We start from the raw sequence: 57123 nt of genomic DNA, 5'->3' as shown, positions 1-57123 counted from the left end.
TGGGAAAACCAGGGACAGACCACGTTTTCTATCTGAGAAACGCACAGATAACGTGGTCTGTCCCCGGTTCTGCAATCGCGAAAAAAACTCATCTCTTCGCTGATCGAAAGACAACTCAGGACTCCACGACTCGATAGAACTAAAAATAGCAGTCAACCCCCAAACCAAAGGAACAATTGGAGGAAGGCATTTTAAAACCAAAGCAAACTTATCAAAGCTCATACTTAGCAAGTAAATCAGCTACTTCACCCACCTTCATGGGATCTTTATACGCAAGAGCCAACAAAGAACTCTTTACAGCTTCGCGAACCACGGAGACATCATAGCTTCTGCACTCCGGTTCAATCCCGCTAAAATTGTGATCGGCCGAGAACTCATAGAACTCACGACCACTTTCATCCTTCAAACACTCAAACTCCCACCCTGGATCTCCCATTAGCCCGCCATGTAGAGTAAAAAACCTCTCAAAAAACTTATTCAAGTCATAATCGGAATAATACTCAATAGCAAACCAAAGCACCCAAAACAACAAATCTCTATCATCCCCTGGGAGCTCCCCCCATTTCATCTCACAACTCCAATTGGGAAAGCAGTCGGAACATACATTTGCTCACCTTTAATATTCACCGGAACTTGGAATCTAACGTTACGCACGACAACCTCCTGAATTGCATTACCCGTCGACTGATATTGAATCAACGCTTTGTGGGCTGCTTCATTAGCCATGCTCGGCATATCCGGATATACTTTCGGGTCATATACTGTTTTCAACGCATCCTTTTTAGCTGTAGGTAGCTGATATTCGACCTTATAGATCCCTGGAGCGACTTCAACTTTCGACGAAAGCGTACCAGAGGAATCAGTCAGAACCTTCATAAAGTTACTCAAGTCATGTCCTCCTGATATTTGCTTTCCTGAAACAGTTGCATTTACGAGATAATCCCTCAGATCAGGCCGAACAACACCACGGCCGATAAAATCGGGGCACACAGGGACAGACCACATTTCTATCTAAGATACTGCACAGATAACGTGGGCTGTCCCCATTACCCAAAATTCGTCCCCTTTTTAACCCGTACTGAATAAGGTTTACACCTTCCAATCCACTTTTCAGGAGGATGAGGCCATCCACTCAACATCAAAATCAACTAATTGGGCTTGAAGTCCCGTTTCATGCTCAAACCAATAGTCGAATCCTTCACCTTCATTTTTTTCCAAGAATAAATAATACCGAAAAAGGGGACGAAAAAGCGAAAAAGGGGACAGATTTATTTTTCCAAATCAATCCTTGGCCTACCCTGCCCTCGTTGCTCTATTCGTACACCAACAATCCGCTCCACCTCGTCCACAAAACGGCTCGTCCCCGTCAACTGACCTCGTTGCAGAGCATCCCGAATCAATCTGATCTCATCCGTTGGAACGGCTTGGCGCACGAACGTCTCATACCGACGACAACGCTCCGCAGTTGTATTACCCAGAGCAACAAAGCATGGATCAGCATCCAGCCAATGGCCGTCTGGCACATTACCTACCCGGGCTCGATAGCTCGACCATGGGTAATCCGCAGCATCAGCCACCATACGAGCCCGTACAGGATTCAGCTCGATGTAACGGCAACAGGCAAGCAAGTAAGAATCCGACTGCACCACACTGGATTTGTAACGGCTTTCTCATAAAGTGCCTGAACGCCCCTCCAACCGATTGCGGTAGCGCGTCGCACGTGCCGCCAGAGCCTTCATCAACTGCCCCAACCCAGCGACCGACTCCCCCGGAGCCAGCAACAGATGAACATGATTGGTCATCAGACAATAGGCGTAGACCTTTACGCCAAATGCATCCTTAAGTTCACGCAGGTCCGTGAGGTAGCGTTGATAATCCTCAGCGACAGCAAACACCACCTGACGGTTATGACCGCGTTGTACGATATGGTGTGGGTAATTCGATAAAACAATACGTCCCATCCTGGGCATATTTGATTCCTCCTCCGTGGAAGCTTTCAGCGTAGCAAAGAATCAAAAAATAAATCTGTCCCCTTTTTTCGCTTTTTTCGTCCCCTTTTTTCCGCAGAATATCTCAGCACATCAGAGGCCATTGCAGAGTTCATGAGAGAGGCCCGGGAAACCGGCGATACAAGCTATATCGACAAAGCCATGGAAGTAGTCGCACGCGCCAAGGGGATGACCGAATTGTCCAGGGAATGAATCATGCGAAAGCGAGCTTTCCTACCTGCAACAAATCAACATGCTGGCGAGCAACCCACAGATCGTAAAGCGGCAACAATCCAGGTTTCTATCTATTCTCGTTTCGCCCTTTGCAGCTGCGGCCGGGTCCGTCACCCATAAAAAAACCGGACCCAAGGTCCGGTTTTTTTATTGAAAGAGCGTTGCTCCTGTTTCAGACAGCAGGGCGGTCCGCGTTTGCGACCCTCCTGCTCGAGGTGTTTGGCTGCTACTTGCCCGTATTCTCAACCACGTCCTGATTCTGAAAGCCCAAAGCATATTTCCGGGCCCGCTCAACCATGGTGTGAGGATCCGGCAAGCCTACGGTTTCTGGGTTCCTGAAGCCGGTAGGCTCAACGAAGTTCGGCGTATGAGGTTTGACCTTGGGTGGTTTGATCGCATCAAACAGGAAACTGAAGCCTTGTTTCAATTGGCTCTGGGCAATGCCGTGACACCCCATGCAACCGCCCATGGTCAGGCTTTGCGTGCCGTGGTCATAATCTGGCACCCTGATGTTCTTAAAGTCACGGGTATTGGTCAGGACGCTGTCCTCTGGAATGGGGAAAGAATTGCCTCCGCGAAACAGCTGGATCCCCGGCTGGCTGCTTTCGACCATGATATTGGCCAGGTAGTAATCCGGGTCTGTTTGTTCGCTCGAAGGGATGGCCTGCACCCCTTTAAGCCGGTAATGCTTCCAGACTGAATCGGTGAACTCGCTGCTCCCCTCCATCAGCGCCTGAACCTGTTTGTTGACCGCAGCGACTTCGTTAAAGACGGTTAGCGGTTGCACTACAGTGATCGGACCGGCCTGCCCCTTGGGTATCCCCTTGGTACCGGAGTAGATTCGTGGGTTAACGCTCGACGCCACGAAATCGGTCTTGGGCAGGACAACCTTATGGATTGCGTTGCCGTCGGAGAACTTAGCGACCGGTGGACCATCAGGCTTCAATGCGGAAATGGTGGGGTAATCAATCCTATTGTAGTTGGCGATGTAGTAGAGCCCCGTCGAGTTGCCGTCAGGTAATGTGAGGGCATCTTCGTGCTCGAACGTGGCAAAGATGAAGGTCGGGTAATTCGCCGTCTTATGGATGATGTGCAACGCAACCAATGCGTAGTCTTCGTTGTGAGCCGTCGGATTAGCATCGGTGCCTTGGTAGGTCACCACCGTTGCCGTATGGTAGCGCCCGCGATTCTCTACTGGGATGTCTGCCAGCTTGCGCCATGCCGCCTTGACCTCCACCGCGCCGTCGGGCAAGACGATATTGGTTTCGGGATAGCTCGTCAGCTTCTGAGCGTACTCATAGATGACCGGATTCGCCTTCGCCTCAAACAATATCTGGCTGTCCTTTGAAGGCGCGTAGTCCCCGGTTGGGTCTTCTGTTGTCTTCGCTGCATGTGGAGGATTAACCGGGAAAAATATGGCGTTCTGACCGATTTGGGTCGCCTCGTCCAAATTGTTGTAATGAGCATAGGTAGCGCCCGACGCCAAAGGTGCCCCCTGGGGAAACTCGATATAACTGTATTGCGGGTCAGAACCAAACGGACGCGTAGGGCCGCCTGCTCCGTTTCTGTTCATTCCTGGAAACAACTCGGTACGGTGAGCGAAGGTTTGCCATAACAAGGGACTGGGAGACTTCGGCACCTTGCCCGAATCGGCAAAGCTGCTGGCGGGGTTGCCGACGCCGCGGTTAGCGGGCAATGGTGCCGCAGCCGTATTGTTGAGTGCGAAAAAGCTGCGCCAGGCGAAGGTTGCATAGTCGGTATGGCTAAGGCCCGTCGGCAGATCCACAGGCAGTTGCGGGTCACGCGCGGTTAGATCGCTTGTAGTAATAGCATAGGAAACCCCCAACCCCGAGGGGTAGGCAGAGCGCCCGGAATAAGCGTAATAAGGCGCCCATTTAAGTCCAGCGGTTGAACCGGTTGAACCGGTTGGGCCGATTGAATCGGCTGAATAATAAGTATTGGGGCCACTGCTGATGAACAAGCGCTCATTGACCATCGTTGCACTGTTCAGGGGGCTCTTGTCAGGTATCCCCGTCAGCCCCTGCTTCACGCCCCAGTTACCACCCCGGTCATAAGTACGCTCGAACAGGCCGCCGTTAAAAAAAGTGTAATAGACCCTCAAATCACCGTTATAGACGACAGGTACCAGATTCACGATCGTCTCGGGGCCTTCTTGGAATGCGGTTTTTTCCGGGCTCCATTTATCGCCATCATAGGTCACGTAATAAACAGCCTTACCCCTGTTTTCGTTATACAAGATGAACAACTGACCGTTATAGACGACAGGCTTGTTACTTGCGGCCGTATGGACGGTCGGAACAGAGCTGACATTAGGCGGCCAGCCGTTTCCATCCCGAGAGCTGATAGTATTTAAGCGACCTTGCACATCAGCAAAGGTCAGTACCAGTTCTTGCTTGAATACGGTTGCCGAGACATCAGTCAAGATGCTGCCCACCGGGATGAATTTTGGTGCGGACCAGCTTTTCCCCTCTACTGAGGAGGAATAATAGATTTTTTTCTGATCATCTCTACTGGTCCAGAACATATAGACCTGGCCCTTGAACGACTGCACCACCGGAACAGTGTATGTGGACTTGAATGGCACAGTGCTCGTCGAAGAAGGCTTGCCGCCTGAGGCGGCTGGATTGTCAAAGACATCGACGACAATCCCCCCACCTTGTAATAGCGGCGTGGCGGTAATCAGCCGCTCCGCATAGGCCGATGAGAGCGCAAATAAACCACACAGACACAACACCAACCGACCGAGTATCGTTCTAAGGCTCATAGGTTTCATTCCTTGAGTGAGTGACTACCTCAGGTCATACGTATGCCTGGATAGTTGTTCCATTTGCTAAAGCATGATCTGCACCAACAGCGAAGTGTCCAAGCGCATCCTCCATGGTAGTCGACTGTTTAATATCGGCTAGGAGAACACCGAAAAAGACCTCAAGCGGTAGCGACTCAAGATGAACTTTCCAGCCAAACCGGGCCTCAACCCATTACCTGCCCAACAAGGAATATGAGGCCCTGCCATGAAAACCCTCCTGACACTCACCCTTGCCGCCACCCTCACCTGCGCCCTACCCGCCTGGGCCACTTGTACGCCTGAGGAAGCGACTGCCAAGCGCGAACAATTGGCAAATGAAGTGACCAAGCTCACCGAACAGAACCCGACCAAGGCCAAGGAAATCAACGACGAGTTGCAAGCCATGGACCTGGAGACTGCCAGTAAGGATGTGCCGGATAAGTGCCAGCTGATTGATAAGCGCCTGGAAGAATTGAAGAGCGCAGAAAAGAAAGCTGGGTGATTAGCCACAGCCGAGCACAACCCGCTTTTGTGGCGAGGGGATTTGTGGGAGCAAGGCTTGCCCGCGATGAAGGCGATGCGGTCTTTCAGAAATCGAGGCGTCTGTATCGCGAGCAAGCTTTGCTCCCACAAATCCCCCTCGCCACAGGGGCCCTGCCCTGGACTTGAGTTTGAGTACTCCCCCATAAAAAAACCGGACCCAAGGTCCGGTTCTTTTTATCAAGCGCTAACGCGGTTTCACTCAGCCGCCGGCGCCTCTGGCTTACGGCGCTTGAGTGGGGCCATGCCGTCCTTGCTGACCAGCGACGGGGCGTCGCTCTTCGGGCGGTTGGCGGTCTTGCGCTTGGTCGGGGCCTTGGCGCCGGTTTTCTTCTTGTCGCCCTTGGCGTCGACCTTTTTCTTCTTCACGCCAACGGCCTTGCCCGAGGCCTTGACCTTCTTCGGTCCGCCGTAGGTGCCTTTGACTTCCTTGATGGTGCGGCGCTCGAAACTCTGCTTGAGGTAGCGCTCGACGCTCGACATCAGGTTCCAGTCGCCGTGGCAGATCAGCGAGATCGCCAGGCCGTCGTTGCCGGCACGGCCGGTACGGCCGATGCGGTGCACGTATTCGTCGCCGCTGCGGGGCATGTCGAAGTTGATGACCATGTCCAGGCCTTCCACGTCCAGGCCGCGAGCGGCGACGTCGGTGGCGACGAGGATCTTCACGCCGCCCTGCTTGAGGCGGTCGATGGCCAGCTTGCGGTCCTTCTGGTCTTTCTCGCCGTGCAGTACGAACGCCTTGTATTCCTGGGCCACCAGGCGGCCGTAGATGCGGTCGGCCATGGCCCGGGTGTTGGTGAAGACGATGGCTTTTTCGTAGGTCTCGTTGGCCAGCAACCAGTTGACGATCTGCTCTTTGTGCTGGTTGTGGTCAGCGGTGATGATCTGCTGGCGGGTGGTGGAGTTCAGTTGGCTGACCGCGTTGAGCTGCAAGTGCTCAGGGTTGTTCAGCACCTTGGCGATCATCTCGCGCAGGCCCGAGCCGCCGGTGGTGGCGGAGAACAGCATGGTCTGCTGGCGATTGACGCATTCATCCACCAGGCGCTGCACGTCTTCGGCAAAGCCCATGTCCAGCATGCGGTCGGCTTCGTCCAGCACCAGCACTTCGACCTCCTTGAGGTCGAGGTTGCCGGCGTTCAACTGCTCGATCATCCGCCCTGGGGTGCCGATCAGGATGTCCGGCACCTTGCGCAGCATGGCGGCCTGGACCTTGAAGTCTTCGCCGCCGGTGATCAGGCCGGACTTGATGAAGGTGAACTGCGAGAAGCGCTCCACTTCCTTCAAGGTCTGCTGGGCCAGTTCACGGGTCGGCAACAGGATCAGGGTCTTGATGCTGACGCGGACCTTGGCCGGGCCGATCAGGCGGTTGAGGATCGGCAGCACGAACGCGGCGGTCTTGCCGCTGCCGGTTTGCGCCGTCACCCGCAGGTCACGCCCCTGGAGCGCGAGCGGAATAGCCGCTGCCTGCACCGGCGTTGGCTCGACAAATTTAAGCTCGGCCACGGCTTTGAGCAGGCGTTCGTGCAGGGCGAATTGGGAAAACACGGGTGCTACCTCGAAGAAATGCAAAAAAACAGCTGCATAGGGTAACGGTTTCGAGCGCGAAGGCCGAGTTTCTTTATACAAACGGCGGTAAATCAGTGCATTTTTATCAGCTGCTATTGCATCAACGGTCACTTGACCGGGCTTAAATGCTCTAATCGCACCGTCGCGTCTTTATAGAAGAACCGTTTCGTCCATGGACATCAAACAACTCTGGGTCAATTTCCAAGACCTCTGGGGTGCCCTTGACCAGCACCCGATCCTGCATTCCGGCATCGCCCTGATGTTGCTGCTGGTCATCGCCCTGGTGCTTGGGCGCGTGGCGCGCTACCTGATTTTGCACGCCGCCAAGTTGCTGGGGCGCCAACCGGCGTTGAACTGGGTCAACGACCTGCGCCAGAACAAGGTCTTTCATCGCCTGGCGCAGATGACGCCGTCGCTGATCATCCAGTTCGGCCTGCACCTGGTGCCGGAACTGAGCAAGACCAGCATGATTTTCCTGGGCAACGTCGCCCTGGCGTTCACCATCCTGTTCATGGTGCTGAGCCTCAGTGCCCTGCTCAGCACCATGCTGGACGTGTACGCCCGCACCGAACATGCGCGGACCCGCTCGATCAAAGGCTATGTGCAACTGACGAAGATGGTGCTGTATGTGTTTGGCGCGATCATCATCGTTGCCACCCTGATCGACCGCTCGCCCCTGTTACTGCTGTCGGGCCTGGGTGCGATGTCGGCGGTGATCCTGTTGGTCTACAAGGACACCCTGCTGTCGTTCGTCGCCAGCGTGCAACTGACCAGCAACGACATGCTGCGGGTCGGCGACTGGATCGAGATGCCCCAGGTCGGCGCCGACGGTGACGTGGTGGACATCACGCTGCACACGGTCAAGGTGCAGAACTTCGACAAGACCATCGTCTCGATCCCCACCTGGCGCCTGATGTCCGAGTCGTTCAAGAACTGGCGCGGCATGCAGCAGTCCGGCGGGCGAAGGATCAAGCGCAGCCTGTTCATCGACGCCAGCGGCGTGCGTTTCCTGCATGACGAGGAAGAACAGCGCCTGACCCAGGTACGCCTGCTGACCGACTACATCGGCCGCAAGCAGGCCGAACTCAAGGCCTGGAACGAGGCCCAGGGCAACGTCGCGGCGATGTCGGCCAACCGTCGGCGGATGACCAACCTGGGGACCTTCCGCGCCTATGCACTGGCGTATTTGAAAAGCCACCCGGAGATCCAGCCGAACATGACCTGCATGGTCCGGCAGATGCAAACCACCGCCCAGGGCATCCCGCTGGAAATCTACTGCTTCACCCGCACCACCGCGTGGGCGGACTACGAGCGCATCCAGGGGGATATTTTCGATTACCTGCTGGCGGTGATGCCGGAGTTCGGGCTGAACCTGTACCAGCAGCCAAGCGGCACGGACCTGCGCTCGGGGCTGCTGCCGGCGGTGCTGGGGGCGAGCCACCTGCCGGAGCCGCAGAAGCAGGTGGTCTGACCCTCACAACAAATCCCCCTGTGGGAGCGGGCTTGCTCGCGAAGGCAGAGTATCAGTCGATATTTAATTGACTGACCCACCGCTTTCGCGAGCAAGCCCGCTCCCACAAGGGTTTTCAGTGTGCAGGCAGCGGATGGCGTATCCCCAACCGACTGATCCAAACCGCCGCCAATATCACCGACCCACCCAGCAGCAACCGCCCCAGTGCCTCGTGCTGGTTCCAGATCAGCAGGTTCACCAGCAGCCCCACCGGCACATGCAGGTTGTTCATCACCGCCAGCGTCCCGCCGTTGACCAGGCACGCGCCTTTGTTCCACCAGTACAATCCCAGGGCGGTGGAGACCAGGCCGAGGAACACCAGCACGCCCCATTGCAGCGGCGCTTCAGGCCAGAAGTTGGCCTTGCCGAACAGCAGGAAAGCCGGCAACGCCACCATCAGCGCACCAAGATAGAAATAACCGAAACGCCGGTAATGCGGCAGCTCGCTCGGGTGGCGGGCCACCAGGTGTTTGTACAGCACCTGCCCGGCCGCATAGGTGAAGTTGGCCAGTTGCAGCAGCAAGAAGCCCATGAAGAAATCCGGGTTGATCCGGTCGTAGCGAATCACCGCCGCGCCGGCCACGGCCACCAGCGCCGCGATCAGCGCCCAGGGATTGAAGCGACGGTTCAGCGCGTCTTCGATCAAGGTCACGTGCAAGGGGGTAAGGATGGTGAAAAGCAGCACCTCGGGCACCGTCAGCACTCGAAAGCTCAGGTACAGGCAGACGTAGGTCACGCCAAACTGCAAGGCACCGATCAATAACATGCCGCGCATGAACGCCGGCTCCACCTGGCGCCAGCGCGTCAGCGGGATGAACACCAACCCGGCCAGCAACACCCGCACCAGCACCGCGAAATAACTGTCCACATGCCCGGCCAGGTACTCGCCGATCAGGCTGAAGGAAAACGCCTGGATCAATGTCACAAACAGTAGATAGCCCATACCGCCCTCGTTTCGAATGGCGGCGAAGATAGCGGTTTTGAACGGTGGGAGCGAGCTTGCTCGCGATGGCGGTGTGTCAGTCAGCCTCTCTATTTCTGACCCACCGCCATCGCGAGCAAGCTCGCTCCCACAGATTCCCCACTAACTCGGAACTTCATCCACGACCCAAGAATTGGCCTGACGCTGGTGCCGGTGGTTGGCGGCACGCTGGAGCACTCGGGTCAGCGCCTGGAAGTTGGCCGGTTTGGTCAAGATGTCATCGGCACCAGCGGCCCTGAAACGTTCTATCTCGCTGGAAAAAACACTCGCGGTGAAAGCAACGATGTAGCAAGTATCGCCCTGGGGTAACTCGCGGATTCTACGCACCGCCTCCATCCCATCCATCACGGGCATGTTGATATCCATCAGAATGATCTCTGGCGTCGAAACCATGCAACGATTGACCGCTTCCAGGCCATCTGACGCAAGGTCGGGTGCATAACCCAACTCGTGTAGCATCGCCATGGCCACTTTCTGGCTCACCGAATGGTTCTCCACCAGAAGGATATCGAGCGGATAATCCTCGGCAAAAGACGAGTCGAAGCCAACCGCCACATGATCATCCCTATCGGGTATTTCCGAGACTGAAAAAAGCGCCATGGGGAGAGAAAAAGAGAATGTCGAGCCGACACCTGGCTGGCTGGTGAACGATAAAGTCCCCTGCTGCGCCTCGAGCAGGTTCTTACAGATCGAAAGACCCAACCCACTCCCCGTGAAGCGTTGGCTAGCCGGCCCTTTGAACTGGGCAAAGGGCTTGAACAGATTGTCTTGCCGTTCGGCGGGGATACCGATGCCGGTATCACGTATGGAGAAGTCGAGCCACGCTTGAGAGCCGTAACCGCTGGTGGTGACCAGGAGCGATATTTTTCCGACTTCGGTAAATTTGACCGCATTGCCCAGCAAGTTGATCAATATCTGGCGAAGGCAGTCCATATCGGTTTTGACCAAAGGCGGTACGTCCGGGGAAAACTGCGCCTCCAGCACTATGAGTTTGTCCTGGATATTTTGCCGGATTAGCTCCATACAGGATGAAACCAGTGCTCTCACTTCGAAAACACGAGGTTTCAATTCAAGTTTGCCCGCTTCGATTTTTGCCAGGTCGAGAATGTTATCGATAAGAGACAGCAGGGTCCGTCCACTGGAATGAATCGTTGTGAGAAGACGGCGTTGCTCGGGATCGAGGGCGGACCGGGCCAATAACTCGGTCGCGCCAATGACACCGTACATCGGGGTGCGAATTTCATGACTCATGGTTGCCAGAAAGCTGGTTTTTGAACGATCGGCGTCTTCGGCGGCATTTTTTGCCTGATTCAATACCTGCTCATTGACTCGCAGGTGCTGGAGATGAGCGCGCATGCGTAAAAGGAGGAAAGCGAGAAATACCAGGATGGCCAGGATGATGTGGTACAGGGAGTCATGATTAAGTTGTTGGTAGTAGTCCGCCAAGGTAACTTCCGCCCCGACAACATACACCGTACCGTCTTGTGATTTTAAGGGGACAAAGACCGCGCGAAAATCACCCCAATGATCCGAGTAGTCGATCCAGGTTGGTTCGGTACGCTTAAAACTATCGAGTAAAGCCTGGCTGGCATCGGGATAAGGGTCGAAGAAACGCACGAAATTATTCTCTTGAATTTCTTTTTTCGATGCGCTGGAACTGACCAGGTAGGCCTTTGCACCTCGCTTGATCACGCTATAGACAAAAGCAGTGCCCATGGACTCGTTGAAGCCGGAGAGGCGCTGAATGGTATCCCAGTCCTGCGCTTGCGATTTGGATTGTTTATCGACCAGATTGTCATGGTAACGGTCGCCGAGGATAGCCGAAGCACCCAGCGCGGCATGCAGCAATTTATTATTAATGTTGTCAGTAAGGACGCTTTGCGTCTCGACATAGAGGTAGTAGATATAGCCACCTGCCCCTATGAGATAGACCAGAAATAAGGCCCATGTTTGCCGTTTGATTTTTAACATATCACAGCCTCCCTACTGTAATTCGGCGCATAAAGTACCACAGCCAGACATCGACAGACTTGCCCAATCCGAGTGAGTTTACGGCCTGCCTATCTCCCAGCCCTCAAGGCTTGAGGGGTCGTTCATGTTTAGGTGGTGGTTATTTCTGTTCCCCAAAAAAAAGCCCGATCTCGCTAAAGCGTTCAATCGGGCTGATGCACTCAGGAGCAATAAGTGCAAAGGGAGGTTCGATGCGCAAAACGGTTTGAAGGGAAGCGCCAAGCCACTAGACCACTTGGCGATTACCTGAGGATTAACGGATCAGGCGACCTGGGACAGTTTGGCGTTGGCCTGATTCAGGCCCTTCTCCTGGAAGTCGCCGCCCAGGTTCATGCCCTCGGCATGGATGAAGGTCACGTCGTGGATCCCGATGAAGCCCATGACCTGGCGCAAGTAGGGTTCTTGATGGTCAGTGCTGCCGCCGGCATGAATGCCGCCACGGGCGGTCAGCACGAAAGCGCGCTTGTCGGCCAGCAGGCCTTGAGGGCCGGTGGGGGTGTATTTGAACGTCACGCCGGCACGCAGCACATGGTCGAGCCACGCTTTCAGGGTGCTGGGGATGGCGAAGTTGTACATCGGCGCTGCCATCACCAGCACGTCAGCGGCAAGCAGCTCATCGGTCAGTTGGTTGGAGCGCTCCAGCGAGGCGTTTTCAACGTCGCTGCGCTGCTCGGCCGGCTTCATCCAGCCACCCAGCAGATTGGCATCCAGGTGCGGCACCGGGTTGATGGCCAGGTCGCGAACGCTGATTTCGTCGGCCGGGTGCGCCGCTTTCCACTGGCTGATGAAGGTCTGGGTCAGTTGACGGGACACCGAGTCTTGCTGGCGGGCACTGCTTTCGATGATCAGAACGCGGGACATGGCTTGTAGGCTCCATCTGAGAATGTTGTCAGTCGATGGAGTGAAGGTTAAACGCGAGCATATCGATGAAAAAGCGCAAATAACTGCTGTAAAGCATCGATAAATTCGTTTATAAGCGGAGCAAGCAATATTGCCTGCCCCGCTGCCGGGCTATTTCGGCTGACAGGTCAGCTTGATGCGCAGCTTGATGATGTTGCGGTTGAACTTGGCCGTGGCGTTCTTGAACTTGCCGGCGGCGACTTCGAGCTTGCGGGTGCGCGGTGCCTCGGGGCCATTACTGAAGACCACGGTGCAGGCCGCGTCAGTGCTGCCGTAGTTGTTGACCTGGATGGAACCGATGTCGGCATCGGTGTCATAGGCGTTGTAGTCGATGCTCAGGCCGTTGAGGTGTTTTTCCACATCGATCGGGTAGGCAAACGCAGTCAGTGGCAGCAAGGCCAGCACCACACAACAGATTTTCTTCATTCGGCAGTCTCCACCAAGGGACTGCCAGCTTAGGACAAGAGGAGCCCGATATGAAAGCGCCCCGCGTGACCCTTGATCAATGGCGCACCTTGCAGGCCGTGGTCGACCACGGCGGCTTCGCCCAGGCCGCTGAAGTGCTGCATCGCTCCCAGTCGTCAGTGAGCTACACCGTGGCCCGCATGCAGGATCAGCTCGGCGTACCGTTGCTGCGCATCGATGGGCGCAAGGCCGTGTTGACCGAAGCCGGCGGTGTGCTGCTGCGCCGCTCGCGACAACTGGTGAAACAGGCCAGCCAACTGGAAGACCTGGCCCACCACATGGAGCAAGGCTGGGAAGCGGAAGTGCGCCTGGTGGTCGACGCGGCCTACCCCAACGCCCGCCTGGTTCGCGCCTTGACGGCGTTCATGCCACAAAGCCGTGGCTGCCGGGTGCGGCTGCGCGAAGAAGTGTTGTCGGGTGTCGAAGAAGTGCTGCTCGAAGGCGTGGCCGACCTGGCCATCAGCAGCTTCAGCATTCCTGGCTATCTGGGAGCCGAATTGAGCGACGTTGAATTCGTCGCGGTGGCCCATCCCGAACACGCCCTGCATCGCCTCAACCGCGAGCTGACGTTCCAGGATCTGGAAAGCCAATTGCAAGTGGTGATCCGCGACTCCGGACGCCAGCAACCTCGCGACGTGGGTTGGCTCGGTGCCGAGCAGCGCTGGACCGTCGGCAGCCTGGCCACCGCCGCGACTTTCGTGGGCAGCGGCCTGGGCTTCGCCTGGCTGCCCCGGCACATGATTGAGCGGGAACTCAAGGAAGGCACGCTTAAACAGCTACCCTTGGATCAGGGCGGCAGCCGCAACCCAAGCTTCTATCTGTATTCGAACAAGGAAAAACCCCTTGGCCCGGCCACGCAGATCCTGATCGAATTGCTGCGCACCTTCGACACCGCGCCACTGGATGCGCCGTTCGCCGCCCCAGAACAAGCCTGACAAGGACTTCGACCATGGCCTATTTTGCACACGAAGGTTGCAACCTGCACTACGAGGAATACGGCCACGGCGCGCCCTTGCTGCTGGTCCACGGGCTGGGCTCCAGTACCCGGGATTGGGAAAAGCAGATCCCGGTGCTGTCCGCCCATAACCACCTGATCGTGGTGGATGTGCGCGGCCACGGTCGTTCCGACAAACCCCGCGAGCGCTATAGCATCGAAGGTTTCAGCGCCGACCTGAGCGCCCTGATCGATCACCTGGACCTGGGCCCGGTGCACCTGGTGGGCTGGTCCATGGGCGGCATGATCTGTTTCCAATTGGCGGTGGATGAGCCAGAACGGGTCAAAAGCCTGTGCATCGTCAACAGCGCGCCAGAGGTCAAGGTCCGCACGCTCGACGATTGCTGGCAATGGTTCAAGCGCTGGAGCCTGATGCGCCTGCTCAGCCTGGAGACCATCGGCAAGGCCCTCGGCGCCAAGTTATTCCCCAAGCCCGAACAAACCGAGTTACGCCTGGAAATGGCCCGACGCTGGGCAAAGAACGACAAACGTGCTTATCTCGCCAGCTTCGATGCGATCGTAGGCTGGGGCGTTCAGGAACGACTTTCGCAGGTTGCCTGTCCAACCCTCGTCATCTGCGCCGACCACGACTACACCCCGGTGGCGCTGAAAGAAGCCTATGTAAAACGGCTGCCCGACGCACGGCTGGTGGTCATCGCCGATTCACGGCACGCTACCCCGCTGGATCAACCCGAACGCTTCAACCAAACCCTGCTCGACTTTTTGACCGCAACCGATTCCACCACTCAGGATCTCTGACCCCATGCTGAAAAAACTCGCCCTTGCCGCCGGCACCGTACTGTTTGCCGCCAACCTGATGGCCGCGACACCCGCCAAGGCACCGCATGTATTGCTGGACACCACCAACGGCCAGATCGAAATCGAACTGGACCCGGTCAAGGCCCCCATCAGTACCAAGAACTTCCTTGAGTACGTGGACAGCGGCTTCTACAACAACACGATTTTCCACCGTGTGATCCCGGGCTTCATGGCCCAGGGCGGCGGCTTTACCCAGCAGATGCAGCAAAAAGACACCAAGGCACCGATCAAGAACGAAGCCAGCAATGGCCTGCACAACGTTCGTGGCACCTTGTCGATGGCCCGCACGTCCAACCCGGACTCGGCCACCAGCCAGTTCTTCATCAACGTGGCCGACAACGCCTTCCTCGATCCGGGCCGTGACGCCGGTTACGCGGTGTTCGCCAAAGTGGTCAAGGGCATGGACGTGGTGGACATCATCGTCAACTCCCAGACCACGACCAAACAAGGCATGCAAAACGTGCCGATCGACCCTGTGCTCATCAAGTCGGCCAAGCGCATCGACTGAAGAGGCACACGGCAAGCCTGGGCGGCGCGGTGACCCGCGCCGCCCATAGCAAAAAGGAGAGCCCTTGCCAGGGCATTGACTGATGGTTTATCGCCGTTTCGAAACACTGATCGATATCTTCCGCGACGCCCCGACCTCGGCCCCACCGAATCGCGTCCTGCCCTTCTACACCTATTACCTGAAACAGGTCTGGCCCAGCTTCGCCGTACTGCTGGTGGTCGGCCTGATCGGCGCGCTGATCGAAGTGGCGCTGTTCAGCTACCTGAGCCGCATCATCGACCTGACCCAGGGCACGCCCAACGTCGACTTCTTCAAGGTCCATGGCCTGGAACTGGCCTGGATGGCCGTGGTGGCGCTGGTTTTCCGGCCGATCTTCGTGGCCCTGCATGACCTGCTCGTGCACCAGACCCTGAGCCCCAGCATGACCAGCCTGATTCGCTGGCAGAACCACAGCTACGTGCTCAAGCAGAGCCTGAATTTCTTCCAGAACGACTTCGCCGGGCGCATCGCCCAGCGCATCATGCAGACCGGCAACTCCCTGCGTGACTCGGCGGTGCAGGCCGTGGATGCCTTGTGGCACGTGCTGATCTACGCCGTCAGTTCCCTGGTGCTGTTCGCCGAAGCCGACTGGCGCCTGATGATCCCGCTGCTGATGTGGATCGCCGCCTACATCGGCGCACTCTGCTATTTCGTACCACGGGTCAAGGAGCGCTCGGTGGTGTCGTCCGATGCCCGCTCCAAGCTGATGGGGCGGATCGTCGATGGCTACACCAACATCACCACCCTGAAGCTGTTCGCCCATACCAATTTCGAACAGCAATACGCCCGCGAAGCCATCCAGGAGCAGACCGAAAAAGCCCAGTTGGCTGGCCGCGTGGTGACCAGCATGGACCTGGTCATCACCAGCATGAACGGGCTGCTGATCGTCGGCACCACGGCCCTGGCGCTGTGGTTGTGGACCCAGTCGCTGATCAGCGTCGGCGCCATCGCGTTGGCCACCGGGCTAGTGATCCGCATCGTCAACATGTCCGGCTGGATCATGTGGGTCGTCACCGGCATCTTCGAAAACATCGGCATGGTCCAGGACGGTCTGCAGACCATCGCCCAGCCGGTCAGTGTCACCGACCGTGACCAGGCCAAGCCCCTGGCCGTGGCCCGGGGCGAGGTGCGTTTCGAGCATGTGGACTTCCACTATGGCAAGAAAAGCGGTGTGATCGGCGATCTGAACCTGACCATCAAGCCCGGCGAGAAAATCGGCCTGATCGGCCCGTCCGGCGCGGGTAAATCCACCTTGGTCAACCTGCTGCTGCGCCTCTATGACGTGCAGGGCGGGCGTATCCTCATCGACGGCCAGGACATCGCCGAAGTCGGCCAGGAAAGCCTGCGCGAGCGCATCGGCATGATTACCCAGGACACCTCGCTGCTGCATCGTTCGATTCGCGACAACCTGCTCTACGGCAAGCCAGACGCCACCGATGCGCAACTCTGGGAAGCCGTGCGCAAGGCCCGGGCCGATGAGTTCATCCCGCTGCTGTCGGACGCCGAAGGCCGCACCGGCTTCGATGCCCATGTGGGTGAGCGCGGCGTGAAACTGTCCGGCGGTCAGCGCCAACGCATCGCTATCGCACGGGTGCTGCTCAAGGACGCGCCGATCCTGATCATGGACGAAGCGACGTCGGCGCTGGACTCGGAAGTCGAGGCGGCGATCCAGGAAAGCCTCGAGACCTTGATGCAAGGCAAGACCGTGATCGCCATCGCCCACCGCCTCTCCACCATCGCCCGGATGGACCGGTTGGTGGTGCTGGAGAATGGCCGCATCGCCGAAACCGGCAGCCATGCCGAGTTGCTGGCCCATGGCGGGTTGTATGCGCGGCTGTGGCAGCATCAGACGGGTGGGTTCGTGGGGATCGACTGAGTCGGGTTGGCCTCTACAGGCAGGAGGTGTGGGATCGTGTGGGAGCAAGGCTTGCCCGCGATGAAGATGACGCGGTCTCCCGGATGGCCCGAGGCGCCTGCATCGCGAGCAAGCTTTGCTCCCACAGCCCAGTGTCCGAACGCCATTCTGAAAAATTCTGTCCAGGATCCATTTAGCCCACACCGCAACCACATACTCCCCACCGACCACGGCCAAAACCGCCACCGTCCATGACGCTGGCGGTTTTTTTGTCGCTGGATTTGTCGCCGCACTCTGCTGTACTCAGCCCAGGTTCTGGAGATGAACCTGTCGTAATGCTGCTGGATGCATAACCGATTATCACGACTGTCTTATCAAGGATACTTATGTCTTTACTCAAACGTTCAACGACTGAGTTGTTGGGTACGTTCTGGCTGGTATTGGGCGGCTGTGGCAGCGCGGTATTGGCTGCCTCAGGGATTGGCGTGCTGGGGGTTGCCCTGGCCTTCGGCTTGACGGTGTTGACCATGGCGTTCGCCATCGGGCATATCTCGGGTTGCCACCTGAACCCCGCGGTGTCGGTGGGCTTGTACGTGGGCGGGCGGTTTCCGGCCAGGGAGTTGCCTGCCTACATCATTGCCCAAGTCATAGGGGGCGTGTTGGCCGCGGCGCTGATCTACTTCATCGCCAGCGGCAAGGAAGGCTTTGACCTGGCTGCGTCCGGCCTGGCCGCGAACGGTTACGGCGAGCATTCCCCTGGTGGGTATTCGATGCCGGCCGGTTTTGTCACCGAGCTGGTCATGACGGCGATGTTCATCCTGATCATCCTCGGCGCCACCGATAAACGTGCGCCGGCAGGGCTGGCGCCGATTGCCATCGGCCTGGCCCTGACGCTCATTCACCTGATCTCGATTCCGGTCACCAACACGTCCGTCAACCCGGCCCGCAGTACCGGTCCGGCGCTGCTTGTCGGTGGCTGGGCGATCGAGCAACTGTGGCTGTTCTGGGTGGCGCCGCTGCTGGGCGCCGTCATCGGCGGTGTCTCGTACCGCTGGCTGGGCCAGGAAAACCGCTGAGTCACACCCGCGAAGATCAGCACTGCCGATAAGGCAGTGCTGTCTTCGCCTCTTCAGCATAAGCCAGCACACCCTCCTGTTCCCGGGCGAGAAAGTCTTCAACCGCAGCTTTCAAACCGGAGTGGCGCAGGTAATGCCATGAGCGAGTAATCACCGGCTCGAACCCGCGAATCAATTTGTGCTCGCCCTGGGCACCGGCGTCAAAGCGCTGCAAACCGTGGGCAATCGCGTAGTCCATGCCTTGATAGAAACAGGTCTCGAAGTGCAGGCGGTCGAACTCCGCCAGACAGCCCCAATAACGTCCATAGAAACTGTCGCCACCCACCAGGCTGAACGCCATCGCCACCGGCCGCGAACCTTGCTTGGCCAGCACCACGCGAATGGCCTCGGGCATGCGTTCGGCCAGCAGGCTGAAGAACGCTCGGGTCAGGTAGGGCGCCTGGCGTCGTATCGCGTAGGTGTTGGCGTAACAGGCGTAGACAAAATCCCACTGCGCCTCGTCCAACTGATGACCTTCGAGCCATTCGAAGTCGATGCCCTGCCCCGCCACTTGTTCGCGCTCCTTGCGCATCTGCTTGCGCTTGCGGGAACTGAGCGCATCGAGAAAATCCTGGAAGTCCCGATAGCCGCGATTTTGCCAGTGATACTGGCAGCCAATCCGCTGTAGCCAACCTTCCTGCCCGACGAGCGCCGCGTCGGTGAAGGCATCGGTGAAATTGATGTGGGCACTGGAGAGCCCTTCGATCTCCAGGTACCCCGGCAAGCTGCCCAACAGCTCCAGGCCATCTTCCGCGCGCGCTGCCAGCAACCGCGGGCCACTGACCGGGCTGAACGGCACCGCCGTCAGCAGCTTGGGGTAGTACTCGATGCCGGCGCGGGCGCAAGCGTCGGCCCAGGCATGGTCGAACACGTATTCGCCGTAGGAGTGCCACTTGCGGTAACTGGGCAAGGCCGCCAGCAGACGACCGTCCTCAATGTGCAGCAAATGCTCGGCTTGCCAACCGGAACTCGGCCCCAGGCTGGCACTGTCTTCCAGGGTGCTGAGGAAGGCGTGGCGCAGGAAAGGCTGGTTGGCGGGCACCAGTGCGTCCCACTCGTGCGGCGCGATGGCGGACAGGCTGTCCAAGACGTGAAGCGGCATGCGGTTACTCGATAGCCAGACGACGGATGGAGCGAGTATCGCCGATCCTGACCGGGCGCACATAAAAAAACCCCGCCAGAGGCGGGGTTCAAAGGAGCGCTTTAACGGATGAAGTCAGAGCGGTGTATCAAGTCAGCGCGATTTAGAACACGTACTGGGCACGGACAACCACACCTTTGCCGCTGTCATCACCATTGGCGTTGGTCACGTTGTCGGTCTTGGCCTTGACGTAAGCGGCAGAGATTTTCACCGCTTCGTTGGCGTACCAGTTCACGCCCAGGTTGTGCACCTTGGCTTCGGCATCGCCCACTTCACGGGTGGCCGAGGCAGTGGTGATGTTGTCGTCTTCGACGGTCATGCTGTCGAAGCGGTAGAACACTTCCCAGGCGCCGATGGATTTGTTCTGAGGCTTGATCGCGTCAAACTTGCCGACTTTATAACCGCGGGACTCACCGGTGATGGTGTAGGCACCCTGGACGTAGAAGCCGTGGCCTTTGAGGTCTTCGAAGGCGGCGCTGTCAGCCTTGGTCTTGCGGGAGATGTACTCACCCTGGATCGACGCAGGACCCATGGCGAAAGCGGCTTCCAGGCCGAAAGCGGTGTCAGTGTCGTACGAGCCGGCCGGCGAGTTGTTGGCGCCGCCCAGCACCGGACGGTTGCCGTTAGGACCGGCATCGTTGCCGCCCAGGGTCTCGACGCCACGCATGCCCAGACGGGAGCGATAACGCGCATCGAACGCAGTGTCGGAGACGTCACGCGAGGCCACGTTCAAGCCGAAGTGCAGCACGTTGCCGGCTTCGTGCATCGGGGCGAATACGAAACGACCGTTGGCTTGTTTGATGCTGTTGCCGTCGGTGTCGTCGGTGTCTTTGCTGAATACACCGGCCGAGGCGTAGAAAGAATCGGCGAAGGTGCTGGAAGCCTGGATGCCCAGACCGTTCTGATGGCCGTTGGCCCAGTCGATCAGGTCGTAGGCGGCGTTACGCTCAGGCGCGGTCACCCACTTGGAACTGGTGGCTTTTTCCAAGCCGAAGTCGGGGTCGAAGCGACCGACTTTGATCGACACCGGCTTGAAGCCGTTATAGGCCAGGGACGCTTCGTCGAAGTAGCCGTTATCGGAGTCGCCGCTGTTATGGGAGAAGTCGTAGTTGATGGTGTAGGCCCAGTCCGTGTACAGCACGCCCGACAGCTCCAGGAAGCCGCGGCGGATGTAAGCGGCATCGGCCTTGTCGCCATTGTCGGTGTAGATCCCCTTGAACTGGCTGTAGTCAGCCTGCAAACGACCGCCGAGCTTGAAGCTGAACTCTTTGTCAGTGGTAGCGACCTCAAGGCCGCCCTTGGTTTTGACCACGATATCGGCGCCATCGGTGGTGACGGTGCCGGCGAAAGCCTGGGCGGTTACTGCCATTGCCAGTGCGCTGGCGGCAACACCTGCGAAGTGCTTGCGAATCATCGAAGAATTCCCCTGTTGGTAGTCTATGCCGTTAGAAAACACGCGGAACTGGGCCCGCTGGTGTTGGGAGGGGATCTTGGCGATGGGTTGTGTCAGGGGAGTTGCTACCAGATAAAGATTTTATGACAGCGGAACTTTTTACTTCGAATGGGAATAACCGTAGGAGCTGGCGAAGCCTGCGATCTTTTGCCTCTTCGCTTGATACTCAATCGTTAGGGGAAAGATCGCAGCCTCGTTGCACTCGACAGCTCCTACGGGTTTAGCGGATGTTTTTGCGGCGCTCGGCGGCGAGTTTCTCGGCGAGGTGATCCAGGTCGGAAATCGGTGGTTGCGGCAGTTTTTTGAGGGTCGCCTGCATCAGGCGCATCTGGCGGATAAAACGCCGGCACTTGGCACAGAACATCAGGTGATGGCGCACCATCAGGCGTTCACGAAAGCTCAGTTGTCCGTCGAGATAGTCGCTGGAGCGCGCCACTTGTTCCTTGCAGGTCAGCATTCGCCGGTTTCCTCGAAATGTTCAACAGTCGCGAAGACCTTCAGTCGGGCTCGATGCAGCAGCACGCGTACATTGGAGAGCGAGATGTCCAGGAGATTACAGATCTCGTCGAGTTCCAGGCCCTGACGTTCCCGCAGGGTCAGCACGCTGCCTTGCAGTTCCGACAGGCTGAGCAATGTGTTTTCCAGGCAATCGCGCAATTCGCTCATCGTGAGCAGCGCCTCGGGCGTGTCCTGGTGCCAGGCGAACGGCGCCAGCAGCCAATGACCATCGGCGGCGAAACGATCATCGCCCAGGGTACCGTGGGGGGACGGAAGGTCATCGAGCAGCACTTCCCGGCGGTTTTGCTTGTAGCGCCCCTTGGCGGCGTTGGCCGTGATGGTCAACAGCCAGGTCTTGAGGCTGGAACGGCCCTGGAACCCACTGAGATTGCGTACCACCGACAACCACGCGTCCTGCACCACTTCATCGGCATGGCGGCTGCCGACGATGGCATAGGCCACCGCGCGCATCGGGCTCTGGTAGGCGCTGACCAGCTCCTTGTAGGCCTGCTGCTCACCGGCCAGGAGGCGTTGGAGCAGGAGGGTGTCATCGGTGATCGTCATTCAACGCCCTATTGCTGGATAGATCGCGGTTGTTGCAGCTTGTGGGAGCAAGACTTGTGGGAGCAAGGCTTGCCCGCGATGCAGGCGACGCGGTCCTCCATAAACCGAGTCGCCTGTTTCGCGAGCAAGCTTTGCTCCCACAAGGACTTGCCCCCACAAAAAAACTCGACGCAGCAACAGTGGATCAACGCTTGCGCAAAATCACGCTGCCAATCGAATAACCGGCGCCGAACGAGCTGAGTACGGCAACCGAGCCGCTGGGCAGGTCATCCTGGTATGTGTGGAATGCAATCACCGAACCCGCCGAACTGGTGTTGGCGTAGCGGTCGAGGATCACCGGCGCCTCCGCTTCGGTGGCTTCGCGTCCCAGCAGTTTGCGCACGATCAAGTGGTTCATGCTCAGGTTGGCCTGGTGCAGCCAGAAGCGCTTCACCTCGCCAACGTTCAGCTGGTTTTCTTCCAGGTGGGTACCGATCAGCTCGGCCACCATCGGGCAGACGTCGCGGAACACCTTGCGGCCTTCCTGGACGAACAGCTTGTCGCGGCTACCGGCGCCTTCTTCCGCGGCGCGGTTGAGGAAGCCGAAGTTGTTGCGGATATTGTTGGAGAACTTGGTCAGCAGCTTGGTGCTGACCACGTCGAACTGGTACGGCGAAGTCGCCAGGTCCGCCCGCTCGATGATCACGGCGGTGGCCGCGTCGCCGAAGATGAAGTGGCTGTCACGATCACGGAAGTTCAGGTGGCCGGTGCACACTTCCGGGTTGACCATCAGGATCGCCCGGGCCTGGCCCAGTTGCACACTGTTGGCCGCAGCCTGGATACCGAAGGTCGCCGAGGAACAGGCCACGTTCATGTCGAAACCGAAACCTTCGATGCCCAGGGCTTCCTGGACTTCGATGGCGATGGCCGGGTACGCACGCTGCAGGTTGGAACAGGCGACGATCACCCCGTCGATGTCGGCGACGGTGCGGCCGGCGCGCTCCAGGGCCTGTTTCGCGGCACCGATGGCCATTTCACACAGCACCGACCATTCGTCGTTGGAGCGCTCGGGCAACCGTGGGGTCATGCGTTGTGGATCGAGGATGCCGTCCTTGTCCATGACAAAGCGGCTCTTGATGCCGGAGGCTTTTTCGATGAACGCGGCGTTGGATTCGGTCAAGGCCTCGACTTCACCGCGCACGATGGCGTCGGCGTTGTCGGCGTTGAATTGCGTGACATAGGTATTGAAAGATTGCACCAGCTCTTCGTTGGAGATGCTGTTGGCCGGGGTGTACAGGCCGGTGCCGCTGATGACGACGTTATGCATGGTCGTGTCTCTGATCTGTTCAGGCAGAAAGTATTGGTACCGACGTACCAATACACAAAGGGACTTTTTCCATCCGGGGAAGCAGCCCTGGCATCGCTTTATTCCGATCCGCCCGAGGCATTGAAGCTCAAAACCACGGGACCGGCATTTATAGCCGCGAAGTTTGCCATAAACGCTGGCGTTTGGCCCATTCTCCCTTACTTACGACACAAAACCCTGTGGGAGCGGGCTTGCTCGCGAAAGCGGTTGTACATTCACTATAAATGCAAGCTGATCCACAGCCTTCGCGAGCAAGCCCGCTCCCACAGGGTATATGCGGTGCTGTCCAACTTATCTGATCAACCCTCCACCTGCCCCCACTGCTTGCCCAGGCGCTTGTCCGAGATCGGCACCTTGGTCCCCAGTTGCTGGGCGAACAGCGACACCCGGTATTCCTCCAGCCACCAGCGGTACAGCTCCAGTTGCGGATCACGCTTGCCTTCCTGGGCGTGTTTGCTGGCGCGGGCCTGATATTGGGCCCAGAGGTTCGACAGCTCGCCGCTCCAGACCCGGTCTTTCTGTACCTGGCTACCGAGCTTCTCGAAGCGTTGCTCGATGGCCTTGAGGTAGCGCGGCAATTCCTTGAGCCATTGATGCGGGGTTTCGCGGACGAAGCCCGGGTACACCAGGTGGCTGAGTTGCTGCTTGATATCGTTCAGCGCCACGGCCTGGGCCAGATCGATCTTGCCCTTGAAGCGTTTTTGCAGGCCATGCCAGAGCTTGAGGATGTCCAGGGTCAGTTTCGCCAGACGCTCGGCGTGCTCGGTCCAGCCGCCGCGCTTGCGCTCGGCCAGGGAGGCCAGTGCGGCGCCGTCACGGGGCAGGCTCGCTTCGCCTTCGAGCACACAACTGTCGAGGCTGGCGAGCAGGATGTCTTCCACCAGGCTGTCGATGCGGCCCAGGTCGCGGTACAGCAGGCCCAGCTCCGTCAGCCCCGGCAGCTTGCCACGCAGGAACTTCGCCGATTCGGCCAATTGCTGCATCAGCAGGCGCTGCAAGGCGCGGCGATGCTGGAACTCGGCTTCGGCCGGCGTCGGGAAACGCCCTTCCTTGACCACGCCGCCCTCTTCCACCAGCGCCGGGTAGACCGTCATCGACAGCCCGGCGATCTTCTGTTGGGTTTTCTCGGCCACCGGCGCGAAGACCTTCGCCTCCACCGGTGCCTGGCTTTTCGCCGTTTGCGGCACGGCCAAGGCCGCCTGGCTGGCTTCGGCAAAACGCGCCGTCAGCTCGGCCAGGTCGCGGCCCTCGCCGAGGAACTTGCCCTGGCCGTCGACGATTTCCAGGTTCATGCGCAGGTGGCTTTCCACCTGCTGGGCGGCTTCAGCCCAGGCTTCGTCACTGACCCGCGCCCCGGTCATGCGCAGCAGCTCACGGCCCAGGGACTGCGGCAAAGAGCCCTCGGCGAACGTGATGCGTTGCAGCGCCGCCTTGACGAAATCCGGCACCGGCACGAAGTTCTTGCGCAAGGCCTTGGGCAGGTTGCGCACCAGGGCTATGCACTTGGCTTCGATCACCCCCGGCACCAACCATTCCAGGCGTTCCGGCGGCAGCATCGGCAGCAGCGGCGCCGGCACTCGCAACGTCACGCCGTCGCGCGGGTGGTTGGGCTCGAAGTGATAGCTCAGCGGCAAGGTCAGGTCACCGACGCGCAAGGTGTCGGGGTAATGTGCGGCGGTGACTTCGCTGGCTTCGCGGGCCAGCACGTCTTCTTCGCGCATGATCAGCAGTTGCGGGTCTTTCTGGCTGTTGATCCGGTACCAGCTGTCGAACGTCGCGGTCTGGTGGATCTCGGCCGGCAAGCGCGCGTCGTAGAAGGCAAACAGGGTTTCCTCGTCCGCCAGGATGTCGCGGCGACGGGCCTTGGCTTCCAGCTCGTCGAGTTGCTCCAGCAACCGGGTATTGGCGCTCAGGCACTTGGCCTTGGACTGGATCTCGCCGCGCACCAACGCCTCGCGGATGAACAGTTCACGGGAGACCACCGGGTCCACCGGCCCGTAATGCACTGGCCGCCGACCAACGACGATGAGCCCGAACAGGGTGATTTGCTCATAGGCCACCACCTGCCCGCGCTTCTTCTCCCAATGGGGTTCGAAGTGGTTTTTCTTGATCAGGTGCCCGGCCAGCGGCTCGATCCAGTCCGGCTCGATCTTGGCGACCATGCGCGCGTACAGCTTGGTGGTTTCCACCAACTCGGCGGTCATCAGCCATTGCGGACGCTTCTTGCCCAGGCCCGACGAGGGGTGGACCCAGAACCGCCGCTGGCGAGCGCCCAGGTAGTCGCCGTCTTCGGTTTTCTGGCCGATCTGGCTCAACAGGCCCGAGAGCACCGCCTTGTGCAGTTTCGGAAAGTCGGCCGGTTCTTTGTTGAGGCTCAACTGCATGTCGCGGCAGATCAGGCTCAACTGCCGATGGGAGTCACGCCACTCGCGCAGGCGCAGGTAATTGAGGAAGTTCTTGCGGCACCAGTTGCGCAACGGGCTGGCGGTCAGGGCCTGGCGCTGCTCTTCGAAACCGCGCCACAGGTTGACCAGCCCGGCGAAGTCCGAGTCTGCGTCCTTCCACTGGGCGTGGGCCTGGTCCGCCGCCTGTTGGCGCTCCGGCGGACGCTCGCGCGGGTCCTGGATCGACATGGCGCTGGCGACAATCAGCACTTCCTGGAGGCTGCCCAGTTTGGCCGCTTCCAGCAGCATGCGGCCCATGCGCGGGTCTACCGGCAGGCGCGCCAACTGACGACCGAGCGGAGTCAGCTGGCTGTTGCGGTCCACCGCTGACAATTCTTGCAGCAGATTGAAACCGTCACTGATGGCCTTGCCATCCGGCGGTTCGATGAACGGGAAATCGGTGATCTCACCCAGGCGCAGGTGCAGCATCTGCAGGATCACCGCCGCCAAGTTAGTGCGCAGGATTTCCGGGTCGGTAAATTCCGGCCGTCCAAGAAAATCTTCTTCGCTGTACAGCCGCACGCAAATCCCCGGCTCGACGCGCCCGCAGCGGCCCTTGCGCTGATTGGCACTGGCCTGGGAAATGGCTTCGATGGGCAGGCGCTGGACCTTGGCCCGATAGCTGTAGCGGCTGATGCGCGCGGTGCCGCTGTCGATCACGTAGCGGATGCCCGGCACGGTCAGCGAGGTTTCGGCGACGTTGGTCGCCAGCACCACACGACGGCCCGGGTGGGACTGGAAGATGCGCTGCTGTTCGGCCGGCGACAGTCGCGCATACAGCGGCAGAATCTCGGTGTGCTTGAGCTGGGCCTTGCGCAGCATCTCCGCGGCGTCGCGAATCTCCCGCTCGCCCGGCAGGAACACCAGCACGTCCCCAGGGCTGCGCCGCTCGCTACGCTCGTAGGCGGCGATTTCGTCGAGGACGGCGAGGATCGCCTGGTCGACGGTCAAGTCGTCCTCGACCCGGTTGCCCTCCTCGTCCTGCTCCAGGGTCAGCGGGCGATACCAGGTTTCCACCGGGAAGGTGCGGCCCGAGACTTCCACGATCGGCGCGTCATCGAAATGCTTGGAGAAGCGCTTCAGGTCGATGGTCGCCGAGGTGATGATGACTTTCAGGTCCGGTCGGCGCGGCAGCAGGGTTTTGAGGTAGCCGAGCAGGAAGTCGATGTTCAGGCTGCGTTCGTGGGCTTCGTCGACGATGATCGTGTCGTAGCGCTCGAGGTAGCGGTCATTCTGGGTCTCGGCCAGCAGGATGCCGTCGGTCATCAGCTTGATCAGGGTGTTGGCGTCGCTCTGGTCCTCGAACCGCACCTGATAACCCACCAGCGCCCCCAAGGGCGTGGCCAGTTCCTCGGCCACCCGGCTCGCCACACTGCGCGCGGCGATCCGGCGCGGTTGGGTGTGGCCGATCAAGCCGTGCTGGCCGCGACCGATCTCCAGGCAGATCTTCGGCAACTGCGTGGTTTTGCCCGAGCCGGTTTCGCCGGCAATGATCAACACCTGGTGCTTGAGCAGCGCGTCCTTGATTTCGTCGCGCTTGGCGGCAATCGGCAAATTGTCGTCGTAGCGGATCACCGGCAGGCTCGCCTTGCGCGCCAGCACCTGATCGCACGACGCTTGCATGCGCGTTACCCACTGAGCCAGCTTGGCCTCGTCGGGCTTCTTGCGCAGCTCGAGCAACTGGCGCCGCAACCGGTGACGGTCGGCGAGCATGGCGTGGTCGAGGTTTTTCAGCAGCTTGTCGATAGCGGGGGCTTGGTCAGTCATCAGGTACGCAAGGGTCGTCGGTTTGAGCAGGGGGCGATTGTCGCAGATTTGCGCACAAATAAACCTGTGGGAGCAAAGCTTGCTCGCGATACAGGCGCCTCGGTCCCCCGGGAGACCGCGTCATCTTCATCGCGGGCAAGCCTTGCTCCCACAGGTTTTTTGAGGGCTCTTGCCGGGTTATTCGTTGTCCAGGTCCTTGCGCCGATACGGGAACACATCGATCACCTTCCCCGCCCGAATCGCCTCTTGCAGGCCTTTCCAGTAGTCGGCGTTGTACAACTCGCCGTGCAATTGGTCGAACAGCTTGCGCTGCCCGGCGTCGGCGAACAGGAACGGCGGGAACTCTTCGGGGAAGACGTCCAGCGGGCCGATGGAGTACCAGGGCTCGGAGGCCATTTCGTCTTCCGGTGTGCGGGGCTGGGGGATGTGGCGGAAGTTGGCTTCGGTCAGGAAGCAGATTTCATCGTAGTCGTAGAACACCACGCGGCCGTGGCGGGTCACGCCGAAGTTCTTGAGCAGCATGTCGCCGGGGAAGATATTGGCCGCCGCCAGTTGCTTGATAGCCAGGCCATAGTCTTCCAGCGCCTCGCGCACCTGGTCCGGGTTGGCATTTTCCAGGTACAGGTTCAGCGGCGTCATCCGGCGTTCGGTCCAGCAGTGGCGAATCAACACCGTCTCGCCTTCCACCGACACCGTGGACGGCGCCACTTCCAACAGTTCCTCCAGGCACGCCGGCTCGAATTTGCTCAGGGGAAAACGGAAATCGGCGAACTCCTGGGTATCGGCCATGCGCCCGACCCGGTCGACGCTTTTCACCAGGCGGTACTTCTCGATCACCGTGGCCCGGTCGACGTTTTTCGACGGCGAGAAGCGGTCCTTGATGATCTTGAATACCGTGTTGAAGCCCGGCAGGGTGAACACGCTCATGACCATGCCACGCACACCCGGGGCCATGATGAACTGGTCGTCGGTATTCGCCAGGTGGTTGATCAGTGCCCGGTAGAACTCGGACTTGCCGTGCTTGTAGAAACCGATGGAGGTGTACAACTCGGCGATGTGCTTGCCCGGCAGGATGCGCTTGAGAAAGCCGATGAATTCCGCCGGCACCGGCACGTCCACCATGAAGTACGAGCGGGTGAACGAGAAGATGATCGACACCTGCGCCTCGTCGGTAATCAGCGCATCGATCTGGATACCTCGGCCCTCGCGGTGCAACAGCGGGATCACCAGCGGCCATTGGTCCTCGCGGGTGTAGATCCGGCCCACCAGGTAGGCGCCCTTGTTGCGATAGAGCACTGAAGAAAACAACTCCACCGTCAGTTCCGGGTCCTTGCAGACCCAGTCGGGCAGGTTCTCGCGCAATTGCGCTTCGAGGCGCTGCAGGTCACCCGGTAGATCGGCGTAGTCCTCGCTGAAACGGTAATCGGCGAACACGCTCGCCAGCATCCGGTCCAACTGCCCCTGGGGTTTGTAGGTGCGGGTCTGGGCGGCGCGGGCCCGGCGCAGACTGGGCCGGGTGGTGTGGATGAACATGGTGCCGTCGCTGATCAGGTCGTGGCTGAACAACCCGCAGAAGATCGAGTTGTACCAGGTTTCCGACAGCTCATCGTCGAAGCGCAGGTCGATCAGGCTGATGTAGGCGCTCTTGACCAGCGGCCAGCAGCTCACGTCCATCAGTGTTTCGTCATCGAAGGCGTTGTGCAGCCTGGCGACGGTTTCGACGACTTTTTCTTCATACAAGTTGATGCGCGCCGCCGAAGCCGTTTGCGCCTCCAGCCACAAGGCCTGTTCGAACCGGGCGCGAGCGCCATCGGTGATCTGCCGGAAATGCTCACGATAATCGTCGAAGCCGTCGAGGATCGAACGGGCGATTTCGAGGGCGGGCCATGGCTGCGGCATAGGGTAAACCTCGGCGGGTCATGCTTGTTATTGGCGACTGAGCTTAGAGGCCAATCACGCGGCAACGCAACCATTGCCATCGCTATTCAGGGCGGCGACACTTGCCACCCAATCAAGGAAGGAATGACTCGTGAACCTCGTCGATATCCTGCGTTTACTGTCACTGGCCGCCATCTGGGGCGCCAGTTTCCTGTTCATGCGCATTATCGCCCCCGTCATTGGCACCATCCCCACGGCATTTTTTCGCGTGTCCATCGCCTTCGTCGGACTGCTGGTGATCCTGGCCCTGATGCGCGTCGACTGGAATTTTCGCGGCAAGCTCAAGGTCGTGATGGGGCTGGGGCTGATCAACTCCGGCATTCCGGCCACGTTCTATTCGCTGGCGGCCCAGGTGCTGCCGGCCGGTTACTCGGCGATCTTCAACGCCACCACGCCGTTGATGGGGGTGTTGATCGGCGGCTTGTTCTTCAGTGAAAAACTTACTCTGGCCAAGGTCGGCGGTGTCTTCCTTGGGCTGCTCGGTGTCGGCATCCTGACCCGCGCCGGCCCGGTGGCGTTCGACCTGCAATTGTTGATGGGCGCCCTCGCCTGCCTGCTGGCCACCACCTGCTACGGCTTCGCCGGTTTCCTCACCCGTCGCTGGCTCGATCAGCAAGGGGGCCTGGACAGCCGTCTCTCGGCCCTGGGCAGCATGTTCGGCGCCACGGTGTTCTTGCTGCCGCTGTTTGGCTACAGCGTCATCAGCCAACCACCGGCCAGCTGGGGTGGCTGGAGCGTCTGGTTGTCATTGCTGGGGCTGGGCCTGGTGTGTACCGCGTTGGCGTACATCCTTTATTTCCGCCTGCTCAGTTCCATCGGCCCGGTCAAATCGATGACGGTGACCTTCCTGATCCCGCCGTTCGGCGTGCTGTGGGGGGCGTTGCTGCTGGATGAGCCGTTGGGGATGGCGCATTTGTATGGCGGGGTGTTGATTGCGGCGGCGTTGTGGTTGGTGCTCAAGCCTGCGGTTGTGAAACCGGCTGAAGCGTCTGCCCGGTAGTTCATCGGTGTAGCGAAAGATGCCATCGCGGGCAAGCCTTGCTCCCACAAGGGCTACATCACCTGTAGGAACAAGGCTTGTACATCACCTGTGGGAGCAAGACTTGTACATGACCTGTGGGAACAAGGCTTGTACATCACCTGTGGGAACAAGGCTTGTACATCACCTGTGGGAGCAAGACTTGTACATGACCTGTGGGAGCAAGGCTTGCCCGCGATGGCGGTTGTTCAGTCAGCGAGCAGCCAAAACTCAGCGGCTTTTACGAAACACAAACACCAACCCCACGATGATCAGCACCATCCCCAGCAAGCTCAACAACGCCAGCCGGTTGCCAAACACCAGGTAGTCCATGATCGCCGTCACCGCCGGCACCAGGTAGAACAGGCTGGTGACATTCACCAGGTTGCCGCGGGCGATCAGTCGGTACAGCAGCAACGTTGCCAGCACCGACACCACCAGCCCCATCCACAACACCGGCACGAAGAACCCCGTGCTGTACTCGAAATGAAACGGCTGGAACGGCACGAACACCGCGCACAGCACCAGCCCGGCCAGGTACTGCACCGGCAGCGTGCCCAGTGGGTTGTCGGTGATGCGCTTCTGCATGATCGAACCGGCCGTCATGCTCACCAGTGCCAGCAACCCGCAGAGCATCCCGGCCAGGGACATACCGGCCAGGCCGATGCCCTGGTACACCACCATCACCAGCCCGACCAAACCCAGCGCCAGGCCGAACATCCGCGACCAGGAACGCTGCCGCTCCATGAGCACCACGGTCAGGATCGGTTGCACACCCATCAGCGTTGCCATGACCCCCGGCGTGACACTCATTTGCAGCGCCAGCAGATAAAAGATCTGGTAGGCGCCCAGCAGCACCATCCCGGTGGTCGCCGCGTACAACATCGGCTTGCCAGTCTTGGGCAGCTTGAACTTGAGCAACGGAATCAACAGCACCAGCGCCGACAGCGCGATGGCAAAACGGATCAGCAAAAAGGCGAAGGGTGAAGCGTGGGCCAGGCCCAGCTTGGAAAAGATCGCCCCGCTGCTCCACAGTAAAACGAACAGGCTCGTGGAAGCCGCCGCCAATAAGGCGTTTTTGGAAAGGGAAAACATGGATACCACCTGTAGTCAGGCAAAAAGCCAACTCAGCCGAAGCTGAAGTCCAGTAGTTTTTTCAGGCGGGCACAGGGGATGGCAACCGTTGCCGATCAGCCCTGAATGCCAACACCCGGCGGTGATACGAAGGCGTACACCGATGAGCTACTGACAGGTGGGGGGTATTGACCGATCTGCGCAGGCTGCTGGTTCCCACACGGCACGACGCCAGCGTTGAACGCTGGAACCACGACCGCGATGACAGGGGATGCAGGCATGAGCCGATCTCGTGAAGGGGGGTTCGAAAACCCGAAGAGCGCAGACTATAACCAGCGCTCGATGGACTGCGCAATGTTTAAACGAACAACCAATGGCCAAACGCCGTCAGCACCGCCACAACCAACACCGGCCGCAACCGTCTGACGCAACATTCTCTGTTGAGTAAAACGCAATAAACACTTTCTAACAGGCGCTACCTGAACCTTGGCTGACGCCTGTCAAAACACCGCTATATGAACCTTTGCAGGCAGGCCTTCTGTGGGAGCAAGGCTTGCCCGCGATGAAGATGATGCGGTCTGCCAGGAAACCGAGGCGCCTCTATCGCGAGCAAGCTTTGCTCCCACAGCAGGGATCCCTCACCACCGCAGTGAATTCACGGTTACTGCTGAATTTCCTGCTCGGTAAACAGATCACTGAACAACATGCTCGACAGGTAGCGCTCGCCCGAATCCGGCAGGATCACGACGATGGTCTTGCCCTGCATTTCCGGTTTCTCTGCCAGGCGCACGGCCACGGCCATCGCCGCGCCACAAGAGATCCCGCAGAGAATGCCCTCCTCCTGCATCAAGCGCAGGGCCATGGCCTTGGACTCGTCGTCAGTGACCCGCTCGACCAGGTCAACGATCGACAGATCGAGGTTCTTCGGCACGAATCCTGCGCCGATCCCCTGGATCTTGTGGGGGCTGGGCTTGATCTCCTGGCCCGCCATCGCCTGGGTAATCACCGGCGAAACCTCAGGCTCGACCGCCACCGACAGGATCGGTTTGCCACAGGTGTTCTTGATATACCGCGATACCCCAGTGATGGTTCCGCCGGTGCCCACACCCGCTACCAGCACATCCACCGCGCCGTCGGTGTCGTTCCAGATTTCCGGGCCGGTGGTTTTTTCGTGGATCGCCGGGTTCGCCGGGTTATCGAACTGCTGCGGCATGAAGTATTTGGCAGGATCGCTGGCCAGGATCTCGGTGGCTTTCTCGATGGCCCCCTTCATCCCCTTTGCCGGCTCGGTGAGCACCAGCTCCGCGCCCAGGGCCTTGAGCACCTTGCGCCGCTCGATGCTCATGGAGGCAGGCATGGTCAGCATCAGCTTGTAGCCACGGGCGGCGGCGACGAACGCCAGGCCGATCCCGGTGTTGCCCGACGTCGGTTCGACAATCGTCATGCCCGGCTTGAGTTTGCCCGAGCTTTCGGCGTCCCAGATCATGTTCGCGCCGATCCGGCACTTGACCGAATACCCTGGGTTGCGCCCCTCGATCTTGGCCAGGATGGTCACGCCGCGCGGGGCAATGCGGTTGATCTGTACCAGTGGCGTATTACCGATGGAATGGGCGTTGTCAGCGAATATACGGCTCATGGCTGGGTCCTTGATGCGGCGGGAATTTAAGCCTTTAAAGGTATGCCTGTTGCCCATGGTCGTCCAGTTGCACCGAACGTTCCCGTTGTTGCAACAGTCAATGGCATTAGGAGGCGCTCCCCAACAAACGCTGGAGACTGACTGACATGAAGCGTCGATACCGCTGGCCACTGTGGGTTTTCGCCGCCATCGTCGCGGTGCTGGTGACCCTGCATTTCACCTTGCCTTACCTGGTACGCGACTACCTGAACGAGAAACTGGCCGACATGGGCGACTATCGCGGCCAGATCACCGACGTGGACCTGGCCCTGTGGCGCGGGGCCTACCGGATCAACGGCCTGGAAATCGTCAAGGTCGACGGTAAGGTCCCGGTGCCGTTCGTCAAGGCACCGCTGGTGGACCTGTCTGTGAGCTGGCACTCGCTGTGGTACGACCAAGCGGTGGTGGCCGAGGTGGAATTCGCCCGCCCGGAAGTAAACTTCGTCGACGGCGGCGCCAACCGCCAGAACTCCCAAACTGGCCAGGGCACCAACTGGCGCGAGCAGTTGAGCAAACTGCTGCCCATCACCTTCAACGAAGTGCGAATCAGGGACGGCAAGGTCACCTTTCGCAATTTCAACTCCAAGCCACCGGTCAACCTGCGGGCCACCGACGTCAACGCCAGCTTCTACAACCTGACCAACGTGGTCGACACCAAAGGCAAGCGCGACGCCCGTTTCGAAGGCAAGGCCCTGGTGGCCGAACACGCGCCCCTTGAGATGCAGGCCACCTTCGACCCCTTGAGCAATTTCGAAGATTTCGATTTCCGTCTGCGGGCCAGGAACATCGAACTCAAGCGCCTGAACGATTTCGCCGCGGCCTATGGCAAATTCGATTTCAATGCCGGCCACGGCGACCTGGTGATCGAGGCCGAAGCCAACAACGCCAGGCTCAGCGGCTACATCAAGCCATTGCTGCGCGATGTCGATGTGTTCGACTGGCAGCAGGACGTGGAGAACCAGAACAAGAACATCTTCCGCTCGGTCTGGGAAGCCTTGGTGGGCACGGGTGAAACGGCCCTCAAGAACCAGCGCAAGAACCAGTTCGCCACCCGGGTGGAACTCAGCGGCAATGTTCATCAGCAGGACATCAGTGCCTTCGAAGCCTTCCTGCAGATCCTGCGCAACGGTTTCGTCCAGGCCTTCAATGCCCGTTACGAACAACCGCCGCCGTCGGCCGACTAAGGTTTGTGCGTGACGGTGTAACGGCCGGTCGGCTCCGCCGCCACGCTTGCCCCGCTACGTTGCAACGAGTCCCAGCCCAGGCATGCCAAGGCCAGCGAACGCGGCACAGCCTCGCGACCGCTGCTGTAGCGGCTGATGCTGCGAGCGCTGACCCCCAGTGCTTCAGCCGCCTGGTTCAGCGGCAGGCCCGTGCGGGCGCGCCAACCGATGAAGATGCGGGTATTTTCGTCCACGGCGTTCTGCGCCAGTGCGTCCAGATACAAGGTATCGGAACCGATCTGGATATCCAGCGCAGGCCATTCCACGCTCCAGCCATCGTCGCCCAGGACTGCGCCCTCAAACGCTCCATCTTCAAGCAAAGGCTGCAAGCCTGGATAACGTTGTACATCGGCGTTCAAGTCCAGCCTCAGTTGCTGACCGTCAATGAACGTCAGGTCCAGACTGAACGGCAATAAAGGCTGCACGGCCAATAGCCGTGGCCGTTTCATGGGTAGCATCGTTGCCAATCCTCCAGCAGTTGCGCTTGATGGGCGCTGACCCAGTCCAGCGCTTCCTTGATGATCAATGGCGGCGCCCGGCCCATCATCACTTCGACGGGGTCCAGCCTCAGGACCACATCCACCCCGCCACCGGTGAGGTGGACATGGGGCGGTGGATGATCCCTTTCGCGCAATTGAATGCGGTACGTATTTTTGAATCGATATTTAGTAGACATACCACCGAGCGTATCGCCAATTTGGCGATACGCAATACTGGCAAGGCGCCAAGACTGAGTCAACATGTGACGCCCCATTCAGAGACTGAATACAGCGTCTGCGTTCACAGTCGGCGGGGCGCCGCGTTATAGTCGGGCACGATATTTATTTTCGCGCGCCCCGCCTCGCCAGGCCGGCGACACGTTCGAGGAAATTGCAGATGAAGTTCGAAGGCACCAGCGCCTACGTGGCCACCGATGACCTGAAACTGGCCGTGAACGCCGCCATCACCCTGGAGCGACCATTGCTGGTCAAGGGCGAACCGGGCACCGGCAAGACCATGCTGGCCGAACAACTGGCTGAATCCTTCGGCGCGCGCCTGATCACCTGGCACATCAAGTCCACCACCAAGGCCCACCAGGGCCTCTACGAGTACGACGCGGTCAGCCGCCTGCGGGACTCGCAGTTGGGCGTGGACAAGGTCCACGACGTGCGCAATTACCTGAAGAAGGGCAAGCTCTGGGAAGCGTTCGACTCCGAGGAGCGAGTCATTCTGCTGATCGACGAAATCGACAAGGCCGACATCGAGTTCCCCAACGACCTGCTGCAGGAACTCGACAAGATGGAGTTCTACGTCTACGAGACCGACGAAACCATCAAGGCCAAGCAACGGCCGATCATCATCATTACCTCCAACAACGAAAAGGAACTGCCGGACGCGTTCCTGCGCCGCTGCTTCTTCCACTACATCGCTTTCCCCGACCGCGTCACCCTGCAGAAAATCGTCGATGTGCATTACCCGGACATCAAGAAGGACCTGGTCAGTGAAGCGCTGGACGTGTTCTTCGACGTGCGCAAGGTGCCGGGCCTGAAGAAAAAACCTTCCACTTCCGAACTGGTGGACTGGCTCAAGCTGTTGATGGCCGACAACATCGGCGAAGCGGTGCTGCGCGAACGTGATCCGACCAAGGCCATCCCGCCGCTGGCCGGCGCCCTGGTCAAGAACGAACAGGACGTGCAATTGCTCGAGCGCCTGGCGTTCATGAGCCGTCGCGGCACTCGCTGATCCTCTTCGTCTAACAAGAGCGAGGGCGATTGCCATGCTGCTTAACCTGTTCAATGAGATGCGCGCCGCCAAGGTGCCCGTGTCGGTGCGTGAACTGCTGGACCTGATCAACGCGCTGAAACAGCGGGTGATCTTCGCCGACATGGACGAGTTCTATTACCTGTCCCGGGCGATCCTGGTGAAGGACGAACGGCATTTCGACAAGTTCGACCGGGCGTTCGCCGCCTACTTCAACGGCCTGGAGAAACTCGACGATCACCTCCAGGCGCTGATTCCCGAAGACTGGTTGCGCAAGGAGTTCGAGCGTTCGCTGACCGACGAAGAGCGGGCGCAGATCCAGTCCCTGGGAGGCCTGGACAAGCTGATCGAAGAATTCAAGAAACGCCTGGAAGAACAGAAGGAACGCCATGCCGGCGGCAACAAGTGGATCGGCACCGGCGGGACCAGCCCGTTCGGCTCCGGCGGCTTCAACCCCGAAGGCATCCGGGTCGGCGACGCCGGCAAGCGCCAGGGCAAGGCTGTGAAGGTCTGGGACCAACGCGAATACAAGAACCTCGACGACCAGGTGGAACTGGGCACCCGCAACATCAAGATCGCCCTGCGCCGCCTGCGCAAGTTCGCCCGCCAGGGTGCGGCCGAAGAGCTGGACATCGACGGCACCATCGACCACACCGCCCGCGACGCCGGCCTTTTGAACATCCAGATGCGCCCGGAGCGACGCAACACCGTCAAGTTGTTGCTGCTGTTCGACATCGGTGGCTCGATGGATGCCCACGTGAAGATCTGCGAAGAACTGTTCTCGGCCTGCAAGACCGAGTTCAAGCACCTGGAGTATTTCTACTTCCACAACTTCGTCTACGAATCGGTGTGGAAGAACAACCTGCGCCGCACCTCGGAACGCACCTCGACCCAGGATTTGCTGCACAAATACGGCGCCGACTACAAAGTGATCTTCATCGGTGACGCCGCCATGGCACCCTATGAAATCACCCAGGCCGGCGGCAGCGTCGAGCACTGGAACGAAGAAGCCGGTTATGTGTGGATGCAACGCTTCATGGAGAAATACAAGAAGCTCATCTGGATCAATCCGTACCCCAAGGACACCTGGGGCTATACCGCCTCGACCAACATCGTGCGCGAGTTGGTGGAAGATCGGATGTATCCACTGACCTTGCGGGGGTTGGAGGAAGGGATGCGGTTTCTTTCCAAGTAAGATGCTTGCTGCCCTTCAGGGCAGAGCAGGCTCGTCCCCACACTGGATCTTCGTCACACAAGAGATCCCTGTAGGAGCTGGCGAAGCCTGCGATCTTTTGATCTTGATCTTTCGCTCAAGACTCAATTGCCAATGGAAAGATCGCAGCCTCGTTGCACTCGGCAGCTCCTACAGTGCCCAGCGGGACTTCGCAAAATCCCCTCGCCACAACAGGCTACAGCCCGCGCAGGTCGCGCTCTTCAATCGGCCGGCCCTGGCGCAGGCGCTTGCCGCCCAGCACCACCCAGTCGATCAGGCGGAACAGGCATTCCAGGCCGAACGACAGCAACATCGCACCGCTGATGCCCCAGACCATGGCCTCGGGGGTCAGCAGGATCTGGTAGCTGTAGCCGTTCCAGGTTTCCTTGCGAATGTCCGGATCGGCGGCCAGCGCCACTTGCAGCAAGCGGATGTACCACGGGCCTTGCATCGCCTGGAATTGCTTGTCCAGGGCCTGCTGGCGCACAAGCAAGGTGTTCAGGCTGTCGGCATCGCTGCGAAAGATCGGGTCTTCGCTGGCGCGGTAATGGGCCACCAGGGCCTGCATGTCGCCCTTGAAGAACTGGTTGGCAGTGCCCTGGAACCCTTGCAGGCCGGTCTGCGCCTCGATCAGGTGAGCCTCGACCCGCTTGGCGTAATCATTGATGAAGCCCGGCACCTGGACCCCAACCAACAGGCCCACCGCGAACAACACCAGCCGTAGATAACTGAGCAACATAGCGTGACGTCCTTATTCGGTCCGGCCGTGGCTGACGCATTCGCCGCGTCGCCACAGGCTCCATTGGCCCGGTTCGTAGCGGGTCCAGGTTTCGTTTTCGGTCAAGGGTTCGGTGGCGATCACCGTGACCACGTCGTTGGGCGTGGTTTCAGCCTGGAAATCGACAATCACATCCACATCCTTGAGGCGAGCCGGGCCAAACGGGGCGCGGCGGGTGATCTGGGCCAGTTTGGTCGAGCAATAGCAGAACAGCCAATCGCCATCGCTGAGCAAGCAGTTGAACACGCCTTTGCTGCGGTATTCAGCGCAGGCCTCGATCAACGCCGGTAGCAATTGTTCCACCGCCACCGGTTCGGGGAAGGCCTGGCGCACGCGGTTGAGCAGATCGCAGAAGGCCGCTTCGCTGTCGGTATCGCCCACCGGACGGTAGAAGCTCACGCCCGGCTGGAAATCGGCGAGCTGGCCGTTGTGGGCAAAACACCAGTTGCGGCCCCACAACTCACGCACAAACGGGTGGGTGTTGGACAGGCAGACTTTGCCGACGTTGGCCTGGCGAATATGCCCGATCACCACTTCGCTCTTGATCGGATAGCGCTGCACCAGGTTCGCCACTTCCGATTCGCTGCTGGCGGCCGGGTCCTGGAACAGGCGCAGGCCACGGCCTTCATAGAAGGCGATGCCCCACCCGTCCCGGTGCGGCCCGGTCTTGCCGCCGCGCTGCATCAGCCCGGTAAAGCTGAACACGATGTCGGTCGGCACATTGGCGCTCATGCCCAATAACTCACACATGCACGAACTCTCGCTTCAAGGGGCAGGCCCGGTTACAGGCGCGGTTCGATACGCGAACGCTGGGGGTTGCTCGGCACGGGCGGGCGCCCGTAACGGTCATCACCGGCTACGCCGAACGGTGGCTCATCCTCCGGCTCATCGGCCGCGGCGGCGGCTTTGGCGGCGGCAGCCCGTTCCTTGCGAGCGTTGGCGGCACGCTCGATAGGGAAGCGGATAAGCACTAAAATCAAGTAGAGGCCGAAGACGATCATGCCGTACATGAGCAGATCGGAAGCCGCCCGCCAGACGTTATTACCGACCTTGAACATGACGTCCAGGGCGACAATGGCCAAGGCCGGGGCAACCTTGTCCTTCACCGGATCAACGACAGTGGGGCTGAACAGCAACACCGCCATCAACAAGCGCAGCGGTTCGCGCAACCAGCGCCACATCCAGCGGGTCATGCGCATCCACACCAGCAGGCAGCCCAGGGCGGCGAAGGCGTAGAGGCCCCAGGCGATCAGATAGTCGTTCTCGGTCATGGTGTCCATGGCAAGGCAGGCAAAGAGACGCTTATAGTAACGGCTTTTCGCGCGTCAGGCTGCCCCGGCGTCTGGCGAATGGCCTGTGTGGTGGGTTTTGTCCAGGCCATGTGTCCCTTTTCGTATAACGTTCGAGAGCCTTTCATGTCCCTATCTGCCCACGTTTCCAACGCCCCGATTGCCCGCAGGGACGCCGGTGTTGACCCATACGCCTGGCTGCAGGAACGCGACACCGACGCCGTGCTCGACTACCTCAAGGCGGAAAACGGCTACCAGGAGGCGCAACTTGCCGACCAGGCCGAACTGCGCGAAAGCCTGTTCCAGGAGATCAAGGGGCGGATTCTCGAGACCGACCTGTCACTACCCTCGCCTTGGGGCCCGTACCTGTATTACACCCGCACCACGGCCGGTGACGAATACCCGCGCCACTACCGCTGCCCGCGTCCGGCCGATGACAGCCTGAGCGTGGATGAAAGCCGTGAACAACTGCTGCTGGACCCGAACGTGCTGGCCGGCGGCGGCTTCTTTTCCCTGGGCGCTTTCAGCATCAGCCCCGACCACCAGCGCCTGGCCTACAGCCTGGACACCACGGGCGACGAGATATACACCCTGTTCGTGAAGGAATTGTCCAACGACAAGGTCAGCGAACTGTCCTTCACCGATTGCGACGGCAGCATGACCTGGGCCAACGACAGCCTCACGCTGTTTTTTGGCGAATTGGACGACACCCATCGCCCCCACAAGCTCTGGCGCTATCGCCTGGATGGCACGGCCGCCGAAGAAGTATTCCATGAGCCAGACGGGCGTTTTTTCCTGCATTGCTACCGTTCCAGCTCAGAAAAGCAGTTGATCCTGTCCCTCGGTAGCAAGACCACCAGCGAAGTCTGGGCGCTGGACGCTGCGCAGCCGCAACACCCCTTCACCTGCCTGGCGCCACGCCTGGAAAACCACGAATACGACGTCGACCACGGCCTGCTCGATGGCCAATGGACCTGGTTGATCCGCAGCAACCGCGACGGGATCAACTTCGCCCTGTACCAGGCCGCCGACACGGGCGTGGCGCCGACCGAAGCTGACTGGCAGAACCTGATCCCCCACAGCGACACGGTGATGATCGACGGTCTGAGCCTGAACGCCGGGGCCATGACCTTGAGCCTGCGCGAAGGCGGCCTGCCCATCATCGAGGTACACCCACAAGGCTTGCCGGCCTATCGGGTGCAACTGCCGGACGCGGCCTACAGCCTGCATGTGCAGAACAGCCTGGAATTCGTCAGCGATCGCATCCGCTTGCGCTACGAGGCCCTGAACCGTCCGGCGCAGATCCGTCAGTTGGACCTGGCCAGCGGCGTACAGGTCGTGCTCAAGCAAACCCCGGTACTGGGCCCGTTCGATGCCGATGCCTACGTCAGCCAGCGGCTTTGGGCGACGGCAGCGGATGGCACCCAGGTGCCCATCAGCCTGGTGGTCAAGCGCGAAGCCCTCGGCCAGCCGGTACCGCTGTACCTGTACGGCTACGGTGCCTATGGCGAGAGCCTCGACCCGTGGTTTTCCCATGCGCGGCTGAGCCTGCTCGACCGCGGCGTGGCGTTTGCCATCGCCCATGTGCGGGGCGGCGGTGAGCTGGGGGAAGCCTGGTATCGCGCCGGCAAGCAGGAACACAAGCACAACACGTTCGGCGACTTCATCGCCTGCGCCGAGCATTTGATCGCCAACGGCTTGACCACCGCCGAGCAACTGGCGATCAGCGGCGGCAGCGCCGGTGGCCTGCTGATCGGCGCAGTGCTCAATCAACGCCCGGAGCTGTTCAAGGTCGCGATTGCCGAAGTGCCGTTTGTCGATGTGCTCAACACCATGCTCGACCCCGACCTGCCGCTGACCGTCACCGAATACGACGAATGGGGCAATCCAGAGGAGCCGGACGTTTATGATCGGATCCGGGCCTACGCCCCATACGAAAACGTCAGCGCCCAAGCGTACCCGGCGCTGCTGGTGATCGCCGGTTACAACGACAGCCGTGTGCAGTACTGGGAAGCGGCCAAGTGGGTGGCGAAATTGCGAGCCACCAAGACCGACGACAACCCTCTGCTGCTCAAGACCGAACTGGGCGCCGGCCACGGTGGAATGAGCGGGCGCTACCAGGGATTGCGTGACGTAGCGCTCGAATATGCATTTGTCTTGAAGGTTTTGGGGAGGGTCTGAGGAACTCTGTGGGATGGCCGGGTCTTAGCTCCATGCGCAAGGCCTTGCTGTAACCCAGCCCAATGTGGGGAAGGCTTTGTGGGAGCAAGGCTTACCCGCGATGGCATCGGCTTGATCTGACAGACAGAACTGAGTCGCCTGTATCGCGGGCAAGCCTTGCTCCCACAAAAGATAAAAGCCTGTCCCAGAGATCTGCTTACACCCGGGCCAAACTGAACCTGCAACAAACACAAGAAAAAGACCGTGCCAACATGTCAGAACCGACCTTACTGAACAAAGAAATCCGCGACTGGCTGATGGACTGCGGCCTGTTCGACCAGTTGCTACCCGTCGACTTCGCCGCGGCATCGGGCTATTTCAGCATCAGCGCCATCGCCGAGGGCGAAGCGATTTTCCGCGAGGGCGATGCCGGCAGCTTCATGTGCATCATCCACACCGGCCAGGTGGCCGTGCAGAAAACCGGCCCCGACGGCCAACCCGTGACCATCGCCACGCTGCGCAGCGGCCGGGCATTCGGCGAAATGGCTGTGCTCGACGGCGAACGGCGCTCGGCCAGTTGCATCGCCGCCAGCGATTGCCAGTTGCTGAACCTGGGCAAAGACTCCCTGGAGAAAATGCTCAACGACGCCCCGAAGATCGCCGCCAAGATCATCCGCGCCCTCGCCGTCTCCCTGTCCAAGCGCTTGCGCATGGCCGATGGGCAGTTGTTGTCGCAGCAGGTCTGACCCCCTCTGTCAGTTGAAACACAGAACCTGTGGGAGCGAGCCTGTGGGAGCGAGCCTGTGGGAGCGAGCCTGTGGGAGCGAGCCTGTGGGAGCGAGCCTGTGGGAGCAAAGCTTGCTCGCGATAGCGGTGTTGCATATGCCGACGTCATCGCGAGCAAGCTTTGCTCCCACAGAGTCCACCGCAATGCCCGAACCCACAGGTTTTTACCATTCAGTTGTTTCATCGAATGGCTTCAGATCTACCCCCCCGGCGACTTGGCCTTCACAGGCTTCGGTTCCATGCCCGGTATCGGCTGGTCCTTGGGCGGCTTGGGCATTTCGATCGGTGGCAGCAAGGGCGGCCCACCGCTTGCGGTGCCAGCCTTGGGCACACCGTTGGGCGTGACCGGCGGGTAGGGCATGGGAGTGGCGGTGCCAGGCGACCCGGGGATGCTCGGCGGGTTGACCGGAATCGTCGGTTGTTGAGCCTGGGCGCAACTTATTGAGAGCGCCGTCAGGGCAATGGCCGTTAGAATGATGCACTTCATCAATGGCTCCGTGGCTATTGTCTGCTTTAAGGCTAGTCGTTACCGCGCCGGTCTGCCCTCCTACGAGATTTCCATGAAACGTTTCGTTCTGCTCGACACCACGCCCATCCCTGATAACGGCGGTGCCCTGTGCCTGTTCGAGTACGGCGAAGACTTCGTCATCAAGATCCAGGGCGGTGACGGCGGGCAGTTGATGAACACCCGCATGCACGGTTCCGAAGATGCCCTGGCAGAGATTCCCTGCCGCAAGGTGGCCGGTCGTCCTGGCTCGCGTGTGCTGATCGGCGGCCTTGGCATGGGGTTCACCCTCGCCTCGGCCCTCAAGCACCTGGGCAAGACCGCCGAAGTGGTGGTGGCTGAACTGGTGCCCGGCGTGGTGGAGTGGAACCGTGGCCCATTGGGTGAAAAGGCCGGGCGACCGCTGGCGGACCCACGCACGGTGATCCGCATGGAAGACGTGGCCAAGGTGCTGCAAGCCGAACCCCAGGGTTTCGACGCGATCATGCTCGATGTCGACAACGGCCCGGAAGGCCTGACCCAGAAAGCCAACAGTTGGCTGTATTCGGCTGGAGGCCTGGCCGCCTGCGCCAAGGCCCTGCGGCCCAAGGGTGTGCTGGCGGTGTGGTCGGCCAGCGCTGACCGGCAGTTTTCCGACAAACTGAAGAAGGCCGGCTTCAAGGCCGAAGAGGTGCAAGTGTTCGCCCATGGCAACAAAGGCACCCGCCACACCATCTGGATTGCCGAGAAGCTCAAGGGCTGAGCTAAACTGTGCCCAACCGTCATCAGTCTTTTTTACAAAGGTGAACCCATGAGTTCGTCAACGCCACCGTCCAACACCGCCAAGCTGGACCGCATCCTCGCCGATGCCCAGCGCGACCGGGAGATGGGCTACCGCGACAAAGCCCTGAAAATGTACCCCCATGTCTGTGGCCGCTGCGCCCGTGAGTTTTCCGGCAAGCGCCTGAGCGAACTGACCGTTCACCACCGCGACCACAACCACGACAACAACCCGCAGGACGGTTCCAACTGGGAACTGCTGTGCCTGTACTGCCACGACAACGAACACTCGCGTTACACCGACCAGCAATATTTCGGCGACGGCTCCCTGAGCACCCCGAAAATCGCCAAGGCGACCCACAACCCCTTCGCCGCACTGGCCGGGTTGATGAAGAAAGACGAGTAATTAGCCGTTGTGACGAGCGGGTTTACCTTGCGCCGCAAAGTGTTGCTCCACAGATAAAATCCCCTCACTCGACTGTGGAGCGGCTGCCTGGGCCGCTTTCATGGCCCCGCTGACAAATCTGCAATGCCCCCGTCAGGTCGCTGACAGCTTCGCACCTTTAGCATGCCCGCTACTTCCCTCATTTGCAGGTGAAGTAAGCCAAGGTTGATGAATATCAATCTGCCAAAGCCCTCCCTGCCTATTCTGTGGTTATCGGTGGCGGTGGCTCGCCTGGCCTGAAGGAGCGACAGCATGAACACTCATCAACCCCCAGCGGGCGCAACGCCATTCTGGCGGAGCAAGACCGGCATTGTCTTGATCATGTTGTTGGCCATCGGCCTCTTCTATCTGGCGCGAGAACACTTCAGCCACATCGCGGCGAATTGGCCGTACCTGATTCTCCTGATATGTCCCTTGATGCATATCTTCGGACACGGACACGGCCATGGCGGTCATGGACGACATGGCCAACCACCCGTCAACCGCAGGGATCAGGAAGGCCCCTAGCCATGCCCGACACTCCAGCGCACCTTCACCACAGTGCTTCAGCACCCAACGGCGACATGGCGACTGAATACACTTGCCCCATGCACCCGGAAATACGCCAATCCGGCCCCGGCACCTGCCCCAAGTGTGGCATGACGCTGGAGCCGGTGATGCCCGCGCTGGAAGAAGAGGACAATCCAGAACTCAAGGACTTCACCCGCCGCTTCTGGTGGTCACTGCCGTTGACGGTCATCGTCACGGTGCTCGCCATGGCGGGGCACGCCTTGTCGCTGTTTCACGGTGAAACGCAAAATCTCGTCGAGTTTTTCCTGGCCACGCCAGTGGTCCTGTGGGCAGGCTGGCCGTTTTTTGTGCGGGCAGTGGCCTCTGTTCGCCAGCGTAGCCCGAACATGTGGACCCTGATTGGCCTGGGTACCGCGGCGGCCTATCTCTACAGTGTCGCCGCCACGTTTTGGCCGGGAGGATTTCCCGCCACGTTCATGCAAGAGGGGCGGATCGGCGTCTACTTTGAAGCCGCCGCGGTGATCATCTCCCTGACTTTGCTGGGGCAGATGCTGGAGCTCAAGGCTCGCTCGCAGACGTCGGCCGCCATCAAGTCGCTGCTGGGGCTGTCCCCCAAAACCGCGCGCAGGATCAATGCCGATGGCCAGGAACAAGACATCCCTCTGACCCACGTCCATCAGGGTGACCACCTGCGGATCAGGCCCGGTGAAAAGGTCCCGGTCGATGGTACGGTGCTAGAAGGTGAAAGCGCTGTTGACGAGTCGATGCTCACCGGCGAGCCGGTTCCGGTGATCAAACGCGCCGGAGACAACCTGATCGGCGCCACGATCAACACCCACGGTAGCTTGGTGATGACGGCGCAGAAGGTCGGCGCCGAGACCGTCCTGGCGCAAATTGTTCAGATGGTCGCCCGGGCCCAGCGCTCGAAAGCGCCTATGCAGCGCATGGCCGACGTGATCGCTGGCTATTTCGTCATGGGCGTGATTGCCATCGCCGTACTGACCTTTTTCGGCTGGGGGCTGTTAGGTCCCGAACCTGGCTGGGTCTTCGGGCTGATCAATGCCGTCGCCGTGCTGATCATTGCCTGCCCCTGTGCGCTGGGGCTCGCCACCCCCATGTCGATCATGGTGTCCACCGGCAAGGCTGCCAGCCTGGGCGTGCTTTTCCGGGACGCCAGCGCCATCGAGAATTTGTGCAGGATCGACACGCTAATCGTCGATAAGACCGGCACCCTGACCGAAGGGCGCCCGGCCTTTCACAGCGTGAAAGCCACCCAGGGCTTCGACGACCGCCAGGTGCTGCTGTTGGCCGCCAGCCTCGACCAGGGCAGCGAACATCCCCTGGCCCACGCCATCGTCGATCACGCACGAGCCGAGCATCTTGAACTGATCAAGCCGGCTTCATTTGAATCCGGCAGCGGCATCGGTGTCAGTGGCCAGGTGGACGGCAAACAGGTCCACTTGGGCAATACCGCCCTGATGAACGCCGCCAGCATCAGCGTCAGCCCACTGCAACAACAGGCCGAGCAGCTACGCGCGCAAGGCATCAGCATTATCTACATGGCAGTCGACGGTGTGCTGGCCGGGCTGCTGGCCGTCTCGGACCCGATCAAGCCAACCTCCAGGGAAGCGGTCAGCCAGCTCAAGGCTCACAACATAAAAATCATCATGGCCACCGGCGACGGCCTCACCACTGCACGCGCCGTGGCCAGGGAGATGGGCATTGAAGAGGTCCATGGGGAAGTCAAACCCGAGGACAAGGAACGTCTGGTGGCGGACCTGCAGCGCGATGGCCGCCAGGTCGCGATGGCGGGTGACGGAATAAACGATGCTCCCGCCCTGGCTCGGGCGAACGTAGGCATTGCCATGGGTACAGGCACGGACGTGGCGATGAACAGCGCCCAACTGACCTTGGTAAAAGGCGATTTGATGGGGATCTTGCGGGCCCGCACCCTTTCGGTGGCAACCGTTAGAAACATGCGCCAGAACCTCGGCTTTGCCTTCCTCTATAACTCGATGGGTATTCCGTTGGCTGCCGGCCTGCTGTATCCCCTGACCGGTCACCTGCTCTCGCCCATGATTGCCGCCATCGCCATGAGCGTGAGTTCGGCGTCGGTGGTGTTCAATGCCTTGCGGTTGCGTAACACGCCAGCACAATAATCCGCGCAAAAAACAGGCGCCACCAGGGCGCCTGACCGTCTCAAAACCAAAGGAGAACAAACGAGACGGTAATCAGCCGCCATTCGGACAGTTATCACCCAGGAGTCTATATTCCACGGTTTTGAGCTTGCCGTTCGAGTCTTCGTAAGTCATGCGCGACGGCCCGACACCACAGCTTTTATTGGCCGGTGTAATGCCCACCACTTTTTTTACATCGAGTTTCATGCCGTATTCGTAATGAACGATTTCGGCGACAGCTTTGCCGTTTTCGGCGGCGTATCGCGCCATGGCTTGTTGATTGTTCTGGATCATCTGGCCATAAACCCGGTCACCTCCGCCTTCCGCCAAGGCAAGGGAAGAAAGGGACAGGATCGAAACGGCGAGCAAGGCATCAAGGGTCTTCATGAGGAACTCCGGCAGTCATTTGTCAGGCAAACCATAACGACTGGTGCCTTTCACGACGCTGGCGGGGACGTTACCGATTGGTCAGGTTCGTGAACAGGTAACCGACCATCAGCCCCCACAAGTCCAATGTGGGAGCGAGCTTGCTCGCGATGGCGATCAAACAAACACCACACATCTCGAACCTGACCACCCTCCCCCATTCCCCGTATAATCGCGCCTTTTCCCCAAAGGCACCCCGCCCGTGGCCAACAAACGCTATAGCTGCATCGGTCTGTTCAACCCCAAGTCACCGGAAAACGTCGGTTCGGTCATGCGTGCCGCCGGCTGCTACGGCGTGGCGTCGGTGTTCTACACCGGCAAGCGCTATGAGCGTGCCGCCGACTTCGTCACCGACACCAAGAAAGTCCACTACGACATCCCGCTGATCGGTATCGACGACCTGAAGAAAATCCTGCCCCTGGGCTGTGTGCCGGTGGCCGTGGAACTGGTGGAAGGTGCTCGCCCGCTGCCCGAATACACCCACCCGGACCGGGCGCTGTATATCTTCGGCCCGGAAGACGGCTCGCTCGACAAGGACATTCGCGACTGGTGTGAGGACGTGGTGTACATCCCCACCACCGGTTGCATGAACCTGGCCGCCACCGTCAACGTCGTGCTGTATGACCGCATGGCCAAAGGCAACAACACCCGCTCAGGGCCGCAATTCCGCTGATCGGTGCGCAATTGGATTGAACAAGGCAAGCGCTCGGGCAGTCAGCTTTATACCAATCCCCACACTGGAGACAGATCATGAGCGATAACAATCCGTTCGAGCCGATTGAGACCACCCCTTTCCAATCCCATCCACCACAAAACGTGCAGGGTTGGGAACGCATTGGCTCACTGGCCGGCGGTGTGCTGATGATGGGCAAGGGTTTGCGCCGTGGCGGTGTGGTCGGCCTGGCTCAACTGGCGATCGGCGGCATGGCGCTGGCACGGGGGATCACCGGGCATTGTTCGGCCAAGAGCCTGCTGGAAAAGAATCGCCAGAACCTGAACAGCGCCCGCGCCCGCATCGAGCAGGCCGGTGACGAACTGAGCCGCTTGAAAGCCAATGCCGAGGCGGCGACCGGCACGGCTACGGTGACGGGGAATGATTCGTTGGATTCGCCCAAAGTTGGGCTCTGATTTTTGCAGTGCCGCTGATGGCCTCATCGCGGGCAAGCCTTGCTCCCACAGATACGATGCAATACCTGTGGGAGCAAGGCTTGCCCGCGATAGCGGTATTACTGAAGTAACCGGCTATCGAGCACAGTAGAAGCCCCACCCAGGACACTTTCACTGAGTTGCACAAACTCCTCGGTATCCACTGTCTCCAGTCGCATCGCCGCCTGCAACACATCATCCAGCGAACGCTTGTTACGGGTTTTCAGGCGAATCTCGCGGTCCAGCTCCTGCAACAGCAACACCGCCTTGGCCACCGCCGCCGAGCTGATCTGTTCGCCGCGCAAGGTGGTGATGCCCTTGCTGTCGCGGGCGAGCCGGTCGTTCAAGGTCTGATAGCGCTCATCACTCAGGCCGCCGGCGCGGCGCAGCAGTTCGATGGCGTAGTACTCGGTCAGCCCCTCGCTGATCCAGTCGCTGCGATCATGATCATTGACCCGGGCCAGCGCCTGCACCAACTCCCGCAACAACGGGCTACTGCCCCGCTCGCTGACCAGCGGCGGACGGCTGTGCAGGTAGATCGAGTCATGACCGGCCTCGGCGCCACGCCACAACGGGTCACCGGCGCCGACAATCAGCAACTTGGCCGGATGACGCGGCACCAGCGCTTGCACCTGCGGCCAGACGAACGTCAGCAATGTCAGCACATCCATCCGGCGCATGCCCTGGCCCTGGGGCGAGGCCACCGTCACTTCAGTTTCGCCCAGGCGTGTGCGGCGGCTGCCCAGTTTGCCGGCGAGCATCCAGCCCGTGGGGCGGTCGAACAGGCGCGAGGGATTGTCGATGCGAAAGCGTTGCTTGCCGATGCGCGGCCAGGGGGTCTCGATGCTTTTCCAGCCGTCGGGCAATTCAACCTCAAGACGGGCCACCAGTTCGACGCCGTCCTGCTGGTCGAGCGTGGCCGACGGCACCAGGTCGTCGCCGCGCAGCAACGCCCATGTCGGGGTCATGCGGGTTTCGAAGGTGGCGTTCTTGCGCGCATGGCTGATGCGTACGCGGTAGCTCAGGCTGGCCTTGTCGGCGGCCGGGCGCCAGACACCTCGCGCCTCCTTGCCGGGAGTGAGTTGCCATTGACCGTCGGCCTTGAAATCGCTGTAGCGACTGCCGTCGCCGAGGTCGAAATCCAGGCTGCGCACCGCAGAACCACGGGCCAGGGTCAGGCGCACCTCGGCCTGATCGCTCTGGGGCAACAGGTGCACGTGATAATCCAGATCGACTTTCTGCGCCGCCCACAGCGGCGCGCACACCGCCAGCAGCCCCGCCGCCAGCATCCGTTTCAATCCTGCAGCCATGGGGTCTCCCTGGTGGTGCGCCGCCCGGCGGTTCAGCCGGCGCGGAAAATCAGATGATCTTCCCAATCGTCTTCCGGCACGCTGCCTTCGGCCAGCATGCGCCCGGACTGGGAAATACGTTCGTGGTGCACGGCATCGCGATCACCGCAGACCAAGTGGTGCCACAACGGCAAGTCCTTACCCTCGCTGACCAGCCGATAACCGCATGTCGGCGGCAGCCACTTGAACTCATCGGCCTTGCCCGGCGTGAGCTGGATGCAATCGGGGACAAAATCGCGGCGGTTGGGATAGTCGGTGCACTGGCAGGTTTTCAGGTCCAGCAGTTTGCAGGCGATACGTGTGTAGTAGACGCTGTTGTCGTCTTCGTCTTCGAGCTTTTGCAGGCAGCACAGGCCACAGCCATCGCACAGCGATTCCCACTCCTGCAGGTCGAGCTGATCGAGGGTTTTGCGTTTCCAGAACGGTTCGACTTTGGCGGCCATGGCTCAAGCATCAACATCAGGTGGTGAAAAGGCCGACAGTCTAGTGCCCGGGCCTCTTCAGGCCAAGCATTGGCGACTGTCGGTAGGCCGGGACTTGTCAGGCCGGGCGGCGGGACGTAGGTTGTTTCATTGACTTTCCAAACCCCACCCAGGTAAGCCCATGAGTGCCAATCCCCGCATTGCCGATTACGCGATTCACCCTCAATTCATCGAGCGCTGGTCGCCCCGTGCCTTTACCGGCGAGACCCTTGCCGAAGAAACCCTGCTGGGCTTCTTCGAAGCTGCACGCTGGGCGCCGTCGGCGTACAACTCCCAGCCGTGGCGTTTTCTGTATGCGCGCCGCGACACGCCGAATTGGGAGCGTTTCCTGGGTCTGCTCAATGAATTCAACCGCGGTTGGGCCCAACACGCCTCGGCACTGGTGATCATTGTTTCGAAAACCACCTTCGCCGTGCCCGGCGCCACCGAAGAAACCCCAGCGCAGTCCCACACCTTCGATACGGGTGCGGCCTGGGGCCACCTGGCGCTGCAAGCCAGCCTCAGCGGCTGGCATACCCACGGTATGGCCGGTTTCGACCAGGAACTGACCCGCAAGGAACTGAAGATCCCGGAAGGCTACGCCCTGCACGCCGCCGTGGCGATTGGCAAGCTGGGGGACAAATCGACACTGGCCGAGTACCTCCAGGCCCGCGAAACCCCAAGCCCGCGCCGGCCGTTGAGCGAACTGGTGGCAGAAGGCGATTTCACCCTGTAACCCAACCACTGAAGATTCCCCTGTGGGAGCGGGCTTGCTCGCGAAAGCGGTGTGTCAGTTAACGATTATGTTGGCTGAAACGCCGCCTTCGCGAGCAAGCCCGCTCCCACAGTTCGATAGGGGTTAGCTTCAGTAGCCCCGGGTGAAGTCCACTTCCCCGCGCAGTGCTTCGCCCGCCTGGTAGGCCCGCAGGTTTTCCAGGAACAGCTGCACCATCATCGGTGGCGAGGTCGGTGCCGAGCTGTGGCCGGTCAGCAGCAGGCCCCAGGCGGTCCAGAAGGGGTGGCGCTGCGGCAGCGGCTCCTGGCGGCAGACGTCGATCACCGCACCGGCCAGGTGCCCGTCCTTCAGGGCCTGCACCAGGTCCGCATCCACCACCGCTACGCCGCGACCGACGTTGATGAACAACCCGGTCGGCTTGAATTGCTTGAACAGCGCCGCGTCGTACACATCATGGGTATCGGGGGTGTTGGGCAGCAAATTGATCACGTAATCCGCCTCGCCCACCAGGCGCGGCAGATCCTTCAGCGCCCCGACCTCGAGGAACGGCGCCAATGCCCGCGCCTCGCGGGCCACGCCATACAGCTGCACACCAAATGGCACGAGGAACTGCGCCACACGCTGGCCAATGTCACCGGTCCCGACGATCAACACCTTGCGCCCGGCCAGGCCTTGCCCCTGGCGGTTGTCCCACTTGCGCTCGACCTGGCTGACCAAGCGTGCCAGCACCTCACGCTCATGGCCGAGCATGTAGGTCAGCACGTATTCAGCCATCACCTGGCCGAAAATGCCCACCGCACGGGTCAGACGGTAATTGCGCGTCAAGCCCTCGGCCAGCAACGGCGTGATGCCCGCCCAAGTCGATTGCAGCCAGCTGGGTCTATGGCCTTGACGCAACAGGGTGGCCAGCAGATCAGGCTGACCGAGCCAGACCGGGCAATCGGTGGCCAGGCGCGACAGTTCGGCTGAGTCGCCGCTGGTCAGCACTTCAATATCGGGTGCCGCCTGACGCAAAAGCTGGGCGTACACCGGGTGGTCGTGTTCGGCAATCAGAACGCGCATGAATCAAACCTTTCAAAAACAGTGCGGACAACCGCCGACAGAGTGTCGCTCCATCCAGGCGGTCATCGCCAATAAACTATTCCAGTGTGTTTCAAGAGCCCCCAGGACAGGGGGCCCAGGGAATCGTCAGATCGGGTCGTTGCGGCGTAGCAACTCTTCAGGCAAATGCTCGATGTACTCATCTTCGGCCGGCGGCATTTGCAAGTGATAGCCCTGGGTGTCGAGGTTTTCCAGCACTTTGTTGATGTCTTCCCGGGACAGCGCCCGCTCGGGGCTCAGCACCAGGTCGAAGGCATGAATCGCCTTGCCAAAGGCGGCCATCAACGGCTCAGGTACACGCTCCAAGGCATCGCTCTTGAGCACATACAGATACATCTCGTTTTTCTTCGAGCTTCGGTAGATGGAGCAGATACGTTTCAAGGCTGTTCTCCTACAGTGGCCAGGCTGTCGAGCAGCGCCTGGCCCATCAATTCGCGGCGCCAGCCACGCAGCGAATCAGGCAATTGGTAAGGGCCCTCGGGGAAGCCGCTCTTGATCAGCGCTTCGAGGGTTTTCTTGCGCAGCATCAGCTCCGGGGCAATTTCCAGGCGCTCGGCTTCTGCCTGCCCCAGCGCCCGCAGACGCTTGACCAGGGCCGCGGCCTCGATGGGCAACGGCTCGGCCACCGCCGGCGGCCATTGCTCGGGCGGCACGCTCGCCGCGCGCTGGATCAGGTCCAGCAGAAACTGGCCGTCCTGGCGCACGGTGCGCGGGTGCATGTCTTCGATCTTCGCCAGCGCGCCGAGGTTATCCGGCTGGGTGCGGGCCAGGGGCCACAGCGAATGCTCGCGGATGATGCGATTGCGCGGCAGGTCACGGGCCCGCGCCTCGTGTTCGCGCCAGGCGCACAGCTCGCGCAGCACGGCCAATTGGGCGCGGGACAGTTTCCAGGCGAGCTTGGCCTCGCGATAGACCTCGTACGGGTCGACTTCGCGACGCAGGTTGGCCACCAGTTCGGCGCCGTCCTCCAGGACCCAGCGGTATTTTTCATCGGAAAGCTTCGGGCGCAGCAGTACGAAAACTTCTGCCAGGTGCACGGCATCCTCTGCCGCGTAGCTGATCTGTGTCTCGGACAGGGGCCGTTGCAACCAGTCGGAACGGGTCTCGCCCTTGGGCAACTCGATACCCAGCACTTCCTGCACCAGCCGCGAATAGCCCATGGAGAAACCCAGGTTCAGGTAGGCGGCGGCCAGTTGAGTATCGAACAGCGGCGCAGGCAGGCTGCCAGTCAGGCGCAACAGCACTTCAAGGTCTTCGCTGCAGGCGTGCAACACCTTGAGCACCGCCGGGTTTTCCAGCAGTGCGGCCAAGGGTTGCCAATTGTCGATGGTCAAGGGGTCGATCAGGTAGGCACGCTTGCCGTCGCCGATCTGCAATAAACCAGCAATAGGGTAAAAGGTGTCGACCCGCATGAATTCGGTGTCGAGGGCGACGAATGGCAACTGCTGCCACTCGGCGCAAAACTGACCGAGGCTATCGTTGTCGCGAATCCAGTGAATATCGATGGCCACACGGCTCTCCCTTGAAGAATGGCGCGCAGTATATATCGCCGCCGGCGATTGCGAGCATCCATAGAGCAGTAGCCTAAGAGAAATCGCCTACGAAAAAGCAAGAATAGTCCTACATCAGGACTTAACCGGTCTTACGTAATACATAAACACGCGTCAGCGCAAAACCGGGCAGGAAATCCTGATACCACAGTATGCTGAAACCGGCCTGAAGAAACTCGGCTTCGACATCGGCCTTGTCGGCCAGGCTTCGTTGCGGCGCCTGGCCGATCTTGAGGCGTCCTTCGATATGCACCGAAACGATCACCGTGTCGCGACTGACCCGATGGAACTCACGCAACAACGCCAGGCGATGCTCGCTGGCGCTGACGTGGCGAAACAGTTGCAAACAGAAAATACAATCCACCGCGTTCGCCGACAGCCCGATCGTGAACGCCGAACTCGGGAAAGTCTTGACCCGTTGAAGCCACGCGCCGCCATGGTGGGTGAGCGCATGTTCGAGCATGTCCGGCGACGGGTCCGCCGCCAGGATCACCCGGTTCGCATGCTCGGCCAGCACCGGCCAGAACCGCCCCGCCCCACAGGCCACATCCAGCACCAACCCGGGCTCGCCCGCCACCTTCAGGGCGTTGCGCACCATTTGCTCGTCGCGCCAGAACGCCAGGCGCAAGCGTCGAGGCGCCGGCCGGCAGCAGACCTGCGCATGTTCCTGATCATGCTGCCTGGCGAACTCAAGCTCGACGGCGGATGGGGGTAGCCCGGACATACCAACGGCTCTTGGTAAAGATGGGATGACAGGTTAAACAACCTCGCGTGAAAAAAAGGTCCACGCCATCACTCCCGCGCCAGGACACCGTCAATCACCGCGCCGCGACAGTTGGCGAACAGGTCCAGGTCCCGGTTGTAGACGTGGCTGTTGACTTCCAGCAGCCCGAGCATCGAGTGAAACAGGTTGTCCTGGCTCAAGGGCTTTTCCCGGCTCAGTTGCAGGCAATGGGTGTCAACCGAGAAAGACTTCTGATAGCTGTCGGAAAACCAGGCCAGCATCGCCACGTGCTTCTGTTGCTCCGGGGCGAGCATGTAGGGCGTGCCATGGAGAAACAGGTTGTATTCGCCCAGGGACTCGCCATGGTCCGACAGATACAGCATGGCCGTGTCGACCTTGTCCTGGTTGGCCCGCAGCAGATCGATCAGGGTCGACAGCACATGATCGGTGTACACCAGCGTGTTGTCGTAGCCGTTGACGATGCTCTCGCGGCTGCAATTGTTCAGCGCGTTGCTTTCGCACACCGGGGTGAAATGCTCGTATTCCTTGGGATAGCGCTTGAAATATTCCGGCCCGTGGCTGCCCATCTGGTGCAGCACCAGCACGGTGTCCTTGTCGAGCGTGTCGATGAAATGCTGCAGCCCCTGGAGCAGGATCTCGTCGCGGCACTCACTGTTGGCACACAGGGCCGGATCCTTGAGATTGCTGACATCCTGCAGCGTGACCCGATCACAGGTGCCCTTGCAGCCGGACTGGTTGTCCCGCCAGATCACCTCCAGCCCGGCGCGCTTGAGCACATCCAGCAAACCCTCTTCATTCCTGGCCATGCTGGCGTCGTAGTTCTTGCGCCCCATGTTGGAAAACATGCAGGGCACCGACACGGCGGTTTCAGTGCCGCAGGAATGCACGTCGGTGAAGGCGATCAGGCCGGCCTCTTTGTCCAGTGTCGGCGTGGTATCGCGGTTATAACCAAGGATGCCGAAGTTCTCGGCCCGGGCACTCTCGCCCACCACCAGTACGGTCAGGGATTTGCGTCCGTGGGTTTGCCAGGCGGGGTTGCGACTCGCGTCCTCGCCCAGTGTGATAAACGGCTGCTTGGCCGACGCGATCTGCTCACGCAAATAGCCGAGCGACGCACCGATGTAGTTGCTCGGCACGACCATCAAGCGCAACTCGTGGTGGTTGCGAAACAATGAAGACAGGCCTTGGTAGTTGACCAAGGCGACCATACCAATCACTGCCGCCGAGGCCACGCCGACCAACAACTTACTTAATAATTCTTTGGGCCAGCGACGGTAGTTGATCGGTGTCTTGAACAATAACCAGCAAGGCAAGGCACCCAACAACCCGATATAAACAAATAACTTCAGCGACAACAGATCACGAACTTCCGTAGCATTGGTTTCAGCAAAGTTGCGCAACATGCCAGCGTCGATCAATACGCCGTATTGAGCCATGAAATACGCCACGCCAGCGCTGATCAGGAACAACAGCATCAGCACGGGCTTGAGCAGCGAACGGAAAGCCACGAGCGTCAGCACCAGGTTGAACGCGCAGAAAATCATCAGGCCAAACGCCACGCACATCAGTAGACCCTGCGCGTCAGCCGTGGTGATCGCCAGCAAGTGTTGCCAGAGCACGATGTTGAAGCCCACTAATAAAAAGGCACTGGCAGCCAGCGTCACCCACTCGGGGCGCACGGCTTTAGTAGTCAGCATGATGATTGACGGCTTCCTGAAAGTTGCTCTTTAAAAAGAAGGGCCGCAGGAAACGTGTGAAAAGATCGTTCCCTACGGCAACACAAACTTTAGGTAGCCCACCATCAATTTTTCGTGAAAAAGTTGCCACTAAATAATTATTTAAAAAACCCGCCGCCAGCCGGTTTCAAGCTTGATTCAGATACCAGCGCCAATCCTGCTCCCCGACTTCCCCCATGAATTGACGGTACTCGGCGCGCTTGACCGCCAGATAAACGCCAAGAAACTCATCGCCAAACGCTTCTCGCGCCCAGGCCGATGCCTCAAGGGCACGCAGGGTGGTGAGCCAGTCAGTGGGCAGCAACTCGGTCGCTTGGGCGTAGCCGTTGCCTTCGACAGGTTTCCCGGGATCGCACTGTTCACGGATACCGCGATGAATGCCGGCCAATATCGCCGCCGCCGCCAGGTAAGGGTTGGCATCAGCGCCGCAGATACGATGCTCGATGTGGCGCGAGAACGCCGGACCGCCGGGCACCCTCAGGCTCACGGTACGGTTGTCCACGCCCCAGGTCGCCGCCAGCGGTGCGTAGCTGTTGCTTTGGAATCGCCGGTAGGAGTTGGCGTTCGGACAAAACATCAACAGCGAATCGAGCAAGGTGTCGAGCATCCCACCCACTGCCTGGCGCAACAGCGGCGTGCCGTCGGCGGCTTCACTGGCAAACAGGTTGTGGCCATCGCGGTCCGCCAGGCTGACATGCATGTGCATGCCAGAGCCCGCCAAGTGATCGAACGGCTTGGCCATGAAGCACGCCTGCATGCCGTGCTTGTGGGCCACACCCTTGACCAGGCGCTTGTAGCGCACCGCTTCATCCATGGCTTGCAAGGCATCGCTGCGGTGTTCAAGGGTGATCTCCACTTGCCCCGGTGCGTATTCGGAAATGGCGGTCCGGGCCGGAATGCCTTGCAGCTTGCACGCAGCGTACAAGTCGGCCAGGAACGGCTCGATCTGCTCCAGCTCGCGCAAACCGTAGACCTGGGTGGCACGCGGTCGGCCACCGTCGGCGTCCCGCGCCGGCTGTGGCCGACCGTGGCTGTCGCGT

52 protein-coding genes and 2 pseudogenes (1 of these 54 only partly in view) are annotated in these 57123 nt (G+C 60.1%); 21 read left to right on the top strand and 33 right to left on the bottom strand.

All coding sequences use genetic code 11. From position 1 onward, the window contains the following. Positions 1 to 211: 211 nt before the first annotated feature. The 3 genes and pseudogenes from AD662_RS07910 to AD662_RS28260 all read right to left on the bottom strand — a co-directional run bounded on the left by AD662_RS07910 (position 212) and on the right by AD662_RS28260 (position 1970). Positions 212 to 568 (bottom strand): hypothetical protein, encoded by a 357-nt coding sequence (locus tag AD662_RS07910; RefSeq protein WP_053186470.1) that lies wholly within the window; start codon positions 566 to 568, stop codon positions 212 to 214. Then, positions 565 to 876: a hypothetical protein gene (locus AD662_RS07905; protein ID WP_053186467.1), complete on the bottom strand. Its 312-nt coding sequence runs from the start codon at positions 874 to 876 to the stop codon at positions 565 to 567. The genes AD662_RS07910 and AD662_RS07905 overlap by 4 nt, the downstream gene beginning before the upstream one ends. Positions 877 to 1268: 392 nt before the next feature. After that, positions 1269 to 1970: pseudogene (locus AD662_RS28260) on the bottom strand (transposase). Between the two features lie 93 nt (positions 1971 to 2063). On the opposite strand from AD662_RS28260, the pseudogene AD662_RS29750 reads away from it, so the two are divergent. Further along, positions 2064 to 2198: pseudogene (locus tag AD662_RS29750) on the top strand (helix-turn-helix domain-containing protein); the annotation flags it as partial. Between the two features lie 250 nt (positions 2199 to 2448). Here the strand turns inward: AD662_RS29750 and AD662_RS07900 are convergent. Next, positions 2449 to 5007: a hypothetical protein gene (locus AD662_RS07900; protein ID WP_053186464.1), complete on the bottom strand. Its 2559-nt coding sequence runs from the start codon at positions 5005 to 5007 to the stop codon at positions 2449 to 2451. Between the two features lie 247 nt (positions 5008 to 5254). Between AD662_RS07900 and AD662_RS07895 the strand changes: the two genes are divergently transcribed. Further along, the gene (locus tag AD662_RS07895; protein WP_053178460.1) at positions 5255 to 5530 is read left to right on the top strand and encodes a hypothetical protein; all 276 of its coding nucleotides are present in this window, start codon (positions 5255 to 5257) and stop codon (positions 5528 to 5530) included. Between the two features lie 236 nt (positions 5531 to 5766). Here AD662_RS07895 and AD662_RS07890 read toward each other — a convergent pair whose 3' ends face one another. Further along, on the bottom strand, positions 5767 to 7113 hold the full coding sequence (locus AD662_RS07890) for a DEAD/DEAH box helicase (RefSeq protein WP_014337093.1): 1347 nt from the start codon (positions 7111 to 7113) through the stop codon (positions 5767 to 5769). Positions 7114 to 7306: 193 nt separating this feature from the next. On the opposite strand from AD662_RS07890, the gene AD662_RS07885 reads away from it, so the two are divergent. Further along, entirely contained in the window at positions 7307 to 8605 is a 1299-nt protein-coding gene (locus AD662_RS07885) for a mechanosensitive ion channel family protein (RefSeq protein WP_053186461.1), read from the top strand. 115 nt (positions 8606 to 8720) lie between these two features. On the opposite strand, the gene AD662_RS07880 is transcribed toward AD662_RS07885, so the two are convergent. The 4 genes from AD662_RS07880 to AD662_RS07865 form a co-directional block, all read right to left on the bottom strand. Continuing rightward, on the bottom strand, positions 8721 to 9587 hold the full coding sequence (locus AD662_RS07880) for a carboxylate/amino acid/amine transporter (RefSeq protein ID WP_053186457.1): 867 nt from the start codon (positions 9585 to 9587) through the stop codon (positions 8721 to 8723). A 141-nt stretch (positions 9588 to 9728) separates the two neighbouring features. Then, the gene (locus tag AD662_RS07875) at positions 9729 to 11597 is read right to left on the bottom strand and encodes an ATP-binding protein (RefSeq protein WP_053186454.1); all 1869 of its coding nucleotides are present in this window, start codon (positions 11595 to 11597) and stop codon (positions 9729 to 9731) included. A gap of 300 nt (positions 11598 to 11897) precedes the next feature. Further along, on the bottom strand, positions 11898 to 12497 hold the full coding sequence (locus AD662_RS07870; protein WP_018607593.1) for an FMN-dependent NADH-azoreductase: 600 nt from the start codon (positions 12495 to 12497) through the stop codon (positions 11898 to 11900). A 150-nt stretch (positions 12498 to 12647) separates the two neighbouring features. Beyond that, the gene (locus AD662_RS07865; RefSeq protein ID WP_018607591.1) at positions 12648 to 12962 is read right to left on the bottom strand and encodes a hypothetical protein; all 315 of its coding nucleotides are present in this window, start codon (positions 12960 to 12962) and stop codon (positions 12648 to 12650) included. Between the two features lie 50 nt (positions 12963 to 13012). Between AD662_RS07865 and AD662_RS07860 the strand changes: the two genes are divergently transcribed. From AD662_RS07860 to aqpZ, 5 genes are all read left to right on the top strand, one after another. Beyond that, positions 13013 to 13936: a PA3225 family LysR-type transcriptional regulator gene (locus tag AD662_RS07860; RefSeq protein ID WP_003198924.1), complete on the top strand. Its 924-nt coding sequence runs from the start codon at positions 13013 to 13015 to the stop codon at positions 13934 to 13936. A 14-nt stretch (positions 13937 to 13950) separates the two neighbouring features. Then, positions 13951 to 14754 carry an alpha/beta fold hydrolase gene (locus AD662_RS07855; protein WP_053186450.1) on the top strand — a complete coding sequence of 268 codons (804 nt, stop codon included), beginning with the start codon at positions 13951 to 13953 and terminating at the stop codon, positions 14752 to 14754. A 4-nt stretch (positions 14755 to 14758) separates the two neighbouring features. Beyond that, a complete protein-coding gene (locus AD662_RS07850) occupies positions 14759 to 15322 on the top strand; it encodes a peptidylprolyl isomerase A (protein ID WP_018607583.1) in 564 nt (187 codons plus the stop codon). An 82-nt stretch (positions 15323 to 15404) separates the two neighbouring features. Continuing rightward, complete coding sequence (locus AD662_RS07845) at positions 15405 to 17237, top strand: ABC transporter ATP-binding protein (protein ID WP_014337085.1); 1833 nt, start codon at positions 15405 to 15407, stop codon at positions 17235 to 17237. Between the two features lie 365 nt (positions 17238 to 17602). Then, positions 17603 to 18292: an aquaporin Z gene (aqpZ, locus tag AD662_RS07840; protein ID WP_018607581.1), complete on the top strand. Its 690-nt coding sequence runs from the start codon at positions 17603 to 17605 to the stop codon at positions 18290 to 18292. Positions 18293 to 18308: 16 nt separating this feature from the next. Here aqpZ and AD662_RS07835 read toward each other — a convergent pair whose 3' ends face one another. From AD662_RS07835 to aceK, 7 genes are all read right to left on the bottom strand, one after another. After that, positions 18309 to 19433, bottom strand: a complete 1125-nt coding sequence (locus AD662_RS07835) for a GNAT family N-acetyltransferase (protein ID WP_053186447.1) — start codon at positions 19431 to 19433, stop codon at positions 18309 to 18311. Positions 19434 to 19575: 142 nt separating this feature from the next. After that, complete coding sequence (locus AD662_RS07830) at positions 19576 to 20886, bottom strand: OprO/OprP family phosphate-selective porin (protein WP_053178454.1); 1311 nt, start codon at positions 20884 to 20886, stop codon at positions 19576 to 19578. A gap of 259 nt (positions 20887 to 21145) precedes the next feature. Beyond that, positions 21146 to 21382: an anti-sigma factor family protein gene (locus tag AD662_RS07825; protein WP_053186445.1), complete on the bottom strand. Its 237-nt coding sequence runs from the start codon at positions 21380 to 21382 to the stop codon at positions 21146 to 21148. Next, positions 21376 to 21987 (bottom strand): RNA polymerase sigma factor, encoded by a 612-nt coding sequence (locus AD662_RS07820; RefSeq protein ID WP_018607573.1) that lies wholly within the window; start codon positions 21985 to 21987, stop codon positions 21376 to 21378. Before AD662_RS07820 ends, AD662_RS07825 begins: the two co-directional genes overlap by 7 nt. Positions 21988 to 22171: 184 nt before the next feature. Then, positions 22172 to 23293, bottom strand: coding sequence for a beta-ketoacyl-ACP synthase III (locus tag AD662_RS07815; RefSeq protein WP_053178452.1), 1122 nt, complete (start codon positions 23291 to 23293; stop codon positions 22172 to 22174). Between the two features lie 338 nt (positions 23294 to 23631). Then, on the bottom strand, positions 23632 to 27543 hold the full coding sequence (gene hrpA, locus AD662_RS07810; RefSeq protein WP_053186442.1) for an ATP-dependent RNA helicase HrpA: 3912 nt from the start codon (positions 27541 to 27543) through the stop codon (positions 23632 to 23634). A gap of 177 nt (positions 27544 to 27720) precedes the next feature. Then, positions 27721 to 29442 carry a bifunctional isocitrate dehydrogenase kinase/phosphatase gene (aceK, locus tag AD662_RS07805; protein ID WP_053178450.1) on the bottom strand — a complete coding sequence of 574 codons (1722 nt, stop codon included), beginning with the start codon at positions 29440 to 29442 and terminating at the stop codon, positions 27721 to 27723. Between the two features lie 130 nt (positions 29443 to 29572). Between aceK and AD662_RS07800 the strand changes: the two genes are divergently transcribed. Then, complete coding sequence (locus AD662_RS07800; RefSeq protein ID WP_018607565.1) at positions 29573 to 30481, top strand: DMT family transporter; 909 nt, start codon at positions 29573 to 29575, stop codon at positions 30479 to 30481. Between the two features lie 249 nt (positions 30482 to 30730). On the opposite strand, the gene AD662_RS07795 is transcribed toward AD662_RS07800, so the two are convergent. Beyond that, the gene (locus tag AD662_RS07795) at positions 30731 to 31594 is read right to left on the bottom strand and encodes a DMT family transporter (RefSeq protein WP_018607563.1); all 864 of its coding nucleotides are present in this window, start codon (positions 31592 to 31594) and stop codon (positions 30731 to 30733) included. Positions 31595 to 32234: 640 nt separating this feature from the next. Next, the gene (gene cysK, locus AD662_RS07790) at positions 32235 to 33209 is read right to left on the bottom strand and encodes a cysteine synthase A (protein WP_018607561.1); all 975 of its coding nucleotides are present in this window, start codon (positions 33207 to 33209) and stop codon (positions 32235 to 32237) included. Positions 33210 to 33355: 146 nt separating this feature from the next. Between cysK and AD662_RS07785 the strand changes: the two genes are divergently transcribed. Next, positions 33356 to 34432: a DUF748 domain-containing protein gene (locus tag AD662_RS07785; protein ID WP_053178448.1), complete on the top strand. Its 1077-nt coding sequence runs from the start codon at positions 33356 to 33358 to the stop codon at positions 34430 to 34432. Here AD662_RS07785 and AD662_RS07780 read toward each other — a convergent pair. Beyond that, positions 34429 to 34929 (bottom strand): DUF2442 domain-containing protein, encoded by a 501-nt coding sequence (locus tag AD662_RS07780; RefSeq protein WP_053186440.1) that lies wholly within the window; start codon positions 34927 to 34929, stop codon positions 34429 to 34431. The genes AD662_RS07785 and AD662_RS07780 overlap by 4 nt on opposite strands. Further along, complete coding sequence (locus AD662_RS07775; RefSeq protein WP_024618563.1) at positions 34917 to 35147, bottom strand: DUF4160 domain-containing protein; 231 nt, start codon at positions 35145 to 35147, stop codon at positions 34917 to 34919. The genes AD662_RS07780 and AD662_RS07775 overlap by 13 nt, the downstream gene beginning before the upstream one ends. Positions 35148 to 35347: 200 nt before the next feature. Here AD662_RS07775 and AD662_RS07770 point away from each other — a divergent pair, with 200 nt between their 5' ends. Further along, positions 35348 to 36193, top strand: coding sequence for an AAA family ATPase (locus AD662_RS07770; RefSeq protein ID WP_018607555.1), 846 nt, complete (start codon positions 35348 to 35350; stop codon positions 36191 to 36193). 34 nt (positions 36194 to 36227) lie between these two features. Then, entirely contained in the window at positions 36228 to 37406 is a 1179-nt protein-coding gene (locus AD662_RS07765; protein WP_003198888.1) for a vWA domain-containing protein, read from the top strand. 214 nt (positions 37407 to 37620) lie between these two features. On the opposite strand, the gene AD662_RS07760 is transcribed toward AD662_RS07765, so the two are convergent. The 3 genes from AD662_RS07760 to AD662_RS07750 are packed head-to-tail and all read right to left on the bottom strand — an operon-like array spanning position 37621 to position 39482. Next, positions 37621 to 38163 carry a DUF2937 family protein gene (locus AD662_RS07760; protein ID WP_018607553.1) on the bottom strand — a complete coding sequence of 181 codons (543 nt, stop codon included), beginning with the start codon at positions 38161 to 38163 and terminating at the stop codon, positions 37621 to 37623. Between the two features lie 12 nt (positions 38164 to 38175). Next, complete coding sequence (locus AD662_RS07755) at positions 38176 to 38952, bottom strand: class II glutamine amidotransferase (protein WP_053186437.1); 777 nt, start codon at positions 38950 to 38952, stop codon at positions 38176 to 38178. Between the two features lie 32 nt (positions 38953 to 38984). Further along, on the bottom strand, positions 38985 to 39482 hold the full coding sequence (locus AD662_RS07750) for a hypothetical protein (RefSeq protein WP_033062662.1): 498 nt from the start codon (positions 39480 to 39482) through the stop codon (positions 38985 to 38987). A 135-nt stretch (positions 39483 to 39617) separates the two neighbouring features. Here AD662_RS07750 and AD662_RS07745 point away from each other — a divergent pair, with 135 nt between their 5' ends. Both AD662_RS07745 and AD662_RS07740 read left to right on the top strand, forming a co-directional pair. After that, positions 39618 to 41672: a S9 family peptidase gene (locus tag AD662_RS07745; protein ID WP_053178446.1), complete on the top strand. Its 2055-nt coding sequence runs from the start codon at positions 39618 to 39620 to the stop codon at positions 41670 to 41672. A 251-nt stretch (positions 41673 to 41923) separates the two neighbouring features. Then, entirely contained in the window at positions 41924 to 42397 is a 474-nt protein-coding gene (locus AD662_RS07740; protein WP_014337065.1) for a cyclic nucleotide-binding domain-containing protein, read from the top strand. Positions 42398 to 42636: 239 nt separating this feature from the next. Here AD662_RS07740 and AD662_RS07735 read toward each other — a convergent pair whose 3' ends face one another. Beyond that, complete coding sequence (locus tag AD662_RS07735; protein WP_053186435.1) at positions 42637 to 42924, bottom strand: hypothetical protein; 288 nt, start codon at positions 42922 to 42924, stop codon at positions 42637 to 42639. 73 nt (positions 42925 to 42997) lie between these two features. On the opposite strand from AD662_RS07735, the gene AD662_RS07730 reads away from it, so the two are divergent. The 4 genes from AD662_RS07730 to AD662_RS07710 all read left to right on the top strand — a co-directional run bounded on the left by AD662_RS07730 (position 42998) and on the right by AD662_RS07710 (position 46815). Then, positions 42998 to 43684 (top strand): spermidine synthase, encoded by a 687-nt coding sequence (locus AD662_RS07730; protein ID WP_018607541.1) that lies wholly within the window; start codon positions 42998 to 43000, stop codon positions 43682 to 43684. Between the two features lie 48 nt (positions 43685 to 43732). Next, complete coding sequence (locus AD662_RS07725) at positions 43733 to 44107, top strand: YajD family HNH nuclease (RefSeq protein WP_003184246.1); 375 nt, start codon at positions 43733 to 43735, stop codon at positions 44105 to 44107. Positions 44108 to 44398: 291 nt separating this feature from the next. Then, entirely contained in the window at positions 44399 to 44653 is a 255-nt protein-coding gene (locus tag AD662_RS07715; RefSeq protein WP_053186432.1) for a DUF2933 domain-containing protein, read from the top strand. Between the two features lie 2 nt (positions 44654 to 44655). After that, entirely contained in the window at positions 44656 to 46815 is a 2160-nt protein-coding gene (locus AD662_RS07710) for a copper-transporting P-type ATPase (protein ID WP_139213076.1), read from the top strand. Positions 46816 to 46887: 72 nt separating this feature from the next. Here the strand turns inward: AD662_RS07710 and AD662_RS07705 are convergent, their stop codons facing one another. Then, positions 46888 to 47220 carry a DUF2790 domain-containing protein gene (locus AD662_RS07705; protein ID WP_053186427.1) on the bottom strand — a complete coding sequence of 111 codons (333 nt, stop codon included), beginning with the start codon at positions 47218 to 47220 and terminating at the stop codon, positions 46888 to 46890. Positions 47221 to 47461: 241 nt separating this feature from the next. Between AD662_RS07705 and AD662_RS07700 the strand changes: the two genes are divergently transcribed. Together AD662_RS07700 and AD662_RS07695 are read left to right on the top strand one after the other, a co-directional pair. Then, positions 47462 to 47932, top strand: a complete 471-nt coding sequence (locus tag AD662_RS07700; protein WP_003198862.1) for an RNA methyltransferase — start codon at positions 47462 to 47464, stop codon at positions 47930 to 47932. 77 nt (positions 47933 to 48009) lie between these two features. Then, positions 48010 to 48387, top strand: coding sequence for a YgaP family membrane protein (locus tag AD662_RS07695; RefSeq protein WP_018607528.1), 378 nt, complete (start codon positions 48010 to 48012; stop codon positions 48385 to 48387). A gap of 98 nt (positions 48388 to 48485) precedes the next feature. Here the strand turns inward: AD662_RS07695 and AD662_RS07690 are convergent, their stop codons facing one another. Beyond that, entirely contained in the window at positions 48486 to 49715 is a 1230-nt protein-coding gene (locus tag AD662_RS07690; protein ID WP_053186425.1) for a hypothetical protein, read from the bottom strand. 32 nt (positions 49716 to 49747) lie between these two features. Next, a complete protein-coding gene (locus AD662_RS07685) occupies positions 49748 to 50197 on the bottom strand; it encodes a YcgN family cysteine cluster protein (protein WP_018607524.1) in 450 nt (149 codons plus the stop codon). A gap of 160 nt (positions 50198 to 50357) precedes the next feature. Between AD662_RS07685 and AD662_RS07680 the strand changes: the two genes are divergently transcribed. Continuing rightward, a complete protein-coding gene (locus tag AD662_RS07680; protein WP_053186423.1) occupies positions 50358 to 50951 on the top strand; it encodes a nitroreductase family protein in 594 nt (197 codons plus the stop codon). A gap of 129 nt (positions 50952 to 51080) precedes the next feature. Here AD662_RS07680 and AD662_RS07675 read toward each other — a convergent pair whose 3' ends face one another. The 6 genes from AD662_RS07675 to AD662_RS07650 form a co-directional block, all read right to left on the bottom strand. Next, positions 51081 to 52013 (bottom strand): D-2-hydroxyacid dehydrogenase, encoded by a 933-nt coding sequence (locus AD662_RS07675; RefSeq protein ID WP_018607520.1) that lies wholly within the window; start codon positions 52011 to 52013, stop codon positions 51081 to 51083. 126 nt (positions 52014 to 52139) lie between these two features. After that, positions 52140 to 52433 carry a YcgL domain-containing protein gene (locus AD662_RS07670; RefSeq protein ID WP_014337057.1) on the bottom strand — a complete coding sequence of 98 codons (294 nt, stop codon included), beginning with the start codon at positions 52431 to 52433 and terminating at the stop codon, positions 52140 to 52142. Next, the gene (gene rnd / locus AD662_RS07665; protein WP_014337056.1) at positions 52430 to 53563 is read right to left on the bottom strand and encodes a ribonuclease D; all 1134 of its coding nucleotides are present in this window, start codon (positions 53561 to 53563) and stop codon (positions 52430 to 52432) included. The genes AD662_RS07670 and rnd overlap by 4 nt, the downstream gene beginning before the upstream one ends. A gap of 121 nt (positions 53564 to 53684) precedes the next feature. Then, the gene (locus AD662_RS07660; protein ID WP_053186421.1) at positions 53685 to 54326 is read right to left on the bottom strand and encodes a class I SAM-dependent methyltransferase; all 642 of its coding nucleotides are present in this window, start codon (positions 54324 to 54326) and stop codon (positions 53685 to 53687) included. Between the two features lie 68 nt (positions 54327 to 54394). Further along, positions 54395 to 56044, bottom strand: coding sequence for a phosphoethanolamine transferase (locus tag AD662_RS07655; RefSeq protein ID WP_053186417.1), 1650 nt, complete (start codon positions 56042 to 56044; stop codon positions 54395 to 54397). A 166-nt stretch (positions 56045 to 56210) separates the two neighbouring features. Beyond that, positions 56211 to 57123 carry the 3' portion of a glutamine synthetase family protein gene (locus AD662_RS07650; protein WP_162493991.1) on the bottom strand. Its footprint extends 455 nt past the window's final position, so the window shows 913 of its 1368 coding nt (coding positions 456–1368); its start codon lies beyond the right edge, outside the window; its stop codon occupies positions 56211 to 56213.

It is taken from the genome of Pseudomonas kilonensis (genome assembly GCF_001269885.1).
GTDB classification, from domain to species: Bacteria; Pseudomonadota; Gammaproteobacteria; order Pseudomonadales; family Pseudomonadaceae; genus Aquipseudomonas; species Aquipseudomonas kilonensis.
This window is presented reverse-complemented; position numbering and strand designations above follow the sequence as displayed.

Excerpts from the sequence above, each read along its gene's own strand:
- AD662_RS07910 (WP_053186470.1), bottom strand. The coding sequence starts at position 568 with ATGAAATGGGGGGAGCTCCCAGGGGATGATAGAGATTTGTTGTTTTGG.
- AD662_RS07905 (WP_053186467.1), bottom strand. The coding sequence starts at position 876 with ATGAAGGTTCTGACTGATTCCTCTGGTACGCTTTCGTCGAAAGTTGAA.
- AD662_RS07900 (WP_053186464.1), bottom strand. The coding sequence starts at position 5,007 with ATGAGCCTTAGAACGATACTCGGTCGGTTGGTGTTGTGTCTGTGTGGT.
- AD662_RS07895 (WP_053178460.1), top strand. The coding sequence starts at position 5,255 with ATGAAAACCCTCCTGACACTCACCCTTGCCGCCACCCTCACCTGCGCC.
- AD662_RS07885 (WP_053186461.1), top strand. The coding sequence starts at position 7,307 with ATGGACATCAAACAACTCTGGGTCAATTTCCAAGACCTCTGGGGTGCC.
- AD662_RS07880 (WP_053186457.1), bottom strand. The coding sequence starts at position 9,587 with ATGGGCTATCTACTGTTTGTGACATTGATCCAGGCGTTTTCCTTCAGC.
- AD662_RS07875 (WP_053186454.1), bottom strand. The coding sequence starts at position 11,597 with ATGTTAAAAATCAAACGGCAAACATGGGCCTTATTTCTGGTCTATCTC.
- AD662_RS07870 (WP_018607593.1), bottom strand. The coding sequence starts at position 12,497 with ATGTCCCGCGTTCTGATCATCGAAAGCAGTGCCCGCCAGCAAGACTCG.
- AD662_RS07865 (WP_018607591.1), bottom strand. The coding sequence starts at position 12,962 with ATGAAGAAAATCTGTTGTGTGGTGCTGGCCTTGCTGCCACTGACTGCG.
- AD662_RS07860 (WP_003198924.1), top strand. The coding sequence starts at position 13,013 with ATGAAAGCGCCCCGCGTGACCCTTGATCAATGGCGCACCTTGCAGGCC.
- AD662_RS07855 (WP_053186450.1), top strand. The coding sequence starts at position 13,951 with ATGGCCTATTTTGCACACGAAGGTTGCAACCTGCACTACGAGGAATAC.
- AD662_RS07850 (WP_018607583.1), top strand. The coding sequence starts at position 14,759 with ATGCTGAAAAAACTCGCCCTTGCCGCCGGCACCGTACTGTTTGCCGCC.
- AD662_RS07845 (WP_014337085.1), top strand. The coding sequence starts at position 15,405 with ATGGTTTATCGCCGTTTCGAAACACTGATCGATATCTTCCGCGACGCC.
- aqpZ (WP_018607581.1), top strand. The coding sequence starts at position 17,603 with ATGTCTTTACTCAAACGTTCAACGACTGAGTTGTTGGGTACGTTCTGG.
- AD662_RS07835 (WP_053186447.1), bottom strand. The coding sequence starts at position 19,433 with ATGCCGCTTCACGTCTTGGACAGCCTGTCCGCCATCGCGCCGCACGAG.
- AD662_RS07830 (WP_053178454.1), bottom strand. The coding sequence starts at position 20,886 with ATGATTCGCAAGCACTTCGCAGGTGTTGCCGCCAGCGCACTGGCAATG.
- AD662_RS07825 (WP_053186445.1), bottom strand. The coding sequence starts at position 21,382 with ATGCTGACCTGCAAGGAACAAGTGGCGCGCTCCAGCGACTATCTCGAC.
- AD662_RS07820 (WP_018607573.1), bottom strand. The coding sequence starts at position 21,987 with ATGACGATCACCGATGACACCCTCCTGCTCCAACGCCTCCTGGCCGGT.
- AD662_RS07815 (WP_053178452.1), bottom strand. The coding sequence starts at position 23,293 with ATGCATAACGTCGTCATCAGCGGCACCGGCCTGTACACCCCGGCCAAC.
- hrpA (WP_053186442.1), bottom strand. The coding sequence starts at position 27,543 with ATGACTGACCAAGCCCCCGCTATCGACAAGCTGCTGAAAAACCTCGAC.
- aceK (WP_053178450.1), bottom strand. The coding sequence starts at position 29,442 with ATGCCGCAGCCATGGCCCGCCCTCGAAATCGCCCGTTCGATCCTCGAC.
- AD662_RS07795 (WP_018607563.1), bottom strand. The coding sequence starts at position 31,594 with ATGTTTTCCCTTTCCAAAAACGCCTTATTGGCGGCGGCTTCCACGAGC.
- cysK (WP_018607561.1), bottom strand. The coding sequence starts at position 33,209 with ATGAGCCGTATATTCGCTGACAACGCCCATTCCATCGGTAATACGCCA.
- AD662_RS07785 (WP_053178448.1), top strand. The coding sequence starts at position 33,356 with ATGAAGCGTCGATACCGCTGGCCACTGTGGGTTTTCGCCGCCATCGTC.
- AD662_RS07780 (WP_053186440.1), bottom strand. The coding sequence starts at position 34,929 with ATGCTACCCATGAAACGGCCACGGCTATTGGCCGTGCAGCCTTTATTG.
- AD662_RS07775 (WP_024618563.1), bottom strand. The coding sequence starts at position 35,147 with ATGTCTACTAAATATCGATTCAAAAATACGTACCGCATTCAATTGCGC.
- AD662_RS07770 (WP_018607555.1), top strand. The coding sequence starts at position 35,348 with ATGAAGTTCGAAGGCACCAGCGCCTACGTGGCCACCGATGACCTGAAA.
- AD662_RS07765 (WP_003198888.1), top strand. The coding sequence starts at position 36,228 with ATGCTGCTTAACCTGTTCAATGAGATGCGCGCCGCCAAGGTGCCCGTG.
- AD662_RS07760 (WP_018607553.1), bottom strand. The coding sequence starts at position 38,163 with ATGTTGCTCAGTTATCTACGGCTGGTGTTGTTCGCGGTGGGCCTGTTG.
- AD662_RS07755 (WP_053186437.1), bottom strand. The coding sequence starts at position 38,952 with ATGTGTGAGTTATTGGGCATGAGCGCCAATGTGCCGACCGACATCGTG.
- AD662_RS07750 (WP_033062662.1), bottom strand. The coding sequence starts at position 39,482 with ATGGACACCATGACCGAGAACGACTATCTGATCGCCTGGGGCCTCTAC.
- AD662_RS07745 (WP_053178446.1), top strand. The coding sequence starts at position 39,618 with ATGTCCCTATCTGCCCACGTTTCCAACGCCCCGATTGCCCGCAGGGAC.
- AD662_RS07740 (WP_014337065.1), top strand. The coding sequence starts at position 41,924 with ATGTCAGAACCGACCTTACTGAACAAAGAAATCCGCGACTGGCTGATG.
- AD662_RS07735 (WP_053186435.1), bottom strand. The coding sequence starts at position 42,924 with ATGAAGTGCATCATTCTAACGGCCATTGCCCTGACGGCGCTCTCAATA.
- AD662_RS07730 (WP_018607541.1), top strand. The coding sequence starts at position 42,998 with ATGAAACGTTTCGTTCTGCTCGACACCACGCCCATCCCTGATAACGGC.
- AD662_RS07725 (WP_003184246.1), top strand. The coding sequence starts at position 43,733 with ATGAGTTCGTCAACGCCACCGTCCAACACCGCCAAGCTGGACCGCATC.
- AD662_RS07715 (WP_053186432.1), top strand. The coding sequence starts at position 44,399 with ATGAACACTCATCAACCCCCAGCGGGCGCAACGCCATTCTGGCGGAGC.
- AD662_RS07710 (WP_139213076.1), top strand. The coding sequence starts at position 44,656 with ATGCCCGACACTCCAGCGCACCTTCACCACAGTGCTTCAGCACCCAAC.
- AD662_RS07705 (WP_053186427.1), bottom strand. The coding sequence starts at position 47,220 with ATGAAGACCCTTGATGCCTTGCTCGCCGTTTCGATCCTGTCCCTTTCT.
- AD662_RS07695 (WP_018607528.1), top strand. The coding sequence starts at position 48,010 with ATGAGCGATAACAATCCGTTCGAGCCGATTGAGACCACCCCTTTCCAA.
- AD662_RS07690 (WP_053186425.1), bottom strand. The coding sequence starts at position 49,715 with ATGGCTGCAGGATTGAAACGGATGCTGGCGGCGGGGCTGCTGGCGGTG.
- AD662_RS07685 (WP_018607524.1), bottom strand. The coding sequence starts at position 50,197 with ATGGCCGCCAAAGTCGAACCGTTCTGGAAACGCAAAACCCTCGATCAG.
- AD662_RS07680 (WP_053186423.1), top strand. The coding sequence starts at position 50,358 with ATGAGTGCCAATCCCCGCATTGCCGATTACGCGATTCACCCTCAATTC.
- AD662_RS07675 (WP_018607520.1), bottom strand. The coding sequence starts at position 52,013 with ATGCGCGTTCTGATTGCCGAACACGACCACCCGGTGTACGCCCAGCTT.
- AD662_RS07660 (WP_053186421.1), bottom strand. The coding sequence starts at position 54,326 with ATGTCCGGGCTACCCCCATCCGCCGTCGAGCTTGAGTTCGCCAGGCAG.
- AD662_RS07655 (WP_053186417.1), bottom strand. The coding sequence starts at position 56,044 with ATGCTGACTACTAAAGCCGTGCGCCCCGAGTGGGTGACGCTGGCTGCC.